The 57671-nt window shown below is 52.6% G+C and carries 55 protein-coding genes and 3 tRNA genes (2 of these 58 running past the window's edge); 31 read left to right on the top strand and 27 right to left on the bottom strand.

Features of this window, described 5'->3' with window-relative positions:
• From ribD to TOLA_RS12825, 7 genes are all read left to right on the top strand, one after another.
• On the top strand, positions 1-1036 hold the 3' portion of the coding sequence (gene ribD, locus TOLA_RS12855) for a bifunctional diaminohydroxyphosphoribosylaminopyrimidine deaminase/5-amino-6-(5-phosphoribosylamino)uracil reductase RibD (protein WP_015879568.1). 77 nt of this gene lie to the left of the window's left edge; 1036 of the gene's 1113 nt are visible here — the last part of the coding sequence; its start codon lies beyond the left edge, outside the window; the stop codon is at positions 1034-1036.
• A 9-nt stretch (positions 1037-1045) separates the two neighbouring features.
• Positions 1046-1705: a riboflavin synthase gene (locus tag TOLA_RS12850; RefSeq protein ID WP_015879567.1), complete on the top strand. Its 660-nt coding sequence runs from the start codon at positions 1046-1048 to the stop codon at positions 1703-1705.
• Between the two features lie 17 nt (positions 1706-1722).
• Positions 1723-2829, top strand: coding sequence for a bifunctional 3,4-dihydroxy-2-butanone-4-phosphate synthase/GTP cyclohydrolase II (gene ribBA, locus TOLA_RS12845; protein ID WP_015879566.1), 1107 nt, complete (start codon positions 1723-1725; stop codon positions 2827-2829).
• A 91-nt stretch (positions 2830-2920) separates the two neighbouring features.
• Entirely contained in the window at positions 2921-3391 is a 471-nt protein-coding gene (gene ribH / locus TOLA_RS12840) for a 6,7-dimethyl-8-ribityllumazine synthase (RefSeq protein WP_015879565.1), read from the top strand.
• A gap of 13 nt (positions 3392-3404) precedes the next feature.
• On the top strand, positions 3405-3821 hold the full coding sequence (nusB, locus tag TOLA_RS12835; RefSeq protein WP_015879564.1) for a transcription antitermination factor NusB: 417 nt from the start codon (positions 3405-3407) through the stop codon (positions 3819-3821).
• 93 nt (positions 3822-3914) lie between these two features.
• Positions 3915-4901 carry a thiamine-phosphate kinase gene (gene thiL, locus TOLA_RS12830; protein WP_015879563.1) on the top strand — a complete coding sequence of 329 codons (987 nt, stop codon included), beginning with the start codon at positions 3915-3917 and terminating at the stop codon, positions 4899-4901.
• Positions 4876-5379, top strand: coding sequence for a phosphatidylglycerophosphatase A family protein (locus tag TOLA_RS12825; RefSeq protein WP_015879562.1), 504 nt, complete (start codon positions 4876-4878; stop codon positions 5377-5379). The genes thiL and TOLA_RS12825 overlap by 26 nt, the downstream gene beginning before the upstream one ends.
• Positions 5380-5434: 55 nt before the next feature.
• Here TOLA_RS12825 and TOLA_RS12820 read toward each other — a convergent pair whose 3' ends face one another.
• Positions 5435-5821, bottom strand: coding sequence for a type IV pilin protein (locus tag TOLA_RS12820; RefSeq protein WP_015879561.1), 387 nt, complete (start codon positions 5819-5821; stop codon positions 5435-5437).
• Positions 5822-5915: 94 nt separating this feature from the next.
• Between TOLA_RS12820 and TOLA_RS16385 the strand changes: the two genes are divergently transcribed.
• The 8 genes from TOLA_RS16385 to TOLA_RS12780 all read left to right on the top strand — a co-directional run bounded on the left by TOLA_RS16385 (position 5916) and on the right by TOLA_RS12780 (position 16200).
• Positions 5916-6452, top strand: coding sequence for a GspH/FimT family pseudopilin (locus tag TOLA_RS16385; protein WP_015879560.1), 537 nt, complete (start codon positions 5916-5918; stop codon positions 6450-6452).
• Positions 6437-7171 (top strand): PilW family protein, encoded by a 735-nt coding sequence (locus TOLA_RS12810; RefSeq protein ID WP_015879559.1) that lies wholly within the window; start codon positions 6437-6439, stop codon positions 7169-7171. The genes TOLA_RS16385 and TOLA_RS12810 overlap by 16 nt, the downstream gene beginning before the upstream one ends.
• Complete coding sequence (locus tag TOLA_RS12805) at positions 7158-8354, top strand: pilus assembly PilX N-terminal domain-containing protein (RefSeq protein WP_015879558.1); 1197 nt, start codon at positions 7158-7160, stop codon at positions 8352-8354. Before TOLA_RS12810 ends, TOLA_RS12805 begins: the two co-directional genes overlap by 14 nt.
• Before the next feature lie 13 nt (positions 8355-8367).
• Positions 8368-10482, top strand: a complete 2115-nt coding sequence (locus TOLA_RS12800; protein WP_015879557.1) for a type IV pilus modification PilV family protein — start codon at positions 8368-8370, stop codon at positions 10480-10482.
• 408 nt (positions 10483-10890) lie between these two features.
• A complete protein-coding gene (locus TOLA_RS12795) occupies positions 10891-12642 on the top strand; it encodes an ABC transporter ATP-binding protein (protein WP_015879556.1) in 1752 nt (583 codons plus the stop codon).
• A gap of 18 nt (positions 12643-12660) precedes the next feature.
• Positions 12661-14217: an ABC transporter substrate-binding protein gene (locus tag TOLA_RS12790; protein WP_015879555.1), complete on the top strand. Its 1557-nt coding sequence runs from the start codon at positions 12661-12663 to the stop codon at positions 14215-14217.
• Positions 14218-14285: 68 nt separating this feature from the next.
• Positions 14286-15263, top strand: coding sequence for an ABC transporter permease (locus TOLA_RS12785; protein ID WP_015879554.1), 978 nt, complete (start codon positions 14286-14288; stop codon positions 15261-15263).
• 1 nt (position 15264) lies between these two features.
• Complete coding sequence (locus tag TOLA_RS12780) at positions 15265-16200, top strand: ABC transporter permease (protein ID WP_015879553.1); 936 nt, start codon at positions 15265-15267, stop codon at positions 16198-16200.
• 80 nt (positions 16201-16280) lie between these two features.
• Here the strand turns inward: TOLA_RS12780 and TOLA_RS12775 are convergent, their stop codons facing one another.
• Complete coding sequence (locus TOLA_RS12775) at positions 16281-17087, bottom strand: DUF1189 domain-containing protein (RefSeq protein ID WP_015879552.1); 807 nt, start codon at positions 17085-17087, stop codon at positions 16281-16283.
• Positions 17088-17270: 183 nt separating this feature from the next.
• Between TOLA_RS12775 and TOLA_RS12770 the strand changes: the two genes are divergently transcribed.
• The 3 genes from TOLA_RS12770 to arsC all read left to right on the top strand — a co-directional run bounded on the left by TOLA_RS12770 (position 17271) and on the right by arsC (position 19032).
• A complete protein-coding gene (locus TOLA_RS12770; RefSeq protein ID WP_015879551.1) occupies positions 17271-18206 on the top strand; it encodes an AEC family transporter in 936 nt (311 codons plus the stop codon).
• 69 nt (positions 18207-18275) lie between these two features.
• A complete protein-coding gene (locus tag TOLA_RS12765) occupies positions 18276-18584 on the top strand; it encodes an ArsR/SmtB family transcription factor (protein WP_015879550.1) in 309 nt (102 codons plus the stop codon).
• Between the two features lie 22 nt (positions 18585-18606).
• Positions 18607-19032 (top strand): glutaredoxin-dependent arsenate reductase, encoded by a 426-nt coding sequence (gene arsC, locus TOLA_RS12760; protein ID WP_015879549.1) that lies wholly within the window; start codon positions 18607-18609, stop codon positions 19030-19032.
• Between the two features lie 80 nt (positions 19033-19112).
• Here arsC and dxs read toward each other — a convergent pair whose 3' ends face one another.
• Genes dxs through xseB form a run of 3 tightly spaced genes read right to left on the bottom strand, consistent with a single transcriptional unit; the run spans position 19113 to position 22153 of the window.
• On the bottom strand, positions 19113-20975 hold the full coding sequence (dxs, locus tag TOLA_RS12755) for a 1-deoxy-D-xylulose-5-phosphate synthase (protein WP_041609892.1): 1863 nt from the start codon (positions 20973-20975) through the stop codon (positions 19113-19115).
• A gap of 20 nt (positions 20976-20995) precedes the next feature.
• Complete coding sequence (gene ispA / locus TOLA_RS12750) at positions 20996-21886, bottom strand: (2E,6E)-farnesyl diphosphate synthase (RefSeq protein ID WP_015879547.1); 891 nt, start codon at positions 21884-21886, stop codon at positions 20996-20998.
• Positions 21887-22153, bottom strand: a complete 267-nt coding sequence (gene xseB, locus TOLA_RS12745; protein WP_015879546.1) for an exodeoxyribonuclease VII small subunit — start codon at positions 22151-22153, stop codon at positions 21887-21889.
• Between the two features lie 152 nt (positions 22154-22305).
• Here xseB and thiI point away from each other — a divergent pair, with 152 nt between their 5' ends.
• Together thiI and manA are read left to right on the top strand one after the other, a co-directional pair.
• The gene (gene thiI / locus TOLA_RS12740; protein WP_015879545.1) at positions 22306-23763 is read left to right on the top strand and encodes a tRNA uracil 4-sulfurtransferase ThiI; all 1458 of its coding nucleotides are present in this window, start codon (positions 22306-22308) and stop codon (positions 23761-23763) included.
• Positions 23764-23953: 190 nt separating this feature from the next.
• Positions 23954-25153 carry a mannose-6-phosphate isomerase, class I gene (manA, locus tag TOLA_RS12735; protein ID WP_015879544.1) on the top strand — a complete coding sequence of 400 codons (1200 nt, stop codon included), beginning with the start codon at positions 23954-23956 and terminating at the stop codon, positions 25151-25153.
• A 52-nt stretch (positions 25154-25205) separates the two neighbouring features.
• Here the strand turns inward: manA and msrA are convergent, their stop codons facing one another.
• Positions 25206-25847 (bottom strand): peptide-methionine (S)-S-oxide reductase MsrA, encoded by a 642-nt coding sequence (msrA, locus tag TOLA_RS12730; RefSeq protein ID WP_015879543.1) that lies wholly within the window; start codon positions 25845-25847, stop codon positions 25206-25208.
• Between the two features lie 168 nt (positions 25848-26015).
• Between msrA and rpsF the strand changes: the two genes are divergently transcribed.
• The 5 genes from rpsF to TOLA_RS12705 all read left to right on the top strand — a co-directional run bounded on the left by rpsF (position 26016) and on the right by TOLA_RS12705 (position 28887).
• On the top strand, positions 26016-26390 hold the full coding sequence (gene rpsF / locus TOLA_RS12725) for a 30S ribosomal protein S6 (RefSeq protein ID WP_015879542.1): 375 nt from the start codon (positions 26016-26018) through the stop codon (positions 26388-26390).
• 27 nt (positions 26391-26417) lie between these two features.
• Positions 26418-26648, top strand: a complete 231-nt coding sequence (gene rpsR, locus TOLA_RS12720) for a 30S ribosomal protein S18 (RefSeq protein WP_015879541.1) — start codon at positions 26418-26420, stop codon at positions 26646-26648.
• A 39-nt stretch (positions 26649-26687) separates the two neighbouring features.
• A complete protein-coding gene (gene rplI, locus TOLA_RS12715; RefSeq protein ID WP_015879540.1) occupies positions 26688-27137 on the top strand; it encodes a 50S ribosomal protein L9 in 450 nt (149 codons plus the stop codon).
• Between the two features lie 71 nt (positions 27138-27208).
• Positions 27209-27886, top strand: a complete 678-nt coding sequence (gene queE, locus TOLA_RS12710) for a 7-carboxy-7-deazaguanine synthase QueE (RefSeq protein ID WP_015879539.1) — start codon at positions 27209-27211, stop codon at positions 27884-27886.
• Between the two features lie 83 nt (positions 27887-27969).
• Entirely contained in the window at positions 27970-28887 is a 918-nt protein-coding gene (locus tag TOLA_RS12705) for an AEC family transporter (RefSeq protein ID WP_015879538.1), read from the top strand.
• A gap of 29 nt (positions 28888-28916) precedes the next feature.
• On the opposite strand, the gene TOLA_RS12700 is transcribed toward TOLA_RS12705, so the two are convergent.
• From TOLA_RS12700 to rsgA, 7 genes are all read right to left on the bottom strand, one after another.
• The gene (locus tag TOLA_RS12700) at positions 28917-29960 is read right to left on the bottom strand and encodes a GMP reductase (protein WP_015879537.1); all 1044 of its coding nucleotides are present in this window, start codon (positions 29958-29960) and stop codon (positions 28917-28919) included.
• A 110-nt stretch (positions 29961-30070) separates the two neighbouring features.
• The gene (gene frdD / locus TOLA_RS12695) at positions 30071-30421 is read right to left on the bottom strand and encodes a fumarate reductase subunit FrdD (protein ID WP_015879536.1); all 351 of its coding nucleotides are present in this window, start codon (positions 30419-30421) and stop codon (positions 30071-30073) included.
• 14 nt (positions 30422-30435) lie between these two features.
• Positions 30436-30840 (bottom strand): fumarate reductase subunit C, encoded by a 405-nt coding sequence (locus tag TOLA_RS12690; RefSeq protein WP_015879535.1) that lies wholly within the window; start codon positions 30838-30840, stop codon positions 30436-30438.
• A 2-nt stretch (positions 30841-30842) separates the two neighbouring features.
• Positions 30843-31583, bottom strand: a complete 741-nt coding sequence (locus TOLA_RS12685; RefSeq protein ID WP_015879534.1) for a succinate dehydrogenase/fumarate reductase iron-sulfur subunit — start codon at positions 31581-31583, stop codon at positions 30843-30845.
• Positions 31583-33352, bottom strand: a complete 1770-nt coding sequence (gene frdA, locus TOLA_RS12680) for a fumarate reductase (quinol) flavoprotein subunit (RefSeq protein WP_015879533.1) — start codon at positions 33350-33352, stop codon at positions 31583-31585. The genes TOLA_RS12685 and frdA overlap by 1 nt, the downstream gene beginning before the upstream one ends.
• 351 nt (positions 33353-33703) lie before the next feature.
• On the bottom strand, positions 33704-34579 hold the full coding sequence (gene asd, locus TOLA_RS12675) for an archaetidylserine decarboxylase (RefSeq protein WP_015879532.1): 876 nt from the start codon (positions 34577-34579) through the stop codon (positions 33704-33706).
• Between the two features lie 72 nt (positions 34580-34651).
• Positions 34652-35686 carry a small ribosomal subunit biogenesis GTPase RsgA gene (gene rsgA, locus TOLA_RS12670; protein ID WP_015879531.1) on the bottom strand — a complete coding sequence of 345 codons (1035 nt, stop codon included), beginning with the start codon at positions 35684-35686 and terminating at the stop codon, positions 34652-34654.
• A 77-nt stretch (positions 35687-35763) separates the two neighbouring features.
• Here rsgA and orn point away from each other — a divergent pair, with 77 nt between their 5' ends.
• From orn to TOLA_RS12640, 5 genes are all read left to right on the top strand, one after another.
• Entirely contained in the window at positions 35764-36309 is a 546-nt protein-coding gene (gene orn, locus TOLA_RS12665; protein ID WP_015879530.1) for an oligoribonuclease, read from the top strand.
• 103 nt (positions 36310-36412) lie between these two features.
• A tRNA-Gly gene (locus TOLA_RS12660) sits at positions 36413-36488 on the top strand.
• Between the two features lie 25 nt (positions 36489-36513).
• Positions 36514-36589: transfer RNA gene (locus TOLA_RS12655), tRNA-Gly, on the top strand.
• Between the two features lie 27 nt (positions 36590-36616).
• Positions 36617-36692: transfer RNA gene (locus tag TOLA_RS12650), tRNA-Gly, on the top strand.
• Between the two features lie 223 nt (positions 36693-36915).
• Positions 36916-38850, top strand: coding sequence for a tyrosine-type recombinase/integrase (locus TOLA_RS12640; RefSeq protein ID WP_041609534.1), 1935 nt, complete (start codon positions 36916-36918; stop codon positions 38848-38850).
• 58 nt (positions 38851-38908) lie between these two features.
• On the opposite strand, the gene TOLA_RS12635 is transcribed toward TOLA_RS12640, so the two are convergent.
• On the bottom strand, positions 38909-39550 hold the full coding sequence (locus TOLA_RS12635; RefSeq protein ID WP_003296542.1) for a LysR substrate-binding domain-containing protein: 642 nt from the start codon (positions 39548-39550) through the stop codon (positions 38909-38911).
• Positions 39551-39652: 102 nt separating this feature from the next.
• On the opposite strand from TOLA_RS12635, the gene TOLA_RS12630 reads away from it, so the two are divergent.
• Entirely contained in the window at positions 39653-39946 is a 294-nt protein-coding gene (locus TOLA_RS12630; RefSeq protein ID WP_003296541.1) for a helix-turn-helix domain-containing protein, read from the top strand.
• A gap of 25 nt (positions 39947-39971) precedes the next feature.
• Here TOLA_RS12630 and TOLA_RS12625 read toward each other — a convergent pair whose 3' ends face one another.
• From TOLA_RS12625 to TOLA_RS12565, 13 genes are all read right to left on the bottom strand, one after another.
• Positions 39972-40862, bottom strand: coding sequence for a LysR family transcriptional regulator (locus tag TOLA_RS12625; protein ID WP_003296540.1), 891 nt, complete (start codon positions 40860-40862; stop codon positions 39972-39974).
• Positions 40863-41048: 186 nt separating this feature from the next.
• Positions 41049-42566 carry a thymidine phosphorylase family protein gene (locus tag TOLA_RS12620; RefSeq protein WP_015879528.1) on the bottom strand — a complete coding sequence of 506 codons (1518 nt, stop codon included), beginning with the start codon at positions 42564-42566 and terminating at the stop codon, positions 41049-41051.
• Positions 42563-43921 carry an MBL fold metallo-hydrolase RNA specificity domain-containing protein gene (locus TOLA_RS12615; RefSeq protein WP_015879527.1) on the bottom strand — a complete coding sequence of 453 codons (1359 nt, stop codon included), beginning with the start codon at positions 43919-43921 and terminating at the stop codon, positions 42563-42565. The genes TOLA_RS12620 and TOLA_RS12615 overlap by 4 nt, the downstream gene beginning before the upstream one ends.
• Positions 43922-43956: 35 nt before the next feature.
• Positions 43957-46335: a phosphoketolase family protein gene (locus tag TOLA_RS12610; RefSeq protein ID WP_015879526.1), complete on the bottom strand. Its 2379-nt coding sequence runs from the start codon at positions 46333-46335 to the stop codon at positions 43957-43959.
• Between the two features lie 38 nt (positions 46336-46373).
• Positions 46374-47270, bottom strand: a complete 897-nt coding sequence (locus TOLA_RS12605) for a ribose-phosphate pyrophosphokinase (protein ID WP_003050021.1) — start codon at positions 47268-47270, stop codon at positions 46374-46376.
• 203 nt (positions 47271-47473) lie between these two features.
• Positions 47474-48547 (bottom strand): lipid A deacylase LpxR family protein, encoded by a 1074-nt coding sequence (locus TOLA_RS12600; RefSeq protein ID WP_015879525.1) that lies wholly within the window; start codon positions 48545-48547, stop codon positions 47474-47476.
• Positions 48544-49038: a universal stress protein gene (locus TOLA_RS12595; RefSeq protein ID WP_015879524.1), complete on the bottom strand. Its 495-nt coding sequence runs from the start codon at positions 49036-49038 to the stop codon at positions 48544-48546. The genes TOLA_RS12600 and TOLA_RS12595 overlap by 4 nt, the downstream gene beginning before the upstream one ends.
• Positions 49039-49124: 86 nt before the next feature.
• Entirely contained in the window at positions 49125-50876 is a 1752-nt protein-coding gene (locus tag TOLA_RS12590) for a PHA/PHB synthase family protein (protein WP_015879523.1), read from the bottom strand.
• A 180-nt stretch (positions 50877-51056) separates the two neighbouring features.
• The gene (gltS, locus tag TOLA_RS12585; protein WP_015879522.1) at positions 51057-52262 is read right to left on the bottom strand and encodes a sodium/glutamate symporter; all 1206 of its coding nucleotides are present in this window, start codon (positions 52260-52262) and stop codon (positions 51057-51059) included.
• Complete coding sequence (locus TOLA_RS12580) at positions 52259-53500, bottom strand: acetate/propionate family kinase (protein WP_015879521.1); 1242 nt, start codon at positions 53498-53500, stop codon at positions 52259-52261. Before TOLA_RS12580 ends, gltS begins: the two co-directional genes overlap by 4 nt.
• 76 nt (positions 53501-53576) lie before the next feature.
• On the bottom strand, positions 53577-54329 hold the full coding sequence (locus tag TOLA_RS12575; RefSeq protein WP_015879520.1) for an SDR family NAD(P)-dependent oxidoreductase: 753 nt from the start codon (positions 54327-54329) through the stop codon (positions 53577-53579).
• Between the two features lie 43 nt (positions 54330-54372).
• Positions 54373-55794, bottom strand: a complete 1422-nt coding sequence (locus TOLA_RS12570) for a bifunctional enoyl-CoA hydratase/phosphate acetyltransferase (protein ID WP_015879519.1) — start codon at positions 55792-55794, stop codon at positions 54373-54375.
• Positions 55791-57671, bottom strand: partial view of a DUF3141 domain-containing protein gene (locus tag TOLA_RS12565; protein WP_015879518.1) — the 3' portion only. It continues 624 nt past the right edge of the window; only the last 1881 of its 2505 coding nucleotides appear in the window; the start codon falls outside the window, past its right edge — the gene reads right to left on this strand; it ends in the stop codon at positions 55791-55793. Before TOLA_RS12565 ends, TOLA_RS12570 begins: the two co-directional genes overlap by 4 nt.

Genomic DNA, 57671 nt, shown 5'->3' with positions numbered 1-57671 from the left:
GAACCCGAATGTAGGCTGTGTCATTGTGGCTGATGGCCGGATCGTCGGCGAAGGTTTTCATCTGCGCGCCGGTGAACCGCATGCGGAAGTGCACGCACTGCGTATGGCTGGTGATAAAGCCCGTGGTGCGACCGCGTATGTTACTTTAGAACCCTGCTCACATTTTGGTCGTACACCGCCCTGTGCTGATGCGCTGGTCAATGCCGGTGTTGCCCGTGTCGTTGCGGCGATGGAAGATCCGAATCCACAGGTATCCGGACGCGGCATGCGACGTCTGGCTGATGCCGGTGTAACAATCCAGACGGGTTTGTTACAGGCACAGGCAGAGGCATTGAACCCTGGCTTTATCAAGCGTATGCGGCATGGCTTGCCTTATGTGCGTCTGAAGCTGGCAGCCAGTCTTGATGGTCGCACCGCACTCGCGAATGGCCAAAGTCAGTGGATCACATCTCCTGCAGCTCGTGCTGATGTACAACGCTGGCGCGCGCAAAGCAGCGCAATTCTGACTGGTGCTGATACCGTTTTGACCGATGATCCCTCACTGAATGTACGTTGGGAACAACTGCCTTTATCTGTGCAACAGTGTTATGCAAAAGACAATGTTCGTCAGCCAATACGCATTATTATTGATTCCCGGCAACGCATTGTTCCGTCAGCACACTTATTTTCCATTCCGGGAGAGATTTGGCTGGCTCGCCACAAAGAGCAGGGGCAATGGCCGGAACAGGTTCAGCAGCTGAGCACGCCTCTGGCGGATAGCGGTAAACTGGATCTGGTCCAACTGATGCAAACATTAGCGCAACGCCATATTAATGATATCTGGGTGGAAGCGGGCGCTTCTCTGGCGGGCGCATTAATGAGTGCCGGACTGGTCGATGAACTGATGGTTTATCTCGCACCCAAGTTGATGGGAAACCCTGCCCGTGGTCTGGTTAATCTGCCTGAATTCAAACATATGTCGGAAGTTAATGAATGGCAGTGGCAGGATGTACGTAAAGTCGGCAATGATCTGCGATTGACCTTACGTCCGCATTAAGGAGTAACGATGTTTACCGGAATTATTGAAGCTGTTGGTACGCTGGCAGCATTACAGCCGAAAGGTGAAGATATTTCAGTCCGGGTAAAAAGTGGCAAGCTGGATCTTTCTGATGTGAAATTAGGTGATTCGATTGCAACTAATGGCGTCTGCCTGACCGTTGTTGAATTAACGGGGGATGGTTATGTCGCTGATTTGTCGTTAGAAACACTACAACGTAGTAGCTTTGTTTACTATCAGGCAGGACAAAAAGTGAATCTGGAACGTGCGCTGACACCCGATACCCGTTTAGGCGGTCATCTGGTTTCCGGGCATGTGGATGGGGTCGGCGAAATTGTTTCAGTGAAACCGTTGGGCCGGGCTAAAGAGTATTGGATCAAGGCGCCGGATGAGCTGGCGAAATACATTGCAGAAAAGGGTTCAATCACCGTCGACGGTATTAGTCTGACGGTGAATGCTATCGATGGTGCTCGTTTCAAACTGACCATTGTGCCGCATACCAGCGGTGAAACCACGGTGGATGAATGGCAGGCCGGTGTGAAAGTTAATCTGGAAGTGGACGTTATTGCCCGCTATCTGGAACGGTTGTTGCTGGGCGATAAAGCGGCGCAGTCATCACAGAGCAATATCACCATGGAAATGCTGGCACAAAACGGTTTTCTGCGATAACGGACTAAGGGGAAGTCATGGCTATCAGTAAGATTGAAGAGATTATTGAAGATTTTCGTCAGGGCAAAATGGTCATTCTGATGGATGACGAAGATCGGGAAAATGAAGGTGACATTCTGATGGCTGCATCGATGGTGCGTCCGGAAGATATTAACTTCATGGCAAAATACGGTCGCGGATTGATCTGTCTGACCTTATCCAAGGCCCGTTGCCAGCAGTTGAACCTGCCATTGATGGTCGATAAAAACGAAGCGCAGTTTTCTACCGCATTCACTGTTTCCATTGAAGCAGCTGAAGGGGTTACTACCGGCATTTCAGCCGCCGATCGCGCCCGTACTGTACAGGCCGCCGTGGCAGCAGATGCCAGACCAAGTGATGTGGTACAACCGGGGCATATCTTCCCGCTGATGGCGCAGGATGGCGGTGTTCTGACTCGTAATGGGCATACAGAAGCCGGTTGTGATCTGGCTCGTCTGGCTGGTCTCGAACCGGCAGCTGTGATCGTTGAGGTCCTGAATGAAGACGGTACCATGGCCCGTCGTCCGGATCTGGAGAAATTTGCGGCAGAGCATGGCATCAAATTAGGTACTATTGCCGATTTAATTGAATACCGTAATCAGCATGAAACCACGATCCTGAAGATCGCACAGTGCCATATGCCAACCGAATATGGTGAATTCGAGCTGACTACATTCCGTGATACCATTGATAATCAGTTACATTTTGCCTTAAGCAAACCGCAAAAAGACCCGTCAAAGCCAGTATTGGTGCGGGTACATTTGCATGATTATCTGAATGACGTCCTGAACAGTCAGCGCGGAAATCTGCGTAGCTGGCCGCTGGATAAAGCCATGAATCGCATCAATGATGAAGGCGGTATCGTGGTGATCATTGGACATGAAGACAGTCAGCAGGAATTACTGGCGCGTATTGAACATTATGCGGCAGTAGATTCGGGCCAGACCACAGAGATCTGTAAGCCGAAACCGGCTTCCCGCCGTGTTGGCGTGGGCTCTCAGATCCTGAAAGCGATGGGCGTGAAACAGATGCGTCTGCTCAGCTCACCGAAACGTTATGTACTGTCAGGCTTTGGTCTGGAAGTCGTGGAATACATCAGTGAATAACTGATCTTGTGGCGCATGTTTTGGTCATGCGCCGGATGTGATAGAATTAGCAGGTTTTGTTTATCTGACATAACAGATTATAGGATTACCCATGAAAGTGATTGAAGGCGTCATCCCGGCTCCACAGGCCAAAATTGCGATCGTAGTGTCTCGCTTTAACAGTTTCATCAACGACCGTCTGGTAGAAGGTGCACTGGATACGTTGAAACGTCAGGGTCAAATCGCTGACGAAAACATCACTTTGGTGAAAGTGCCTGGTGCAGTTGAATTGCCTCTGGCTGCCAAACGTCTGGCTAAGAGCAAGCAGTTCGACGGTATCGTAGCCCTGGGTTGTGTGATCCGTGGCGGTACCGCACATTTTGAATATGTATCGGGTGAGTGTGCCAAAGGTCTGGCTCAGGTTGCACTGGAAGCTGAAATTCCGGTGGCATTCGGTGTTCTGACAACAGAAAACATCGAGCAGGCCATTGAGCGCGCCGGTACTAAAGCTGGCAACAAAGGTGTTGAAGCTGCGCTGAGTACTTTAGAAATGATTAATGTCATGAACGCTCTGGGCGCATGATAGGAGAAAGAGATTGAAACCTGCTGAACGCCGTAAGGCGCGCCATCTTGCTCTGCAAGCCATTTATCAGTGGCAACTGGCTAAAGACAACGTGGCTGATATTGTTGAACAGTTCAAATTGGAACAGCCAACGAAAGGCGTCGATCTGCCTTATTTTGAGCTGTTGCTGACCGGTGTTGTCAACAATGTAACTAATCTGGACGCTACTTTCTCACCATTCCTGTCGCGTAAACTCGACGATCTGGATCAGATTGATAAAGGTGTGTTGCGTCTGGCTTGTTATGAGCTGACCTATTGTAAAGATGTGCCATATAAAGTCGTGATCAATGAAGCGATTGAGTTGGCAAAAGCGTTCGCCACAGATGATAGTCATAAGTTTGTGAATGGCGTATTAGATAAAGTCGTAAAACAGATGGGGCTGCGTCAGTAATTACTGTTTGCAGCTACAGTTTTATGCGATAAAAATCCCCGTTTTTTCTGCTGAAGGAACGGGGATTTTTGTTAGCTGGAAGGGAGCCATTTCGTGGGTGAATTTGAACTGATCCAACATTATTTTGCCGCTCAGGCTGCGGCAAGAGCTGATGTAGAATTAGGCATCGGTGATGACTGTGCGCTATTGAATGTACCGGTTGGTGAATGTCTGGCCGTCAGTACGGATACATTGGTCAGTGATGTGCATTTTTTTGCTGATGTTGATCCGGTCGCATTAGGGCATAAAGCGCTGGCGGTTAATCTTTCTGATCTCGCTGCGATGGGCGCACAACCGCGCTGGATCTCTCTGGCTCTCACCTTACCTAAAGCCGATGATGTCTGGCTGACGGGTTTTACTCAGGGGTTTCATGCACTGGCGGTGAAACACAATGTCGCACTCATTGGTGGCGACACTACCCGCGGACCGCTTTCTATCACCATTTCTGCCAAGGGAACCGTGCCCGCTGCTCAGGCGTTACGTCGTTCCGGCGCTAAGGCGGGAGATGCCATTTACGTCAGTGGCAGTTTAGGTGCGGCAGCATTGGCCGTGCAGCAGCGTATACACAATTTACCCATAAACAGTGATGCATTGCGTGACTGTTCATTCCGTATGGATTACCCACAACCGCGTTGTGAACTGGGTCTGGCACTGCGTGGTATCGCAACCAGTGCCCTGGATCTGTCTGACGGACTTTCCGGCGATTTAATGCATATCCTGCGGGCATCCGGGGTGGCAGCTGAAATTGAGCTGACTAATCTGCCAATTGCGTCGGCAGTTCAGCGGAGTGTGACACCGGAGCAGGCACTGCAATTAGCACTGGGTGGCGGGGATGATTATGAACTCTGTTTTACCGTACCTGCCGGGCATGAAACGGCTATCAGCGAGCTGGCTGTTGCGCTGGATTTACCACTGACCCGCATCGGTACTATCACGACCGGTGAGCCGCAGATAATCTGGTATCATCAGGGCAAAGCGGTCGAATTACATATTAATGGCTGGGAGCATTTTCACCATGGCGAAGCTGGAAAAACATCATAAAAGCTATGATGCACTGCAACGACTGAACTGGCGGAACCCGCTGCATTGGCTGGCGACCGGTTTTGGTTCGGGACTATCACCAGTTGCGCCAGGCACCTTCGGCACACTGGCTGCGATCCCGTTTTACTGGCTGATGATGGATTTATCGTTACCGGTCTATATCACGATCACCGTGATTGCTGCCATCGCAGGTATCTGGATCTGCCAGTCAGCGACAGATGCCATCGGCCAATCGGATCATGGTTCAATCGTCTGGGATGAATTTGTTGGTTTCTGGATCACCATGATCGCAGCCCCGAAAGGCTTGCTCTGGTTACTGGCTGGATTCTTACTCTTCCGCCTGTTCGATATTCTCAAGCCATGGCCCATCCGCTGGCTGGATCGTTATGTCAAAGGCGGTTTAGGTATCATGATTGATGATGTGCTGGCAGGGGTATTTGGGCTGGTGATAATGCAAGTGCTGGCTTACTTTTTTTGAGTTATGTGGCGCATACCAAAGAAGTATGCGCATGAATCCTGATATAATTCGACTGTTATTCCCAGCAGGAAGTGGACGGACCTTTTACATCTGCATTTGTTATCGTCAATGTTGGGCAGTCGGTATCGGCTGTTTGGCTACCAGAAGCAGTAGCTGTCAAGGTATAGGTTGGTACACCACTGCTGCTGGCGGTGGCAGTGAAGGCATAGTAAGTACTGGTTGGACTACCAAGATCGCTCATAGTGCTGGTATATGAACCATTTTTAACCCGCCATTCTTCCTGGCGTAATTGAGCTGATAACAAACCTTCAATGGCCTCAGCTCTGTGTGAACGTAACACAAAACCCTGATAACTGGGGTAGGCTATGGTAGCCAGAATGGCAACTATAGCTACGACTATCATAAGTTCCAGCAAGGTGAAGCCTCTGGAATTATTTTTCATATTTACCTACCTCTTTCAGAGTTCGATTTAAACTTATAAGAATGGTCTTGTTTTATTCTGGTTGAAAAAGGCCTTAATGCCAAGGAGAGAGCACGTGAGATCGCGAATTTCCGGTTTTACCCTGATAGAGTTGATCATCACCATATTGGTAATGACGATTCTTTTGGGTATTGGTGTACCGAGCTATATGCAATTTAAGGAAGATAACACCTTGCAGGGAGCTGCCCAAGCGCTCTATTCAGATATTCAATTTGCCCGTAGCGAAGCGATTAAGCGCAATACAGATGATGTTGTCGTTCATTTATTCCAAACAGGTAACAACTGGTGTTATCAGGTTTCTGATAATCCAGATTGTGACGATTGCGGAGATAGTGATTGTGATATCCATGGTGATGGTATATTGCGTGGTGTCATTTGGAGTGGCTATCCTAATGTTAGCATGGCCAGCAATACCTCCAGCGTTACGATTCAGTCTCAAAGAGCGGTAATGAATAGCAACCGGATCATATTTTCTTATGGTCAGACTGGTAAAGAAATAGAAGTGAGAACAACGCCTCTGGGACGCGTTTTCATGTGTACACCTGTTGGTAAAGCCGGTTTAACGGGAGTGGATAAATGCCCATCTTCTTAAAAAGAAGCGGAACAATACAGAAATCGAAAGGTTTCTCATTGATTGAACTAATGGTTGCCATGGTAATCGGCTTATTTGTAGCCGCTATTATGGCAACCATGTATGTCAGCATCATTCGTGCTAATTCGACCACAGTGCAGCTGTCTCGTCTGAATATGGATATGCAGTCTGCTCTGGACATCATTGCCCGGGATATACAGCGAACCGGGTATGCCAGTGGAGCTGAAGCTGCGTTGGAAAGAGATAGTGCAGGGAATCCAACCAGTAGTGCTGTTTCCAGTGCGGTTCATACTGCTATGTTTTCTGCTTATGCGTCAGATGGTTCAGCACTAGACTTACAGAATAACTGCGTTTTGTTACGTTATGATGCAAATGATGATGGCTCTATTACTGGCGGTGCGAACCCTCCGGAAATCATTGCCTACAGTTATGTTTCTGGTGCCAGCTCAGTTGTATATCAGGAATTTAACACAGCAGGTTCTCAATCGTGCACTGTAGATAATACATGGCAGGTATTAGCTGGTGGAGATGGTCATCTGGATATTACTGGCTTAACGTTTACCCTAGATCCTGTGAGTGGTGCATTCGCTACAAGCGGTGCTTACAATACCACGGGGCAGCGTTTTGTCCGGATACGAATTGCAGGCAGAAGTAGCACAAACAATGACATTCAGCTGAGGCTTGATCGTAGAGTGAGGTTGCAAAATGACCAATTTTAACAAGGCATCAGGTTTTATAACCTTAACTGTTGTGCTAATTATTGTTTTGTTGATTACCGCCCTGACGTTGATGACTGGAAAAATGTTGATGGGCGAACAACGCACAGCATCAAATACAATGCGTTATCATGAAGCAAAAAATGCGGCACAATATGGACTAGATTTGGCCGCTGCTCAATTAATGGGTAATATTGATAATCGAAGTGCTATATCTTCGGCATCAGCAACCTCGCCTTATTACCAAGTTACATTTGGTACACAAATTAATATTCCTCTCGGAAGTAGAACTATTCCTGTTATTCCTGTGCAGTCTATCGGCTCATCTGGTTATTCTGCCAGCACTGCAAATGCAGAGTCACAGGTAACATTAAGAGAAGCATTTGTAGCAATTCCTTCAATTTCCGGAACTCCCGCTGCACCAATCACCGTCGCTGCAGGGTCTGCAATAGGGGGAAATCTCACGGTCGTTGCTAATCCTAATGGTGGCGGTCCTGGTGTACCATTGTCTGTCTGGTCAAAGGTTGATATAACTTTGGCTGATGTAGGTGGTTCTTTTGTTTCCTGTGGTTTACAAGAGTATACCAATGCGAACAAAGATTGTACGACTTATGCGTATACTGATAAAACAAAAATAGGAACAGATGTAGTCAAGAAAGATTCCAATTTCCCACCTAATTTGTTGGCCTATGTTTTTTCTGGGGTTCAAAATATGGCGGAATTAATTAATGATACTAAAATAATGTATCCTGGTGACTATAAGAATAGAATCGGTGATGGAGTTATATCTGATTCTGAGACTGTATGTAACAAATTAATTTCTGCAGCACAAAATGCATCAGGACGATATATCATCAAAGGTGGTTGTGATTTAAAACAGGCAGGAGTAATTGGCTCGCTGTCTCATCCAGTTCAATTGGTTATTTGGGATGGTGATTTATCTTTTAATTCCAACACTGAGGTGTGGGGACTTATTTTTGCTTACTCGGAAGATGCAACTGCTACATATAGCGTCAAATTGGTCGGCACTCCTGTATTACATGGTATTTTCGTGTCAAATTATCAAACCCAGTTTAATGGTGCTGGTAATTTCAACATTGTTTATGATCCAGCAGTAGTAACAAATATGAATAATCTTTCTCAACCTATTACTGCTATTGTTCCTGGCAGTTGGCATGATTGGTAATAAGGAGGCTCAAATGATGTATTTTAAAAAACAGCAAGGTGTAGCTTTGCTCGAAGTGTTAATAGCCTTTGTTATTGTCACTGTCAGTGTTGTTGCTCTCTATCAACTACAAAATAAATATATTCGTAATGAAATTGCTTCCAGTGCACGATTAACAGCACTACAAATTGCTGAATCAAAATTAGATGATCTTAGAACTTTTGGGAGTCTGACTGTTAGTTCTGGTGTGCCTTCCTATGATATTATTGGCAATAATACTGGTGGTACAATCGCTTCAGGTGCTATTTCATCCAGTAATGCGAATGTGGATCCTTTCGTTTATAATTTGAGTTGGAGTGTTACACCCCGTGCTGGCAGTAATGATGTGACAGTCACTGTAAGCTGGAATGATGGTAATGGTCCCAATAATGTCAAATTGACTGGTAGTGTTGTTCAGACAACACGTATTAGTGCAGATCGATTAACAAACAGTAGTAAAGCAGGTAACTATAAACCAGTTGTTAAATATACACCGGTTTCAAATTCTGATAGTGGGGTTGTTGCAGTCAGTCTAGGTGGGGCATATATGCAGGAAACAACTAAACCGTTACCTGATGTATCATCAAATGGTGGTGGAGTGGAAGTTAAGTTTTCTACAGTAACCTATAATACAAATTTGAATACTCAAAATTTATCTGATTACAGTACAGTAGCATGCGATTGCACATTTGAGTCTGGTTATAAAAGTACTGCTTTACCTGCAACATTAATAACAATTAATGGATTATTGTATTGGAGTGCTCCAACTACGCCTGACTTGAAATCGAAATCATGGGGTTCTCCATCAGGTAATAAGAATGCAACATTATGTAGTGTTTGCTGTGAAAATCATTTTGATAATGTTTTAGGTGGTGAATTTAAAGATTATTATAATCGATTAAATTATCCTTCTTCAAAATATGATTCCTCATTAAGTATGGTAACAAACGGTAGTTATATTGATTCATGCCGTTTATTACGTATAGATGGTATGTATAAACCAATGCCAGACTGGAATTTAGTTAAGTTGGTAGTAATGGATGCTGATTTTTTAAAGAAACCAGCAAACTTGACTAGTTACCAAAATTATATTAAATATGTTGTCAAGTCATATGTAGAACTACAAAAGAAAGATAGTTGGCCTGAGCATAATCCTAGTTTAATTTCAGATAGTACAGCGACTTCAATTCAAAGTTTTTCACAATGGTTGACGACTAATTATTCAATAGGCGGCGATACTAGCACAAGTATTAATTTTGATCTGACTGCTGCTACAAATCCAGATCGGCAAATTATAGCGAGAGGCATATTTGTAGACATTATGCCAGATGACTGGGTTGATTTACTTGATACAGATACAGCAGGTTCCACTTATTTGCAAAAAGTGCCATTTTTTGATATTAATATGACATTAATATCTCAATGGTCATCATCTAATACTGCAGTTGCAACTGTTGCTAGTGAACCTATTCAAACCCTTGATCTCAATAAGAGTTATTATGGCGTATATTCACGAGGATATACAGCGCCTATATCCTCTGGTGCAACTGTAATTAAAGTAACAGCTTTTCAAGGTAATTCTTCCGTGGCTGCTTACCAGATAAATAATAAATCTGCGGAAATGCCTGTGTCAGCCTATGATAATTCAAAGGCAGTTACTGATACGCTAACTCTGTCTGTAGACGGAACGCTTGCTCCGGAAACTGTTATTGCGAGTGGTAGACTTTATTGTTTGGATCAAACAAGCATAACTACGGGAACAGGAAAGGATAAAGTTACAAACTATAGTGCTACTGCATGCCTTACTAACGGTAATAATAAGACTTTTGATTTATTGAATTTAAGTTGTACTAAATCAGATATAAACATAAATGCATCTCCAGCTTATATTCCTTTTACTTGTACAACAACCCAAGGTGCTACATTAGACATTAGTGTGACTGGTATAGCAGATGGTTATTCAATTAATCCATCAAATCCAAAAACAGTAGTTATTCCGGAAAACGCTGGGTCAGCAGTAGATGTAGGTTGTATCACTGTTTATCAAACAATTCTTAATTCACTACCAGGAATACAATTCGACTCTCAAGGATGTGTATCTTCAAATTAGGATTTTAGTCAGAAAAAGGACAGCATTTGGCTGTCCTTTTTATTTATGCACTATCAAGTTTCCTTTGCACAAAATAGGTTATTTTAATCAATTTTGTTTTTATTAAATTGTTACAAAAATGCGTTTTTTAGTTGCAAACCATCAGAAAAATCGATGTGGATTCAATCTTATCCTTTCCAAATTTCGGACTCAAATCGCTATTTTGTGTTTGTTATTTCTTAATATGCGCAATTTCTTGCCTTTTTTATTTAATTTTGTGAGATAGCCAGTCTTCTGGCATCTAATCCTGTTTTTTGTTGTTTCTCTGAATTTATCTTCCTTATAAGATAGATCGCTTATCTTGGCCCGAAGTGTGCTCTTCTGGTTATCAAATACAGTGTTTTTCGTTACTAGACTAGAGGTTGACGGATGTCCCTGCTGGAAGTCAGAAATTTAAGAATTGAATATCCCTCACGTTATGGCGTGATGGCGGCAGTGAAAGATCTGTCATTCTCGATTGAAAAGGGCGAGATTCTCGGGGTGGTCGGTGAGTCTGGTGCAGGGAAGTCGACTATCGGTAATGCCATCATTGATTTGTTAAGCCCTCCGGGCCGCATTGCCCGCGGTGATGTCTTTCTGAATGGTGAAAAAATTTCGGGTCTGTCGCCGGATGCGATCCGTGAGATCCGGGGTGCCAAAATCGGCTTTATCTTTCAGGATCCGATGACATCGCTGAACCCGCTGTTCACAGTAGAACAACAGCTGGTTGAAACCATGCTGGCGAATACCGAACTGAAACCGGATGAAGCGTATGAAAAAGCGCTGGAATTGATGGAAGCGGTTGGTATTCCGCAACCTGAATTACGCATCAAACAGTATCCGCATCAGTTTTCCGGCGGTATGCGTCAGCGCGTGGTGATTGCCATTGCACTCTGCTGCGATCCAGATCTGATCATTGCCGATGAACCAACCACGGCGCTGGATGTTTCGATTCAGGATCAAATCCTGCAGCTGATTAAAAAACTGTGTAAGGAACGTCAGGTTGGCTGCATGCTGGTCACCCATGACATGGGGGTGGTATCTAATATCACTGATCGTGTTGCAGTGATGTATCGGGGGGATCTGGTTGAGATCGGTACTACAGCGCAAGTGCTGGGTGCACCGAAACATCCTTATACCCAGAGTCTGATTTCTGCGGTACCGCGTTCGGATGTGAAACTGGTGCGTTTTCCGCTGGTTTCCTATATTGAAGCCGCTGAGCAACCAGCTTCAATTGATCTGAAGAATCACTGGCTGGGACAACAGCAGGAACAGCGGGAATATCAGGGCGCCTTGTTGCAGGTCAAAGATGTCAGCCTGCGTTTTACAACGAAAGATTCCATGTTCCCGTCACGCCGTGAATATGTTCAGGCGAACAATCACGTCAGCTTTGAAATCAACGAAGGTGAAACCTTTGGTCTGGTCGGGGAGTCCGGCTCCGGTAAATCGACGATTGCCCGGGTGATCACCGGTCTGTATCCGCCAAATGAAGGTCAGATCATTTTTGAAGGGATCGATCTGACTGCACTGAAATCAGAAAAAGAGCGTCGTCCGTTCCGTCGTCAGATGCAGATGGTATTTCAGAATCCATACTCTTCGCTGAATCCGCGCATGAAGGTCGCCGATATCATTGCCGAGCCGATCCGCTTCCATCATCTGGCGGAAAATGAACGCCAGATCCAGGATATTGTGGGTGACCTGCTGGATCATGTCGGGCTGGGCCGTCAGGCTGGCTTGAAATATCCGCATGAATTCTCCGGTGGTCAGCGGCAGCGTATTTCGATTGCCCGTGCGCTGGCGACGCGCCCTCGTTTGCTGATCTGTGATGAGCCGACATCCGCGCTGGATGTGTCGGTGCAGGCACAGATCCTTAACCTGCTGAAAGATCTGCAGCAGGAGCTCAAACTCACCATGCTGTTCATCAGTCACGATCTGCCGGTGATCCGTCAGATGTGTGACCGGATTGGTGTGATGCAAAAAGGAACTTTGCTGGAAGTGGCGAAAACGGAAGATCTGTTCCTGTCACCACAGCATGAGTACAGCCGTAAGCTGATTTCACTGATGCCGGAATTTAAAGGTATGAGCCGCGCTGGTTTGCAGATCGCGGAAGAGACGGCAACCGTGAATCAGTCTTCAAATTAATCGAATAGGGAGCTTTAGATGAAAACAGGAATGAGCAAAATTACCGCTTTGTTACTGGCTGCCGGTATCTCTATGCCGTTGTATGCTGCGGATGTCAAAGTTGCATTAGATGCTGATCCGGAGTCGCTGGATATCTACGAGCAACTGTCAGGCGGTATTCTGCAATACGCCCATATGTCCTTTGATCCACTGGTACGTTTCACCAAGGACATGAAATTTGAAGGCCGTCTGGCTGAATCATGGGAACAGGTGGATGCGAAAACCGTGCGTTTCCATCTGCGTAAAGATGTGAAATTCCACTCCGGTAATGCTTTTACTGCGGATGACGTGGTGTGGACTTATAACCGCATTATGAAGTCCGAAGACTATAAAGGTCTGTTTGAAGTCTACGAAGGCATGAAAAAAGTGGACGATTACACCGTCGATTTAGTGGCTAAAGTGCCGTATCCGCTGGTGCTGCAGAACGCGACTTACCTGTTCATCATGGATTCCAAGTTCTATACCGGTAAGACAGAAGACGGTAAAGACAAAGATGAAATCGTGAAAGCAGCAAATACCTATGCGGCTAACCATGTTTCCGGTACGGGTCCGTTCAAACTGGTTTCCCGTGAGCAAGGCGTGAAGCTGACGCTGGAGCGAAACAAGGATTACTGGGATAAAAAATCACCGGGTAATGTGAATAAGCTGATTGTGGTTCCGATTAAAGAAGATGCGACCCGTGTTGCTGCATTGCTGTCTGGCGATGTAGACATGATCGCACCGGTTGCGCCGAACGATCAGAAACGCGTGATGTCAGACTCTGATCTGCAGATGGTGACCGAAACCAGTAACCGTATTGTGATGTTTGAACTGAACCAGAATGTGGTGCCTGCATTCAAAGATCAACGCGTACGTGAAGCGGTGAATCTGGCCGTTAACCAGAAAGGTATCGTTGATAAAATCATGAAGGGTTTTGCGACCCCGGCTGGTCAGATGAGCCCTGAAGGTTATCTCGGTCATGTACCGGATCTGGTTCCTCAGTATGATCTGAAAAAAGCCAAAGAACTGATGAAGGCGGCCGGTCAGGAAAAAGGTTTCGAGATCACGATGATCGCGACCAACAACCGCTATATCAACGATGCCAAGATCGCGGAAGCGGTGGCCAACATGCTGTCCAAGATCAACATCAAAGTCACGCTGAAAACCATGCCAAAAGCACAATACTGGCCGGAATATGACAAGTGTGCAGCTGGTATGCAGTTGATCGGCTGGCAGTCAGATACACAGGATTCCGGAAACTACTTCGAATATCTGGTGCAGACCCGCAATGATAAAACCGGTAAAGGTCAGTACAACTGCGGCGGTTACTCCAATGCTGAAGTTGATAAGCTGATTGCCGAATCAAACGGCGAAGTAGACGTTGCCAAACGTACAGCCATGCTGCAGCAAATTGAAAAGCTGCTGATCAAGGACGCGGCTTACTTACCTCTGGAATGGCAAAACCTGTCCTGGGCGGCAAAAACCAAGCTGGATATCAAACCTATCGTCAATGGTCTGGACTTCCCATACTACGGCGATCTGAAAGTAAAAGAGTAATGTGATGCGGGGCCGGTGTTCTTTGCCGGCCTCAAATCCTTTTTTATATAAATGCAGGATCTTCGTGCATGCTGACTTTTTTGTTTAACCGACTGGCGCAAGCTCTTGTCGTGATGTTTGTGATTAGTCTGGTAGCGTTTGCTATCCAGGATAATCTGGGTGATCCGTTGCGGGAAATGGTCGGACAAGGTGTGTCCGAAGCGCAACGTGAAGTACTGCGTAATCAGTTAGGGCTGAATGACCCGTTCATGATTAAGTATTCCCGTTTCCTGACTAATGCCATGCATGGCGATTGGGGAACCTCATTTATTTTTAAAAAACCGGCGTTAGATATTATCCTCGGCAAGCTGGTTGCGACACTGGAGCTGGTGTTTGCGGCCACGTTCTGGATTATCCTGATCTCTATCCCGGCAGGTGTTTATTGCGCCATCAAGCCCCGGGGTATTGGCAGTAAACTGATCATGGGGATCAGCACCATCGGTATTTCTGTTCCGGTGTTTCTGACTGCAATTTTGCTGATGTATGTATTTTCTATTGAACTTGGCTGGTTGCCGTCTTATGGCCGGGGTGAAACCGTAAACCTGCTGGGTTGGGAGTCCGGTCTCTTTACCATTGATGGTTTAAAACATCTGTTACTGCCGTCGATTGCACTTTCTTCCATTATGCTGCCGCTGTTTATTCGTCTGGTGCGGGCTGAAATGCTGGAAGCACTCAGTTCAGAGTATGTGAAATTTGCCTGGGCGAAAGGGCTGGATAAGAACAAGGTCTGGTTCCGCCATGCACTGAAAAATACCATGCTGCCGCTGATTACTGTGGGGGGAGTGCAGATAGGCTCGATGGTGGCTTATACCATTCTGACTGAAACCGTCTTTCAATGGCCGGGTACAGGCTTCTTGTTTCTGGAGGCCATTACCCGTGTCGATACGCCGCTGATCACCGCCTACGTTATCTTTGTTGGTCTGGTGTTCGTGGTCACTAATACCTTGGTCGATCTGCTGTATGGCTTGATCAACCCAACAGTCAAACTGACGTCCAAGGGAGGCTAAGATGTCACAACAAGCAACGATGAGTCGCTGGCAGCGTTTCCGTCAGTCCGATCTGATTTACTATTTCCTGAAAGACAAAGTAGCGATGGTCTGCTTTGTTCTCTTTATGTTGTACGTAGTTCTGGCGACACTGGCGCCCTGGCTGGCACCGCATAATCCGTATGATCCATCTACCTACGACATTATGGATGCAGAAATGCCGCCGTCATGGCTGGAGGGAGGGGATGCCAATTTCCTGCTGGGTACCGATAATCAGGGTCGCGATATTTTAAGTACCATTTTGTATGGTTCACGTGTATCGCTGATGATTGGTTTGTGTGCGGTCGCCCTGCAATTAGCATTTGGTGTCGTGATCGGCCTGGTGGCTGGTTATGTCGGTGGTCGTGTTGATAACCTGCTGATGCGGATGGCGGATATTCAGCTGTCGTTCTCTACTATGATGGTGGCGATCATTGTATCGGCTATTTTTCAGGCGACGCTGGGCGGTGAGTTCTACTCGCAATATGCCATTCTGATGCTGGTGTTGATCATCGGTATTTCTGAATGGCCGCAATACGCACGTACTGTGCGCGCTTCCGTTTTGTCGGAGAAGAAGAAAGAGTATGTGGAGGCAGCGCGCGTAATGGGCTTTAAAGCGCCCCGCATTATGTTCCGTCATATTCTGCCAAACTGCCTGTCACCGATCCTGGTTATCTCAACCGTACAGGTTGCCAATGCCATTATGTCTGAAGCGGCATTGTCGTTTCTGGGGCTCGGGATGCCGGTGGACAAACCGTCACTGGGTTCACTGATCAGTATCGGTTTTAACTACATTTTCTCCGGTTCATGGTGGATCACTGCCTTCCCCGGCATTTGTCTGGTGGTGCTGGTGCTGGTTATCAATCTGCTGGGTGACTGGTTACGCGACCTGTTCAATCCGAAGATTTATAAAGACTGAGTGCTATCAAACACAGACAGAAATAAAAAAGGGAAGTCAGAGCTGGCTTCCCTTTTCGTATCTGTATTGCTCTTTTCTGGTTACGCGATGATGGAGCCTTCATCGTTACGCTGATCGGGTGGTAACTGACAGACACTCTGAATGGCGAAGCGAACATACATCACTTCCAGCACGATAAATAACAGACCGGCAAAGGGCAGCGGTAAGCCGAGAACACCGATAAACATATCAAGGATCATCGCAGGCGTCAGCGCCACCGCACAGATGCGGACAAACGAGTTATACCGCAGAGTCACGCCCTGTCTTTTCGCCAGCCATCCGGCAAACAAGGCGTAAACCATGGCTTGTGTAAACCGCCAGAACCAGGAAAAGGCGACCATAATCACATAGGTCAGCGGGAGCAGAAATTGACCGGTAGTTGCCATAAATGTTTCGACCGATGAGCGATCAATCGTCATATCCGTCAGATCTGAAAAATCATAGGACTGAGAATCGGTATCGTTTTTACGGATAGATATGCGGTCAGTCGTAATAAGCACCGCTGCCGATGTCTGGTCTAATGACGTGTATTGCCCGGTGGTATCCACGACAATGAACGGCTCAGTCGTACCTTTCTCGTTAATAATATAGGGGCGTTCTTCCGGGGTGGATGCCTGACCGCTCTGAATCGTCAGTTCCGGAAATTCATCCAGATACAGCGGCAATTCTTCTTCAACGAAAGCAAGATACCCTTCCCGGATCTGCATCGTAATAGGCATCACGACCAGTGCTGAGATGATCAACAAATATAATGAGCCGATCCCCTGCCATTGACGGGCAACAGACTGATATAGCGTTCGGGAAAAGAATGATAGCCAGAGAGCCTGCCACCATGTGATTTTGCGCATGACCTGAAACTCCTGAATTCCAAATGAGTTTTATTTGTTTTGTCTAGCATATCAGTTTGTCCGGGATAAATCAGGCGGAGTCCAAACGACAAATTTTAGGATTCCGTTTGAAAGTTAATATGGCGCAATATTTGTGACATATGTCATGCTAGACTTTGCCTCCCGTTGTCTGATGGTGGTGCTATGTCTGCCTTATTACATCAAGTCTATCTCTCAACCCCATTGTTTATCCTGGTGTTTATCGGCTATGGCGTGATGCGCTGGGCGCATTGGCCTAAAGTGATGTCGGATTCTTTGTCCCGCTTCGTTTTTTCACTGGCATTGCCGGCGATGCTGTTTCATCTGATGAGTGATTTCTCCAAACTGCCACCGGTTGATGCGCGCTTGTTGATCGCGTTTTTTGGCGGCTGCTTAATCATTTTTATTCTGGGACGTTTACTGGCCTGGAAAGTCTTTAAACTGGATGGCGTATCGCAATCTGTATTTGCCCTGGGCGGGATCTTCTCTAATAACTCTATGCTGGGATTGCCACTGGCAAAAATGATGTTAGGTGATGCCGCATTGCCTTCGGTAGCACTGGTGCTGGTATTTAATTCACTGATCCTCTGGACACTGGTGACGGTATCGGTGGAATTGGCGAAACATGGCAGCTTTTCCTTTCGCGGATTTTTCTCAACCGTTAAAAGTGTGCTGAAAAACCCGATTGTTTTCGGCATCCTGACTGGTACCGCATGGGGGCTGACAGGCTGGAAACTGCCTCTATTGATTGATAATACCGTGAGCATGATCAGCGGTGCGGCGGCACCTATGGCGCTGTTATCGTTAGGGATGGGGCTTGCAGAATATGGCATTGGCGGTAATTGGGGACAATCAATCAGCGTATGTCTGCTCAAACTGGTTGGTCATCCGTTAGTCGCCTGGGGGATCGCCCGTCTGATTGGCTTACCTACCATGGAAACGCAGGCAATCGTGTTGCTGGCATCCATTGCTACCGGGGTGAACGTTTACCTGATGGCTCGGCAGTTTAAAACGATGGAAGGGGTGATGGCGACCAGCCTGTTGCTCTCTACTGTAGTGGCCGCGGTCACCACGCCGCTTTGTGTCATGTTATCCGGATGAATAGTATCAGCCAGCTTATGCTGGCTTTTATTCGCTTGATTATTTCAATCCCTCTTGTAGTATTGAACTATGAAAAAAGAATCAGCAACACTCATCTTTGAATCACTGGCATCCGGTATCCGGCAGGATATTTATCGTTTGCTGGTGAAGTGTGGTCAGGAAGGCATGGTCGCCGGACAAATTGCGACTACGCTCGGTCTGCCACCGAACAACCTGTCTTTCCATCTGAAAGCGATGGCGCATGCTGGCCTGTTATCGGTCGTGCAGGAAGGGCGTTATCAGCGCTACCGTGCGAATGTTCCACTGATGCGGGAACTGATTGCATACCTGACCGAAGAATGTTGTGGCGGCAATCCGGAACAATGTATTCCACGTTAATGATCATGAAAGGGAAATGACCATGTCTGAAGTGACTATTTATCATAATCCAAAATGCGGTACCTCACGTAATACGCTGGAAATGATCCGCAATGCCGGTATCGAACCGAACGTGATCCTGTATCTGGAAACACCGCCAACCCGCGATACGCTGGTAAAACTGATTGCCGATATGGGCATCAGCGTGCGTGAAGTGCTGCGTCAGAAATGCGATCCTTATGTTGAGCTGGGGCTGGATGATCCGAAATGGACTGACGAGCAGTTGCTTGATTTCATGATGCAGCATCCTATTCTGATCAATCGTCCTATTGTGGTCACAGAGCTGGGCACTAAGCTGTGTCGTCCTTCAGAATTGGTACTTGATATACTGCCGGCTGCGCAACAAGGTGCATTTACCAAGGAAGACGGTGAAGCGGTGGTTGATGCGGAAGGTAAGCGTCTGATCTAATAAGTCTTGATATATTACGGCTCCCGAAGGAGCCGTAATACTGAGTGTTTGTCGTAACTGAGTGTCGTCGTAACTAAGTGTTAAGCCATAAACTCACGTATCCGCTGTTCAATACCGGCACTGTTCAGTCGGAGAACATGATAAATCTCTTCCTGCGTACCTTGTTCGATAAAGCGATCCGGCAGACCAATATTTAATACCGGTATTAACACGCGCTGCGTCATCATCCACTCATTAACGGCAGAGCCTGCACCACCTTGTACGGCATTTTCTTCGATGGTCACCAGTACATCATGCTGTGCTGTAATCGTTTTAAGCAATTCTGCATCCAAAGGCTTCACAAACCGCATATCGACCAGTGTGGCATCCAGTTTTTCGGCTACGGATTTTGCCTGATGTAACAGCGTACCGAAGCAGAGCAGGGCAATACTTTGTCCCTGACGGACGATCTGACCTTTACCAACCGGTAATGTTTCCAGTTCTGTGTTCAGAGTGACACAACTGCCTGTACCGCGGGGGTAACGTACCGCTGCAGGCTGGTTTAACTGATAGCCCGTGGTCAGCATCATCCGGCATTCGTTTTCATCCGATGGCGTCATGATCACCATATTCGGAATGGTGCGCAGGAAGCTGATATCAAATGCACCCTGATGGGTCGGCCCGTCAGCACCGACCAGGCCGGCGCGATCGATGGCAAACAATACGGGCAGATTCTGGATCGCCACATCGTGGATGATTTGATCGTAAGCCCGCTGCATGAAGCTGGAATAGATAGCCACGACCGGTTTCATGCCTTCTATCGCCAGCCCGGCGGCAAAGGTCACCGCATGCTGTTCGGCAATCGCGACATCAAAATAACGCTCAGGATATTTCTGCGAGAACTCAACCATGCCGGAGCCTTCCCGCATCGCCGGTGTAATGCCCACCAGTTTGCTGTCAGACTCAGCCATATCGCATAACCACTGACCGAAAATATTCGAGAAAGTCGGTTTGCCGCCTTTGTTTTTCGGCAGGCAGTCATCTTCCGGATTGAATTTCGGCACACCGTGATAACCGATAGGGTCTTTTTCGGCAGGCTCATAGCCTTTGCCTTTTTTGGTCATCACATGCAGCAGTTGCGGACCTTTTAACTGCCGCATATTTTTCAGTGTATTGACCAGTGCTTTGATGTCATGCCCATCAATCGGGCCGATATAATTAAAGCCCAACTCTTCAAACAAGGTCCCCGGAATTACCATGCCTTTGATATGTTCTTCCGCCCGGCGAGCGAGCTCTTTTACCGGTGGCAGGCCAGACAGTACCTTTTTGCCGCCTTCCCGCAGCGTGGTGTAGACCGGGCCGGATAACCATTTCGCCAGATGATTGTTGAGTGCGCCGACGTTTTCCGAAATCGACATTTCGTTGTCATTCAGGATCACCAGCATATCTTCATGCAGATCACCGGCATGATTCAGCGCTTCGAATGCCATTCCTGCAGTCAGTGCACCATCACCAATGACAGCCACAACTTTGTGATCCAGACCCTGCCGTTTGGCCGCCACCGCCATGCCTAAAGCGGCACCAATGGAGGTGCTGGAGTGACCGACACTCAGCGGATCATATTCACTCTCTTCCCGCCATGGGAACGGGTGAACGCCATCCTTCTGACGGATTGTCGCCATCCGGTCGCGACGGCCGGTCAGAATTTTGTGCGGATAAGCCTGATGACCAACATCCCATACCAGCTTATCAACCGGTGTCTGATAGACATAATGCAGCGCTACGGTCAGTTCCACGACTCCGAGTCCGGATGCCAGATGGCCACTGCTACGGCTTACAGAGTGCAGCAAAAAAGTGCGTAGCTCCTGACATAATTGCGTCAGACGCTCTTCCGGGAATTGCCGCAGATCCGCCGGCGAATTAACTGATGCCAGCGTCGGGTATTCGGTCATATCAATCATCATGTGTTTGTTATTATCCGACATTAATATGCGCGCTCGATGATGTAATCAGCAAACGCAGATAATATTTCAGTATTATAAGGAAGTGGTGCCAAGGCCGCTAATGCCTGCCGGTGCAGATCCTGCGCCATTTCGCGGGCGGCATCCAGCCCCAGCAAAGCAGGGTAGGTGCTTTTATCCAGCGCCTGATCAGAACCCTGAGGTTTACCCAGCGTCTCGGTATCACTGACAACATCAAGAATGTCATCCTGTACCTGGAAAGCGAGTCCGATGGCCGCTGCATATTTTTTCAGGGCAGAGACTGTTTCTGCTGCGACATCCTGCTGACACAATGCACCGAGCATCACCGCACACTCAATCAGTGCGCCGGTCTTATGCCGGTGGATCAGCTCCAGTGCTTCCAGTCCGACATGTTGTCCTTCTGCGGCCAGATCCAGCGCCTGACCACCACACATGCCGGCATAACCAGAAGCTTGTGCCAGCGTGCTCAGCATCTTCACTTGCTGGGTGCGTAATGCATCCGGGAAAGGGTGATCCGCCAGAATAGAGAATGCCAGTGTCTGCAAGGCATCACCTGCCAGTACGGCAGTCGCTTCATCAAACGCTTTATGCACAGTCGGATGACCGCGACGCAGATCATCATCGTCCATAGCCGGCAAATCATCGTGGATCAGCGAATAGGCATGAATGCACTCGATCGCGGCGGCCGGTCCATCCAGTAATGCTTCATCAATGTCCAGCATGCTACCGGTAGCATAGACGAGAAATGGACGAACCCGTTTGCCACCCAGCACCAGGCCATGGCGCATTGCCGCTTTTAGGCGAGGTGATAAATCAGGTAAGGTTTCGATTTTTTGCAGCAACAGATCATCAATGCGTTGCCGGTAGTGTTGTGAAAAGGTCTGCAGTGACACTTATTCTTCCTCTGCGTTCTGGCCGGATGTCTGTTCAACAGTAAATGGCGTCAGTTTTTCCTGCTCACCCTGTTGTAACAGTATCTGCACCTGCTGTTCCGCTTGTTCTAATTTTTGTTTGCTCACCCGCGCCAGCTGAATGCCTCGTTCAAATTGTTTCAGTGCTGTTTCCAGCGGTAAATCACCCTGTTCCAGCTGTTGCACAATTTGCTCCAGCTCTCCGAGAGCAGCATCAAAACTTAATGATTCGGTCTTTTTGGCGGCCATGGCGGGTTCTGATAATAGAGAGATAATTTACTTATCTTACCACTGTCTGACCTTCTGGCGTATAAACTCTGTGATCTCTTGCCTCAAGGGTTAGCATCTTTGGCCGGCTGGATTATAATGCGCCACTTTTCGCCAGCTAAACGAGCGTTGTCATGAAATTCATCATTAAACTGTTCCCGGAAATCACCATCAAAAGTAAATCCGTCCGCCAACGCATGGTGAAAATTTTGCAGGGTAATATCCGTAATGTCCTGCAAAAAGTGGATGAGACCGTTACTGTCCGTAACGACTGGGACAAGCTCATGGTGTCCAGTAAAAATGATTCGCCCGAAAACAGAGACAAGCTGGTTGAACGTTTGAGTTGCATGCCGGGTATCCAGGCTTTTCTGGAAGTGACACAGGTACCGTTCACTGATCTGCACGATATTTACGAGCAGACTGCGGCAGTCTATGGCCCGACGCTGGCAAATAAAACCTTCTGTGTGCGTGTGAAACGCAAAGGTAAACATGAATTCACCTCCATCGAAATTGAGCGTTATGTCGGTGGCGGACTGAATCAGAATTTCCCGTCTAATGGAGTCAGACTTTCGCATCCGGATCTGCAGATCAATCTGCAGATTGAAAATGAGCTGCTGTATCTGGTCACGGCGATCCATAAAGGCTTAGGTGGTTATCCGCTGTCGACACAGGAAGATGTATTAAGTCTGATCTCCGGTGGTTTTGACTCCGGGGTGGCTTCTTATCTGTTCATCAAACGTGGCAGCCGAGTGCACTACTGTTTCTTTAATCTGGGCGGCGCGGCGCATGAGATCGGCGTGAAACAGGTGGCTTATTATCTGTGGAGCAAATACAGCCAGTCACACAAAGTAAAATTTGTTTCTGTGCCTTTCGAACCCGTGGTTGGCGAGATCCTGGAAAAAATCGACAATGGTCTGATGGGCGTGGTACTGAAACGAATGATGATGCGGGCGGCTTCCCGTGTTGCGGAACGTATGGGTGTCGAAGCGTTAGTCACCGGTGAGAGCGTCGGACAGGTATCCAGCCAGACCGTCACCAATCTGTCTGTGATTGATCGTGTTACCGACACCTTGATCCTGCGTCCGCTGATCGTCAGTGATAAGCAAGACATCATTGATCAGGCCCGGGCCATCGGAACTCAGGAGTTCGCTGAAACCATGCCGGAATATTGCGGAGTGATTTCCAATAAGCCGACGGTAAAAGCGCGTTATGAAGAAGTTTTGGCGAACGAAGCCAAGTTTAATTTCGATGTACTGGAAAATGTGATCACCAGTGCGAAAGTGATCGATATCCGTGAGATCGCGAATGAAACCGAAGCTCAGGTGCAGGAAGTAGAAACGACATCGGCACTGGCTGAAAACGAAGTCATTCTGGATATCCGTTCACCGGATGAACACGAAGATAAGCCGTTTAATCCGGAAGGCATGACCGTGATCCATTTACCGTTTTATAAGCTGTCGACTCAGTTCGGCGATTTGGATCAGAGCAAAACCTATCTGTTGTATTGCGAGCGCGGCGTGATGAGTAAATTACAGGCGCTCTATCTGAAAGAGCAGGGCTTTAACAACATTAAAGTTTATCGTCAGAATTAATCCATAACAAAAAACAGGCTGAACGTTTGTGCTTTAATAAAATGCTCAGCCGTTTCTGATGAAACCAGCGTTTGCGTCAAGTTCTGTGTAGTGGGGGGCACTCATGGAATGTGACCGGCACATTGAGGTTGAAATAACATTCGGGCCCGCCCCGTGATGTCGTTAATAAACACAGTAGAAAGGACACATAATGAGTTTTTCCTCCAATTGCATCTACCGGATGCAGAACCCGATCCTGAATTATGCCTGGGGCAGTAAAGATGCTATTCAGAAAATGTATGGCATTGCTAATCCGGAAGGTAAACCACAAGCTGAAATCTGGATGGGAGCGCACCCGACCGGCTGCTCTGCTCTTATTGATGAGCAGGGTGAAACCCTGCGTCTGGATGCGTTCATCAAACAGGATGCGGCGGCTATTCTGGGCGATGCGCAAACGAATTTTGGCGAACTGCCGTATCTGTTTAAGGTGCTGGCTGCAGCAGAGCCTTTATCGATCCAGGTTCATCCTGACAAAGCTAACTCTGAAGCAGGTTTTGCTGCCGAAAACGCGGCTGGTGTGCCATTAACTGCTGCACATCGCAATTTCAAAGACCCGAATCATAAGCCGGAACTGGTGTATGCGCTGACGCCTTACCGGGCGATGAATGGTTTCCGTGAATTTGCCGAAATAGTGGCCTTGATTAAGGATCTGGCTTTGCCTGCACTGCAGACAGAGATCGATGCATTTTGTCTGCAGCCGACTGACTCTACCCTGAAAGCCTTGTTTGCGGCTTCTCTGCGCTTACAGGGCGACATTCGTCGTGAAACCGTGGCTACCTTGCTGGCGACTGCTCAACAGCGTCAGGATGAAGCTGCGTTCGCGGAAGTGCTGCGTCTGGCCGGGTTCTATCCGGAAGATATGGGGCTGTTTGCACCGCTACTGCTGAACGTGATCACGTTGCAGCCCGGGGAAGCTATGTTCCTGTATGCGCGTACGCCGCATGCTTATCTGCAAGGGGTCGGATTAGAGGCGATGGCCAGTTCCGATAACGTACTCCGTGCAGGGTTAACACCAAAACACATGGATATTGATGCATTACTGGCGAATGTCGATTTCGTGGCTAAACCAGCCAGTGAATTGCTGATGCGTCCGATGGTATTAGGGCCTGTCAGTGATTATCCGATCCCGGTGGAGGACTTTTCTTTTACGCTGGTTAATCTGACTCAGAATTTGCTGGAAAGTGAAACGAGTACTGCTCTGATCCTGTTCTGCGTAAATGGTCATGCCGGGATCACTGCCAATGGTAAGACGCTTACATTGCAGGCCGGTGAATCCTGTTTTGTCCCTGCTGCCGTAGGAGGCTTTGCTGTCAGCGGTGAAGGCCAGTTGGTGCAAATCGGCTCCCGCTGAGGGAGTCTGTTTCAGGCAAGAAAGGCGCACTTCAGAATGCGCCTTTCTTTTTTCAGGATAGATCCGGCTCCGGTAAACAAATTCCGATTCCTCCCAGACCACAATATCCGCCTGGGTTTTTAGCCAGATATTGCTGATGATATTGTTCAGCAAAATAAAACGCTTTTTCCTGCGTAATTTCAGTGGTGATGGTTCTGGCATCATTATTCGTCCGCATCGCCGCCTGGTAACGTTCCAGGGTCTGGATTGCCAGCTGTTGTTGCTGTTCTGTCCGGGTAAAAATCATCGAGCGATATTGTGTGCCGATATCATTACCCTGACGCGCCCCTTCTGCCGGATCGTGCTGCTCCCAGAATAATTTCAGTAAAGTGGCATAACTGATAATCGCTGGGTCATAAACCACCCGGACACTTTCGGTATGACCGGTAGCTCCGCTGCAGACTTCGTCATAGGTTGGGTTAGGTGTAAAGCCGCCCTGATACCCGACAGCAGTCACATAGACCCCCGGTTGTATCCAGAACAATCGCTCTGCTCCCCAGAAACAGCCCATTGCAAAATGAGCAACCTCCAGTCCGGCCGGATAGGGTGGGAACATGCTGACTTGTTTCACATAATGCAAAGGTTCGGTCAGCATGGGGGTTTCACGGCCTGTTAATGCTTCATCCGGAGCCACCATGCGGGTTCGTGTATGCATAGCCTGACCTCTGCGTTAATTCATCATAGAAACAGCAAAATCTGATTGCTATTAAAGTATACGCTGCATAGAATACGACCCTTCAAAAATCAGTCACTTTTTTTAGTTCCTTGCCTTCGACGGTTTGACTGAACCATCACGAAGGCTATAACCCGTAAGGAGCAACTCATGCGTCACTACGAAATCGTATTCATGGTTCATCCGGACCAGAGCGAACAGGTTCCAGGCATGATCGAACGTTACACCGGTGCTATCAAAGCTGCTGGTGGTACAATCCATCGTCTGGAAGATTGGGGTCGTCGTCAACTGGCTTACCCAATCGACAAACTGCACAAAGCTCACTATGTTCTGATGAACGTAGAAGCTGAGCAGAGCGTTATCGACGAACTGGAAAATAACTTCCGTTTCAACGACGCGGTTATCCGCAACATGATCATGCGCACTAAGCACGCTGTGACTGAAGCATCTCCGATGCTGAAAGCACGTGAAGAGCGTCCACGTCGTGAAGATGTGCGTGAAGAAGCTGAAGAAGCTGCTGAATAATTCCAGTCATCATAGAGGATAATCGACATGTCACGTTTTTTCCGTCGTCGTAAGTTCTGCCGTTTCACTGCTGAACGTGTAACCGAGATCGATTACAAAGATACCGTTACTCTGAAAAACTACATCACTGAATCTGGCAAGATCGTACCAAGCCGTATCACTGGTACCCGTGCTAAATATCAGCGTCAACTGGCACGTGCCATCAAACGTGCTCGTTACCTGGCTCTGCTGCCGTATACCGATCTGCATAACAAGTAATCGGCAACTGGCCTAACTCAACCTAATCGAGGAAAGGTAATGGAAGTTATTCTGTTAGACAAAATCGCTCATCTGGGCGATCTGGGTGACAAAGTTGTTGTTAAGAGCGGTTTTGCTCGTAACTATTTGTTCCCGCAAGGCAAAGCTGTAATGGCTACTAAAGACAACCTGGCTGCTTTCGAAGCTCGCCGCGCTGAACTGGAAGCTAAACTGGCTGACGTTCTGGCTGCTGCTGAAGCTCGTGCTGCTCAGTTGTCTGCACTGACCAACGTAACTATCGCTACCAAAGCTGGTGACGAAGGTAAACTGTTTGGTTCAGTTGGTACCCGTGATATCGCTGATGCGATCACTGCTGCCGGTGTTCCAGTTGCTAAGAGCGAAGTTCGCATGCCGAACGGTGTTCTGCGCAGCGTTGGTGAATACGACATCGTTGTTCACCTGCACACTGATGTAAACACCACTGTTAAAGTGACTGTTGTTGCTGAATAATTTTATTCAGTAAGCATCTGTTGAATAGGCCAATCCTTTGGGATTGGTCTTTTCATTTTTGGTAAATAAAAATGATGAGTAACCATTATCCCATCAATGAAATTTTCCAGAGCATCCAGGGCGAAGGCTTCTTCTCGGGTGTTCCGGCGATTTTTGTCCGTCTGCAAGGCTGCAAAGTAGGTTGTTCATGGTGTGACACCAAACATTCATGGGAATTGGATGCTGATAACCTCATCCCTGTCCGGCAATTATTTACTGATAAAAAACCGAAAGCTGGCTGGAGCTGGCTTAGCCCGGAAGAGATCCTTTCTTGTTTTTCTGCTGAAGAATACACAGCCAGACATGTTGTAATCACGGGTGGTGAACCTTGTGAATATGACCTGATGGTGTTGTCACAAACACTGATAGCACATGGTTATCGTGTTCAGATCGAAACCAGTGGTACACAACCTGTTCAGGCTGATGATGCGTGCTGGGTTACTGTATCACCCAAAATTAATATGGCTGGCGGTTACGATGTATTACCCGATGTATTGCTCAGAGCGAATGAAATTAAACATCCGGTCGCAACAGCAAAACATATTGCACAGTTGGATGCCTTGTTAGCCGGAATTGATACTTCAGAAAAAGTGATCTGTTTACAACCGATTAGTCAGAAGAGCCGTGCTACAGAATTAGCGATGAAAATCTGTATTCAACGGAACTGGCGTTTATCTGTGCAATTACATAAATATCTTGATATCGAATAATCATTGTTTTGTATCTGTAAACATACAGTTACCATACTGACTGAGTTGTCGTTGCTTTTCATTGCCAAACCACCGGAGGGGGCATGCAAACAGTCAGTTTCTTGTTTTTTAATATTATCCTGCCGATTTTTATCCCAATCATTGCTGGTTATCTGCTGCAACGGAAGTTTCCGCTTAATGTTGCTACGCTGACCAAGATCCAGTTTTATATTTTTATTCCGGCCTTGCTGTTTACTACCATCTATCAAACGGAATTGAATAGTGCATTATTACGGGATCTGATCCTCGCTAATCTGGTGTTGTTTGTTTTATTGTGGGCAGTTTGTCTTATCTGTGCCCGTTTGATGAAACTGGATGCGGGTAAACGTAGTGCATTTATCAATTCTGTTTGTTTCTATAACAGTGGTAATTACTGTATTCCATTAATTCAGCTGATGTATCACACACCGTTTGCCTTCTCGATACAGATCATCGTGATGCTGATCCAGCAGTTGCTGACGAATACGGTAGGGGTGATGAATACCAGCAGTGCCAACCGTTCCTGGAAAGGCGCATTGCTGGAAAACTTCCGCATGCCCATGACCTATGCGGTACTGATTGCACTGCTGTGTCGCTGGCTGAGTATTGATGTGCCGAAGCCACTCTGGACCTCTTTTGAATTGATGGCGCAAGGGCTGGTGCCTACGGCACTGATCACCTTAGGGGCGCAATTAGCCAGCACGCATCTCTATCTGCGGAATTTCCGGGTGTTAGTGTCTAACGCTATGCGCTTACTGGTGGGACCTCTGCTGGCGGCTGCAGTTTGCTGGATGTGGGGGATCAGTGGGGTTGTGGCTCAGGTAATGGTGATTTGTGCCGCAGCACCATCAGCGGTAAATACCGTATTGCTGGCCATCGAATATCGTTCAGATCCGGAATTCGCCTCACAAACGGTGTTTTTATCCACCTTGCTGAGCGCATTAACCATGCCGGTGGTTATTGCGCTGGTACAATATCTGTAATGAACGGGGCACAAAGCCCCGTTTTGTCATTATTCCTGTCCGTAAACCGGATTTTCCTGTTCACTGACACGAATAAAAGTCGTGCGTTTGGTCAGTTCTTTAAGCTTGGCTGCGCCGACATAAGTGCAGGTAGAACGGACACCACCCAGAATATCCTGAATGGTAGCGGATACCGGTCCACGGAAAGGCAGTTCAACGGTTTTTCCTTCTGAAGCCCGGTAATGCGCAATACCGCCAGCGTGTTGTTCCATCGCGGTGGATGAACTCATGCCGTAAAAGCGCATGAACGTTTTCCCGTCGCGCTCGAATTTGTTACCGCCGGACTCTTCATGTGCTGCCAGCATGCCACCCAGCATCACAAAATCCGCACCACCACCGAATGCTTTGGCTACATCCCCGGGGCAGGTACAGCCGCCATCACCCACAATCTGCCCGCCCAGACCATGCGCGGCATCGGCACATTCGATAATGGCGGAAAGTTGCGGATAGCCCACACCGGTTTTAACGCGGGTTGTACAAACTGAACCCGGACCGATACCAACTTTGACAATATCAGCACCGGACAGGATCAGCTCTTCCACCATTTCCCCGGTGACGACATTACCGGCACAAATAACATGTTGCGGGAAAGTTTCACGGACTATTTTCACAAAGTCAGCGAAATGCTCAGAGTAACCATTGGCTACATCGACGCAAATAAAACGCAAAGCAGGTGATAACGCCAGAATGCGTTGCAGCTTCAGGAAGTCATTATTCGATGTGCCGGTAGAAACCATACAATACTGCAATAAAGGATCACTGCTGTTTTGTACGAAAGTCTGCCATTCCTGTTCAGTATAATGTTTGTGAATCGCTGTCATGACATCGAAGCTGGCCAGTGCTTTGGCCATGGCAAACGTTCCCACGGTATCCATATTGGCGGCGATGATCGGTACACCTCGCCAGCTGGTCTGGGTATGTCGGAAACGGAATTCACGGTGTAATTCAACTTGGGAGCGGCTGCTCAGAGTAGAGCGTTTCGGGCGGAACAGGACATCCTTAAAACCGAGTTTCAGATCTTCTTCGATACGCATGGGTCATTTGCCTCAAGTTATACTGAAAATCGGGCACAAAAAAACCGGCAGGTTTTTAAGGCCTCCGGTTTTGGACATCATACGCCGGTTAAGGCGATATTCAATAGCTGTTAATGGATCTGTACCAGTAGTGTTAACGCGGCCACAGATACCAGAAACGCAAAGCCATAGAGCAGGTAATGCAGAAATTTGGTAGGGTGAATGCCCAAATCATGCAATCCATGATAAATGCGGTGCATCGCATGGTAGATAGGTAAGGCAATAACGGCTAACAGAATGGGGGCTCCCCACCATGAAGTCGCCAGTGCATGCATTTTCTCGTAGCTCAGTGTGTCGGCATCAAGTATGCCCAGCGGTACCATCAGACCAGAGATCAGGATCAGCACAGGCAGTAGCACTGCAGCAACGACGCCACCGGCACCAAACAATAACCAGTAAATGGGTTCATCAGAACGTTTCATTGTGATGCTCCTTATCAGGCCAGAACAGCGATGAGCAATACAATCACGCTGACTGCTGCCAGACCAATGTATTGCGCCATAATGATTGGTTTTTCCGGCAACAGCTCTTCGCCTTTGAAGATCCGAACTGCTTTCGGTGCCAGCGAGAACCAGGTCTTGGCATGGAAAAGACATGCCACCAGGGCGAGCAGATGAAACACAATCGCCAATGGGCTTTGTAACGCAGTCAGCCAGCCAGCGAAAGCTTCCGGTCCCTGAGTCAGACGTAACAGGCCGCAGAGCAGAACGACAGCATAAGCACCGACAAAAATGCAGGTACCTTCACGCAGCATGTAACCAGTATAAAAACTGTTACGTAACCACCAGCTCTTTTTAACCTGACGGACATACGGTTTACGTTTGCTTTGTGACATATCCATGATTAGTCCTCCGGCTTAAACATAGCGATGACGTAATCTTTCGCGCTTTCTGCCTTGTAGAGCTGAATAGCCGCAGCAGGATCGACGCCTTTCGGACAAACTTCAGAACAGAAACCGACAAAAGTGCAGCTCCAGACGCCGGATTCCTGATGTATGAGTTTCATTCTCTCTTCCTTGGCACCATCACGACTGTCTTCGTTGTAACGATAGAGCAGGGCAATCGCAGCCGGGCCGAGGAATTCCGGTTTCAGTGCATACTGTGGGCAGGCGGCGTAACACAAACCACAGTTAATGCACTGTGAGAATTGCTTGTATTGCGCGAGCTGTTTTGGCGTCTGCAGGTATTCACCATCGCAAAGATTTTTTTCTTCTTTCGGGATGATGTAAGGCTTAATTTTTTCCAATTTCTGCATGAAATCGGACATATCCACCACGAGATCGCGCTCGATAGGGAAATTTGCCAGTGGTTCCAGGCGAATTTTGCCTTCACTGATGTAATCACGCAGGAAGGTTTTGCAGCCCAGTTTTGGCTTACCATTCACCATCATGCCGCAAGAGCCACAAATGGCCATGCGGCAAGACCAGCGGTAACTCAGGGTTGAGTCAATGTGATCCTTGATATGTGTCAGTGCTTCCAGGATCGACATTTCATGGGTAAACGGCACCTGATAACGCTGGGTCCACGGTTCGTTATCCTCTTCAGGACGATACCGTAATACTTCAATCTCCATGATCTCAGCCATTATTTCGCTCCTTTCTCTGCTTCTGAGCCATACACGCGTTTTGCTGGCTGTGACTTGGTAATTTTGACATCACTGTACTCAATGGTCGGAGCACCATTTTCATTGCGGAAAGCCAATGAGTGTTTCAGATAATTCACATCATCACGCTCTTCATAACCATCAATGCGCTGGTGTGAACCGCGTGATTCTTTCCGTTGAATGGCGGAATGCGCCACGGATTCTGCCACATCAAGCAGGAAACCTAATTCGATGGTGTAGAGCCAGTCGGTGTTAAAGACCGATGATTTATCCGCCACACGAACGCGTTTATAGCGCTCTTTCAGCTCTTTCAGCTTATCAATGGTGTTTTGCATTGTTTCAGCGGTACGGTAGATACCCACGCCGCTTTCCATGGCATCACCCATCTCATTGCGGATATCCGCCGGGTTTTCTGTGCCACCGTTTTCCATCAGAGACATCGATTTTGCAACGACTTCCATACCCTGGCGATAAAGAATGTTGCTGTCGATATGACTATGTTGTTTGGCAAACAAGGCTGCTTGTTCACCGGCGACTTTACCGAATACCACAATTTCACACAGGGAGTTTGAGCCTAAACGGTTAGCGCCATGCAGACCATTCGACGCACATTCGCCAACGGCAAACAGACCCGGCATGCGGGTTGCGCCCATGCAGTCAGTTTCGATACCGCCCATGGTGTAGTGAACCACGGGGCGAACCGGGATCGGCTCTTTAACCGGATCAACGCCCATATAGGCTCGAGACAGCTCGCAAATGAATGGCAGACGTTCCAGCAGTTTCTTCTCGCCGAGATGGCGCAGATCCAGATGCACGATATCACCGAATGGCGATTCTATCGTGCGGCCGCGTTGTTGTTCCTGCCAGAAGGCTTGAGACAAACGGTCGCGTGGACCTAACTCCATGTATTTGTTTTTGGTTTCACCGACCGGAATTTCCGGGCCTAAACCATAATCCTGCAGATAACGGTAACCGTCTTTGTTCAGCAGAATGCCGCCTTCACCACGACAGCCTTCGGTCATCAGAATACCCGAGCCGGGTAAGCCGGTTGGATGATACTGAACGAATTCCATATCGCGCAGTGGTACACCATGACGGTAAGCCAGTGCCATACCATCACCGGTAACAATGCCACCATTGGTGTTGAAGCGATAAACGCGGCTGCCACCACCGGTTGCAATAATGACGGATTTCGCTTGGATAATACGAGTCACACCATTTTGAATGTCGAAACAGACCACACCCTGCGGACGACCATCATGTACTAACAAATCGAGTACGAAATGTTCATCAAAACGTTTGATCGACGGGTATTTAATGGAGGTCTGGAACAGCGTGTGCAGCATGTGGAAGCCGGTTTTATCCGCAGCAAACCAGGTCCGGGGAATCTTCATTCCACCAAAGGCACGCACGTTAACATGTCCGTCCTCTTTTCTGCTCCACGGGCAACCCCAGTGTTCCATCTGCACCAGTTCTTTGGTTGCATTTTCCACGAAGTATTCGACGACATCCTGCTCACACAGCCAGTCACCACCAGAAACCGTATCGTGGAAATGGTTTTCGAGACTGTCATCATCACGAACCACACCTGCAGCACCACCTTCAGCTGCAACAGTATGACTGCGCATCGGATAAACTTTAGATATCAGGGCTATTTCCAGCTCGGGATTTTTTTCTGCAATTGCAATCGCAGCTCGTAATCCACCGCCTCCTGCTCCGACAATCGCGACATCGGTCTTGATAATGTCCACTTAGGCCTCCTCTGGCTCATAAATCCAAGCGTTTGTTCATGCGAATCTTTGATGGTCTATTAACAATAGACTCAATATATACAGTCATCATCTGCTATTTGTTGAACATTGCATGAACAGATAATGATTGATTTTTAACGTGTTAAAAAATTGTAGCGAAAGCGCACACGTAAAAACGAGAATCAGCTCTCTTTCTATCCGGATGGTCATCCTGACACGCGCGTTATTTTGCCAGAAAGAACCGGTCAGGATCTTGTTTATCATCAAAGCGTTGCGAATACAGCCGGAGGGAGGGGGGATTTGAGTGAAAAACAGCAGACCGGCAATGAGCGGTCTGCTGAATGAAAACATTTATACTGTTGGTGAGTTGTTCAGCTTGGCAAATATTTCACCCATGCGGGTTTCAGTGTCAGCCTGCAGATGCCCGGCAAATTCCAGCATCTCTGGCGGGAACAGACAAACCACAGTACTGCCCAGTTTGAACAGCCCCATTTCTTCACCTTTTTTCAGGGTGATCGGTGTATTCCCATGGAAATCCCAGCGTTTCACCATTTTCCCGGTTGGCGGGGTAACAGTGCCTGACCAGACGGTTTCGATGCTGGCTACGATCGTTGCACCTACCAGTACCAACGCCATCGGACCATAAGGTGTTTTAAATACACAGGCGACACGTTCATTACGGGCAAACAGATTTGGAACATTCTGTGCCGTCAGCGGATTAACTGAAAACAGGTCGCCCGGAATATACACCATGCTTTGCAGTTCGCCGTCCAGCGGCATATGGATGCGGTGGTAATCGCGCGGGGACAGATAAATAGTGGCAAATTTACCGTTCTGAAATTGCTCAGACAGATCTTTATCACCGCCCAGTAATTCCCGTGCACTGAAATCATGGCGTTTAGCCTGAATTATACGGCCGTGTTTAATATCACCCAATTGACTAATGCAACCATCGACGGGTAAAGCGACAGAATCTTCTTCGGCGACAACAGGACGCAAGCCTGGTTTTAGCTGACGGGTAAAGAAAGCATTAAAGGTTTTATAGTGAGCCGGATCTTCGAATTCGGCTTCACTCATGTTGATATTAAAACGTTTGATGAATGCTTTGATCAGGAAAGTAGTCAGCGAGCCGGCCTCAGCCGCCGCCAGATAACCAACCAGTCGGGACACCGCATGTTTCGGTAACAGATATTGGGTTGCTATTTTCAGCATATCCAGCAATTTCATGGTGAACCTCAAACAAAATCAGTAATAGATAAAGGGCGCGAATTCTACGCCACTTCACCACCAGAGTTAAAATTATTCGCGGCTGACATGCCGCATATTTCGAGCATCCTGCATCGATTCCAGAATGCGGTGATAATTGTGATATCGCTCAGCTGAAATTTTGCCTTGTTCCACGGCTTCACGAATCAGGCAACCCGGATCACTGCCGTGTTTACAATCACGGAATTTGCAGCCGCCCAGATAATCACGGAACTCTTTGAAACACCAGGTAACGCGCTCGTTTTCCAGATGCCAGAGTGAAAACTCACGAATGCCGGGAGAATCGATCAGCATACCACCGCTGGCAAAATGATACAGACGAGCCGTAGTAGTGGTGTGTTGCCCCAGACCTGACTGCCCGGATATTTCACCTATGACGGCTTTGGCATGAGGGTGCAATGCATTGATAAGCGATGACTTGCCAACGCCGGATTGTCCGACGAACACGCTGACTTTGTCTTTCAGCTGCGCCTGTAATTCATCCAGACCATGTTCGGTTTCACAACTGACATTCAGCAGCGGATAACCAAGATTGCGGTAAATATCGAGCTTTCTTTCCAGTTGCTCGCGGGAGATATCATCCAGCAAGTCGATTTTATTCAGCACCAGCAGAGGCGGGATCTCCACATGCTCGGCTGCGACCAGATAACGATCAACTATATTGGTAGAAAATTCAGGCAATACCGCAGAGACAATCACGATCTGATCGATATTGGCAGCAACCGGCTTAATCCCGTCATAAAAGTCTGGCCGGGTGAGGACAGACTGGCGTGGGCGTACCGCTTCCACGACACCACTGATCCCCTGTAAGGCCTCGCTGCCTGCCCGCCAGATCACATGATCGCCGGTAACCACACTTTCTATGGTACGGCGCATGTTGCAGCGATGGATTTCACCGTTACTGTCTTCAATATCGGCGTGCTTACCGAAACGACTGATCACCAGCCCTTCCAGTGCCGGACCTAAAAGGCTGTCATCAACATCGGTCACTGGTTTTTGTAATCGTCGCTGGTGATTCGCATTTACCCGGCGCTGCTGGCCATGACTGAGTTTTGGTTTTTTCGCCACAGTGTCAATTTCGCAATAATAGAGAAAGTAGCTATGATACACCTGATTACTGATTTTCCCGATAACAAGGACATGCGATGAGCCAAAATGAACAGAATCTGATCTGGTTAGACATGGAAATGACCGGTCTGGAACCAGAAACAGACCGTATTCTGGAAATAGCCATGATTGTCACGGACAAAGAACTGAATGTGCTCGCAGAAGGACCGGTACTGGCGATCCATCAGTCGGATGATGTATTAGCAGGAATGGATGAGTGGAATACCCGTACGCATGGTGAGTCAGGCCTGGTTGATCGTGTTCGTGCCAGTGAATGCGATGAGGCAAAGGCGGTAGCCACTTGTCTGACGTTCATCCGGGAATGGGTACCTGAAGGCAAATCACCAATGTGTGGTAACAGCATAGGGCAGGACCGCCGTTTTATGGTGCGCTATATGCCCGAGCTGGAGAAATACTTTCATTACCGCAACATTGATGTCAGCACGATTAAAGAGCTGGTGAGTCGCTGGAAACCGGAAATTATGGATGAATTTACCAAAACCGGCACCCATCAGGCACTGGACGATATTCGCGAGTCAATTGCGGAAATGCAGTTCTATCGTAAGCGGGTGTTTACAATTTAAACGCGTTGATCGCAAAGTGTACGCTTGATTGTTCTTTTTGAAAAAGCTCTTGCATTTGAAGTCGTCCTCCCTATAATGCGGGCCTCGTGCAAGAGCACTGATTGCGGGAATAGCTCAGTTGGTAGAGCATAACCTTGCCAAGGTTAGGGTCGCGAGTTCGAGTCTCGTTTCCCGCTCCAAATCAGTTTCTTACACAATTGCGACGCGGGAATAGCTCAGTTGGTAGAGCATAACCTTGCCAAGGTTAGGGTCGCGAGTTCGAGTCTCGTTTCCCGCTCCAATTTTTTTAAAATGATTCAGACATTGTGCGGGAATAGCTCAGTTGGTAGAGCATAACCTTGCCAAGGTTAGGGTCGCGAGTTCGAGTCTCGTTTCCCGCTCCAAGTTATGATCTACAGACTTCCACTGGCGTCTGTAAGTCGTTGAAAAAAGGGCCGAAAGGCCCTTTTTTCATTCCAGCAAAAGCCATGGAAATCCACCAACAGCCAGCGTTTTTGAGGCCAAAATTGAGGCCAAAGAATGCGGGGGGTGCAGGTTCCGGATTGTTGCTGGGGTTGGAGGGGAGCCGTGACGAGCATTGAGCCTAAGTCGCAACTTAGGAGCTCGATGATGGCACTCTCTGATCTGACTGTGCGGCAAGCTAAGGCCGCCGACAAAACCTACAGCATCCCCGACACCGACGGCCTCGGCCTGGTGGTCGCCCCTACCAGCGGCAAGTCGTGGCACCTGCGCTACTACTGGCTCGGCAAACAAAAGCGCATCTCCCTGGGCAACTACCCGGAGATCGGCCTGCGCGAGGCTCGTGCCCTGCGCGACGAGGCCCGGGCGCTGCTGGCCAAGGGCATCAACCCCCACACCGACCGCAAGCAGAAACGGCATGCGGTCAAACTGGCTTCCGATTACACCTTCAAGGCGGTCTTCGACGCCTGGGTCGAGCATCGCCGCAAGGAACTCAAGGAAGGTCGGCAAAGCACGCTCTCCCAGATCCTCCGTATCTTCGACAAGGACGTGCTGCCCAGCCTTGGGAGGATGTCGATCTACGACATTCGCCGGCCCCAGCTTCTGGGTGTCCTGGCAAGGATCGAGCAGCGCAAGGCCTTCACTACCGCTGAAAAGGTCCGCACCTGGCTGGGACAATTGTTCCGCTATGCTCTGGTCATTGTCGAGGGTATGGAAACCAATCCGGCTACGGACCTGGACGTGGTGGCGGAGCCCAAACCGCCGGTGAACCATAACCCTTACCTGCATCTGCCCGAGCTTCCCGAATTTCTCCAGAAGCTCAGGCTCTACAACCCTCGCGGCTGGCAAACCCAGCTCGGCATCCGGCTGCTGTTCCTGACCGGGGTGCGCACCGGCGAACTGCGGCTGGCGACCCCGGATCAGTTCGACCTCGACCGTGGTCTGTGGATCATCCCGCCGCAGATCGTCAAGCAGCTTCAGGACGAGATGCGCAAGGCCGGCAAGCGCCCGCAGGATGTGCCGCCCTACATCGTGCCGCTGTCCCTCCAGGCCATCGAGATCTTGCGCTACCTCCTGGGGGTGATGCGGCCGGCCCAGCAGTACCTGCTGACGCATCGCAGCGACCTCAAGAAGCGCATCAGCGAGAACACCCTCAACGCCGCCTTGAAACGGATGGGCTACGAGGATCAACTGACCGGCCACGGCATCCGCGGAACCATCTCTACGGCGCTCAACGAGATCGGCTACCCCAAGATTTGGGTGGACGCGCAGCTTTCGCACTCCGACCCGAACAAGGTGAGTTCGGCCTACAACCACGCCAAGTATGTGGAGCCGCGCCGCCGGATGATGCAGGACTGGGCCGACCGCCTCGACCTGCTCGAACAGGGCCAGGTGGAGGCTGCGAGCGCGCATCTCACCATCCATATCGAAGGGGTGCCGGCAATGGTAGAAGCGGAAGATGCCGCTGCCATCGTCGAGGCTTCCCCTGCAGTCCCCGTCCCGCCTGTGGTGGCTACTCCCATCATCGTGACGCCGAACACCGCCGGGGCCACGTTCCAGCGGCTGTCGCAAGTGCCTCCGCCCCCCACCCGGACGCCAGAGCCGGAAGTGTCCGCGATCCAGCGCGAGCGCGAGGAAATGCTCGCCATCTACGAATCGCCGAACAACCTTCCGGTTCCTCTGTTCGGCAAGCTGGCCGGGAAGTCCAAGGACCAGATCAACCGCGAGTTGAAGGCGGGCAAGCTGCTGTCCATCAGTCTAGGCAACCGGGGGCAGCGTGTTCCCGATTGGCAATTGGTGCCGCTCAAGCACAAGCTGGCTCTGGTGCTCATGAACCAGTGCCCGGAAGCGGACTCCTGGGAGCTTTACCGCATGCTGACCCGGCCACACCCGGATTTGGGGGATCGCGCGGCCATCGATGTGGTGACACCGACCAATCTGGTCGCAGTCGTCCGAACCATCGCGGGCGATCAGCAGCATGCAGATGCCCCCGAGACTGTCTCGCCGCGGCCTATCCCCGAACAGGTGCGGCAGAGTGTCCGCCGGTTGGTGGATAGCACCGTGGTGCTTGAAGGGGCTTGAACGCCGACGGTGCGACTTGGCGACCGGGGTGGGACTGTCCCGGTCGCCAGGCTCGGGATCAGGCTGCGCCAGCCTTGGCAATCTGCAGTGCTCTGCGCTCGAACCGCTCAGAAACAGAATTGGCTGGCCCGTGGGGACGCTGCAGGTGCGTCACGATTTCGTAGGGACCATCAGAGAGTGGTCGCATGCTGATTCCCCATCCATGAGCATGCTCGATGTGCGATTGCGCGGATAAGCCGACGCCATAGCCCGCCGCCACCCATAGAGCCAGCAGCTCGAACGAAGTCATGTACCGAATGTTCCGTTGGTCTTCCGGTAGGAAGGAGGACAACCTCTGATCCAGTAAGGGACAGGCCTCTGCTTGCCAGCGAAACACCATGTAGTCCTGCAACCCGGCAATTGTGAGCGTTGCCTGATCCAGCAAAGGGAGCCGCAACGGCAGGGCAACGGCCATGCTTTCGCTCCACAGGGGCTGACTGCTCAGGGATGGATCGGCCAAGCCCTGAAGCGACATCCCTGCGTCGTAACGGCCTTCACGAAGCCCTGCCACCAGATCGTCCGCCGTGACCTCGAAAAACGCGATGGTGACTTCCGGTTCCTCCGCGCGCTGCAGCGCAAGCAGCTTAGAGAGACGTGATGACGGCACACCAGGCGCTATCGCGAGCTTGAAATGGGACAACCGGTTTGTGGCGTCGTGCATGAGAGCCCCACGAAGCTATCGGGTCAAAAAATAACCCAATATGATAGCAATGAGTTAAGTTTAACGTGGTTAAATTCTCTTGGCTGATCGACGCTTCTGTCAATGCAGAAGCGTCCAATTTCACAAGGCCGTCCCCCAGGCACAACCACATTTGAAGCCGAGCCAGCGCTGGCCTTCGGAAAAGCGGTGCGTGCCACACGCCTGGAACAAGGAGTCGGTCAGGAAAAGCTGGCAGGCTTGGCTGGGGTCGCGCGCTCGCACATGGGCAAGATCGAGCGTGGAGAGCATATGCCTACGCTGGCTCTGATACTGAAAATTGCCGCCGCGCTCGGGATAAGTGCTGCCGAACTGATGGCTGTAACAGAGCGCAACCTTGGTTCAGGCACCGATTCTTGAGATTGGCCGTCTGCGGATGGCGCCGTCAGTCGCCCAAACGGTCGCGTAGGCGAGCGATGAATCGCTCCAGCGAAACCGACATACTGCTGTTTTCGGACCAAAGCAAGTAGGTAGTGATGACTGCGGATTCCATCGCCAAGGGACGGATCACAACATCCGGACGCTGGTAGCCAGCGATCCTGGTCGTCGTTGTGAAGCCGACGCCGTAGCCTGCACCGACAAGGGTGAGCATCATGTCCAGCGAGGACGCGTGCTCAACGACATTCGGCTTGTGCTCCAGAGGCTGCAGGAGCTGTGCCAGTTGGTGGCAGTACCCCTCGCACACCTGTGGATCGCACAAGACGAGCGGGTGGCTCCCGAGTTCATGAAGTGGAACCTCCCTGTGGGCGAGCAACTCGTGCCGGGCTGGCACAGCAAGCACCAGCGGGTCTCGCCAGATCGGTTCCGCAACAATGCCATCACCGACGTCGGCGGTGTGCGCGAACCCGATCGTGAAGTCGCCTGATCGTAAGCCGCGCAATTGCTCGGCCAAAGGCACTTCGGACAGACGTATCTCGACCTCCGGCTCCTCGGCGCGGCAACGGGCCAGAAACGCCGAGAGCCGAGGGTCGGTCGCACCATCGGAGACGGCAATGCGCAGGTTCCCTCGCAAGCCTGCTGCGACCGCTCGAACGTTCTCCTGTGCCTGCTCCAGGACAGTGAACAGCCTGCGGATGTCCTGTAAGAAGGCGGCGCCAGCAGGGGTCAGCGCTGTGCCCCGGCGATTCCGATCGAAGAGCACAACCCCTAGCTCGTCCTCAAGCTCTTTGATAGTTCGAGACAAGGGGGATTGCTCTATATGCAGGCGCTCAGCGGCCCGTGTGAAATGAAGCTCTTCGGCCAAAACGATAAAGCAACGCAGGTGTCGCAGTTCCATGAGCAATGTTCCTATTCAGACGCTGACGACCTCCTTCTATTTGCTCCACGCTATGCAGGTTGAAAACTTCTAGGCGATGTTTTTTGCATATGCTCTTTGAGCACGAGATGTAGGCGTTCAACTTTTCCAAACGAGAGGCCGGGCTGTGTTTGACTGAGCATTCAAGAGCCCTGTATATCTACGGCGCTACGGTTCAATATTTACAATGTCACCAATGTCATGTACGTATGCGAGTGCATAGGCCATCTCTCCAGACGTTTGCGCATGCAAAAACATCAATGGTTGCCCGCTTGTTACCTCGTCCCCTAGGCGAACCTGCAACTGAATCCCTGCGGCCGAACTCTCTGGCGCTCCGGCCAATTTGGCTAAACGGGAAAGTTTCCGGTTGTCGATGTGTACTGCTCGTCCCGTAGTGGTTGCCAAAAGCGGTTCGACGTAAAGAGCTTGGGGTGGCTCACGAAATCCCCCCTGAGCGGCACAGATCCTCTGAAATTTTTCCCAGGCGCGGCCACTGCTGATCGTCTCGTGAGCCAATCGAATTCCATCCCCTTCTTTGGCGACGCCGCCAAGCTCAAGTACCGCACCCGCGACCAACGCCACGCGGTCACATAGGTCTTGCGGCGCATCCGCCTCGTTGCGCAATACGGCCAACACGTCGCGCGCCTCCAACGCCGGGCCGATACCTCTGCCGACAGGCTGATTCCCGTCTGTAAACAGGCAACGCAATACAAGGCCAAATGACGCGGCGACTTCCGAAAGGTGATGCGCAAGATGCTCGGCAGTTTCCCGGCTGCGGACTTTTGCGGTTGGCCCAACCGGAATATCGATCACGATGTGGGTCGCCCCTGCTGCAATCTTCTTGGATAACACCGAGGCAATCAGTTGTCCTTGCGTGTCGATATCCAGTTCACGCTCAATACGCACGAAGATGTCGTCCGCGGGGCTGAGGTGCATCGCGCCGCCCCACGCCACGCATCCACCCTCTTTCTCCACGACCTTTCTGAGCGTATCCAGGTCCAGGTCTACAGGAGCCAGCGTTTCCATGGTGTCCGCGGTGCCAGCGGGAGAGGTGATGGCGCGTGATGAGGTCTTGGGCATCACCAATCCATTGGCTGCGGCGATGGCAACCACCAACGGCGTGGTGCGATTTCCCGGTAATCCGCCCACGCAATGCTTGTCCACAACAATCGGAGCCTGCCATTGCAGGTGATCTCCGACATCGACCATCGCACGGGTGAGATGGATGGTCTCTTGCATATCCAGAGGCAGTACCGCCGTTGCGGTCAGGAAGGCCGAAAGTGCGACATCGGTATAGCGACCATCGACCACATCACGGACGATCGCCTGCAACTCCGTCGTTTGCAGTCGGTGGCCGTGAATTCGCGCACGCACGGCCGACAACGATTCGAGCAGCGGAGGATGCCGAACCTGCACAAGATCGCCCTCATGAATGTCCAGGGCATCCCAGGCGGCCTCGGACAGAGCGATCTGTCCGGTTTTGAGCAGATCGCTGTCGATTTGGTACAGTAGCGCTTGCACAGTGCGGTCGCCGGCAATGATCAGTACCTGTGACCGCGGTGCCAGCCCTTCGGCACGGCAGACATGGCAATCGGTACGCATCAAGACGACGGGTTGATGCTGGGCATGCAGTCGCATGCGCAATGCTTGCAAGGCGGGTGTCTGGGGAGTGATGCGGGCACTCACAGGGCGAACTCCTGGTTTTGCATGGGCACCGATGCGTGCCATTTGAGTTCGCGCTGAATACGTTCGCGCAGCGCCTCGGAGGCATTGGATTCACCATGAACAATGAACACCCCTTCCGGCGCCCGGGTAAAGCCGCCCAGCCAACGCATCAGTTCATCGCTGTCGGCATGAGCCGACAACATCGCAAGCTCGGCGACCTCCGCCTTGATCGGCATCCAGCGCCCATGAATTTTGACTTCGCGAGCGCCCTCAAGCAGCTTGCGTCCGCGCGTACCTGCTGCCTGGAATCCAGAGAACAGCAGCGTGTTCTGATGACTGCCGCCAAACGCTTCTATGTGATGCAGCACGCGGCCACCGGTGGCCATGCCGCTGGCGGAAATAATCACCTTGGGGTAGCGATTCGCCGATAGCGCCTTGGACTCTTCAACGTCGCGCATGTATGTGACTTCTGAGAATGCCGCCTCGAAATCGTGTTGTGCGAGCTTGTGGTCGTCGGCATGGCGGTGCAGCAGCGCAGTTGCGCTGGTGGCCATGGGACTGTCCAGATAGACGGGCACGGTGCGGAGCCGACCGCGCTGTCGCAACAGCCATAGGTCATAGATCAACGACTGCGCGCGTCCAACGGCAAAAGCGGGAATCACTACGGTGCCTCCGCGGCGAGTCGTGCGCTCGATGATGTCGCCCAGCGCTTCGACGGCATCGGAACGGTCATGACGACGATTGCCATAGGTGGACTCGATGATGATGTAGTCCGCTGCCGTGACTGGTTCAGGATCAGGCATGACCATGTCGTCAAAGCGTCCCAAGTCGCCGGAGAACACCAAACGCTTGCCGCCAATGTCGATCTGAGCCGTCGCCGCCCCAAGAATGTGACCGGCGCTGCGCAGCAGTAGACGGGCATTGCCCGGCAATTCAGTCTCTTGATGCAGCGGCACCGGTTTGAACTGCAGGAGCGTACGTTCTGCATCCCGAACCCGATACAGCGGAAGGGCTGGCTTGTGTTTGGAAAATCCTTTTCGATTGGCGAAATCGGCGTCCTTCTCCTGCAACCAGGCGCTGTCGAGTAGGATGAGTTCGGCGACATCTCGCGTGGCTGAGGTCGAGAAAATCTTCCCGCGGAACCCGTCCAGCACCAATCGGGGCAGATACCCACAATGATCCAGGTGCGCATGCGTTAATACGACCGCATCGATGTCCTTGGGCTCAACTGCCAGGCGCTGCCAGTTAAGTTCGCGCAGGTTTTTCAATCCCTGGAACAGTCCGCAGTCGATCAAGATGCGGGTATTGCCATGGGTGATAAGGTGTTTGGAGCCGGTGACGGTGCCGGCACCGCCCAGGCTGGTCAATGAGAGCATGTATTTGTCTCCCCTCTTGTTTGTGGGTTGTGAAATCAGGAACCGGCGCGGTCGCCGCGGACCGCGTCAGAACCACTTGAAATTCGCTCGTCGGTCGCGGCCGCAGCAACCTGCGAACTGTTCCGGCCGGTCACTTGCGCAGCGGCATAGATGGCGTCCACCCAGGTGCAGCGGTTGGCGATCAACATTCCAGCCACATCGAGCGTGCCGCCGCGGTTGATGTAGCCCAAAGCCCGCGTCTTCGAGGTGCCGCTGTCAATGCGGCGCAGCACACCCAGCATCGGCTCTGGGCGGGTATGGCTTATTAACACGCGAGGCAAGTGAGGCGGGAAGAGTGCTTGCAGGGCTTCGTCACCGACCACGAAGGTGGCCTCAAGGTCATCTCGCGGAATGCGCAGGCGGCCGGGTTCGATCACTACAGTGACGCACGACGCAAGTCCATGGCGCTCCAGGCGGGCGTGGGCTTTGAACGCTTCCTCCAACTGGTAGGCGCCAATCACCACGAACTGCAGTTGTGCTGTAGCCGGATCGCCGGCTACATGGGCTGCTCCGTGCTCAACCAGCGATTGAGCGGCGGCGGCGTTGAAGTGATTCGGCGTGTCGCGCTTGGAGACCACCACACAGGCCACTTGGCCCCGGCTGGCGTAGACCGCTCGCAGCGCGGCGGACGCCGTGTTGGCATCCACCGGGAACAACACGCGTGCGGTGTCCGACATCTCCCCCAGCAATGCTTCGCCAATGGTCGGGTCCTGGTGTGACTGCTCGTTCTTGCTGTTCTCCCAGGTGTGGGATGTGACGATCAGCGGGACGGAGATCCAGCCTGGCGGCTGGCCCAGCTCCTTCTGCCGACGCGCGAAGATGATCTCCTGGCGCATCAATCCAAGCATCTTGACCGCGAATGCCTCGTAGCTGACGATCAGGTTCAGCCCCCCTTTGTTGGCGAGGGCGGCGGCCGCAACGGCTTCTTCATTGAGTGCGGTGACCACCGAGCCATCCGTCGATTCCGGGACGCCGGGTTCGGGCACGTTGACGCGGTGCTTGAGCAGCGCTAGCGTGGTCCCCATCTTGTTGCTGGCCAGTTCATCGGGATTGCCGATCCGGATGCGCAACTGTGGATTTGCCTGCACTAGCTCCACGAACCAACGGTCCAGTGCGGACATGGCGCTGCCCGATACCTCAGTTGGCGCCCAGGCCGGCATCGGCAGATGAGGGCTCGCTGGATGGCGTAGGGCCATGGGGTGCTCGCTTTCGCGCGAGCGCTGGCTCTGGCCGTGATTCGCAAGGACGGTGAGCGCGTTTTCCAGTTCGCTCTCGGGCACGAACAGCGCCGCAGCCCCTGCGTTGAAGGCCTCGCGTGCCTGCGCATCCTCGCGCGGATTGCCGTTCAGCGGCAGGTTGTGGGCGGCATTGGTCGCCGCGCCCGGGAAGCCAAAACCTTTCTCCGTCTCGGCGATCACGTAGGGCAGCTTGACCGGATAGCGCCGATCCGAGCGTGCGGCGAAGGCGCTCAGCGTGTCTTCGGCTTCAACAATGGCCCATGCGATCGCCATCGGATCACGTCCATCAACGATGACCGGATCGAAGCCGTTGTGGCGCAGGTCCTCGGCCAGCCAGGTAGCGCCACCTTCCTGCACGATCTGGGTGCGCTGCTCGATGCGCCGTCCGTTGAGAATCATGACCGGGATGGCGAAGCCGCAGTCCTCGGCGCGCCACCAGCGCGGCGCCCAGTCCGAGCCACGTTGTTCCTCGAAAGCGCCATCACTGAGGAATGCCACCAGGCTTTCTCCCGGCAACGGCGTGTGCACATACTGCAGCCCGGCGAACCCCAGATAGCCGCCTTCGGAGATCGCGCCGGCCGTGTTCGGCCCGGCATGGCTACCCAGCGGTACCGCGGGCCGACCCTGCTTATCGATGGCATAGGAGTAGAAGTCCCCGATCAAACGCGACAGGCCCGCCTCGCTGCGGTCGTAGCGTCCACGCTGGGCGGCGGATACATCGCCGGTCAGTGCGTTCACCGCCTCGATCGCGGCCACGCAGTGCCCCTGCCCCATGAGCCAGCCGCGTGTCGTCCCGGTCAGCGCGTTGGCCAACAGATAACCCACGAAGGCTGGCACCATGTTGAGCGAGCCGCCGGTGTGGCCTTCGGGCGTTTGTTTGAAATCATCGGAGCCCAGTGGGCAGCCGCTTCGGTCGATGCGCCGGGCATAGGTCATATGCGCCACTACGCTCATGGCCGTGCAGGCCACCCGGTCGGCTGCAGCCAGCAGCGCATGGGCCGAGGCTTCGTCTGCTATACGCCTTTGCGCGACCAGACGTTGCACTAGGGCCTGCATACGTTCGATGGTTTCAGACCTGTGCGCGATGGGCCCGTAACCAGCACGCCAATCGGTTGCGAGGTTAGCTTGAGAGGACATTTCAGGTCTCCTTGAAAATAGTTGGATCGATAAAAAGATCAGCCTCGCGGATCGGTTTTCCCGCTAGAGAGAGCGTCGGCAATCAGCGAAGCGAGACCAATCCGGTTGCTCGGATGCGGTACTGCGTCGGTGGACGTAATTCGGGCAAACAACGGTGTCAATTGGGCCCAGGCATCCTCGGCGAACAGGGCATGCACCACTACGCACTCCGGCTTGCGCATTCCTTGCTCGGCGAGCTTGCGCGCCGCGACGGCGAGCGTGCGGCCTGATGATGCGATGTCGTCCACAAGCACCGGCGTTCTGCCGCGCCAGATCGACAGGTCGGGAACATCGATGTCCACGCTGCGATCGCCATGGCGTGTCTTGCGAAGCACAGCGTGCGGTACGCCGATGCGGGACGCGATGGCGCCGGCCCACTGCTCGCTTTCCTCGTCGGGGCCCACGATCAAAGGTTCTTCGACATGATTCGCGATCCAGTCGGCCAGCAGTGGTGCGGCATGCAAGGTGATGGTGGGGATCGTGTAGACCGCTGATAGTGTCGGATAGCGGTGCAGATGCGGATCCACCGTGAGCAGCTTGTCGAAGGTCGATGAGACCAGACGTGCGAAGGACCGCGACGTCACGCTTTCTCCGTCATGGAATCGCTTGTCCTGGCGCATGTAGGCCAGATACGGTGCGATCAGGTTCACCTCTTGCGCGCCAAGTTCGCGCGCCGCGTCAGCGGCAAAAGCCAGAAGCAGGAACTGCGGATCAGGATGGGCCAGCGTGCAAATCACATCCACGATCCGATCGGCAGGTTCGCCATGCAACCGGACATAGCTCTCGCCATCGGGGAATCGGCGCGTTTCGATGCGGCCGGCTTCGCTGCCGCATGCCTGCGCGATGCCGCGGGCCAGATCTTCATTGCCGGGTAGGGCCAGGGTGAGTCGTTGCATCCATTTATCTCCTTATTTGTTGTCCTTGGTCTCTTATCGAGCGCGGGTGCCTTATCGTTCAGCTCGCTGTGTTCACCTTGCCAACTGGCTAATGACGACGGCATTGGCAGTACTGCGTCGACGTGGTAGCTCCACAAGCAACCAGGCTCTTGTCATGAACAGCAACAGAGTGGCTTGCATGGCGTTCAAGGAATCGATCTGCATCAGAATCGCCGTCCTACGGTGATCGTTCCGTAGACCGGGATTTCCTTTTGTCCACGAAATTCGCGGGTGCGGTGGTAGCGGGCTATCGCGATGCGCCAGTTGCCCTGAGTCATCGCGATGCCATAGCCCACATCGGCCACGAATGGCCGTTTATCAACACTATGACTGGACTTGAACGTATTGCCGTCCAACGTGATGTCGTGCAAAACCCAGCGACCGTCGAGTGCCACGAACAGGTGCCCGTTCCAGTTGCTGCCAGCGGTCTTACGCACGGGCGAGGTGTTTTCTCCAGCCGGGCGCAGCGGTGCGGTGCCTAAGTCGTCCGGCAGGCGTAGGCCATAGCGCAGTTCTCCGCCGACATTCGCGTAGGTGGCGAAATTGCCCAAGCTGCCGCCCCAGTGGCGGGTCAGATCCCAACCCCAACCGCTGACGTTTTCTTGCCTGATGACTCGTGTTCGGCGTTCGTGGAGCAACTGCAGCACGGGTTCGTCGCGCAGTTGATGTCTCCAGCCATTGAATCTGTCCACTCCGACGGTGTCATGCCACCAGTTCTGGACTTGCCTGGCCTGGGAGGAGGGCCCCACCACCCCCACGCGGAGTTGCGAAGTGCGCAGCGTATCGCCCCGCCTCGCGTTATAGCCAAGGCTCAACATCAAGGCGCCCGCGAAAGGACGATCATCCTTGATGAGATCGCTGCGCGTTTTGTCGTTCGGGGTGTACATCATCTGCCCGAAGCCGATGGTCATGTTCTGTTCGTCGAAGCCTTGGGGTTGGAGCATCGTGAGAAAGCGATTCAGCCCACGGACGAGACGCGGTAGACAAGGGTCATCGCTATAGTCCACGAGGTTGGGGGAAACCCAACTGGCGAGAAACCCGTTGGAGTACCCTTGATCCTGTCCCATGCCGCCGAACATGTCGTTGTCGATCCGCAGATTGAGCGTTCCCGTTGAGCGCAGCGGGTTGTCCTGGTGGCAGGACTGGGCCTGTGCGGAGGCGCTCAGCAACAGCAGCAGCAAGGGGGCTGCGACTTTCAGCCTCCATTCAGTTTGGTCGGTGGACTGAACCTTCGTCACGCTGGCGTGCCACCCTGCCCAGGGGTTGCAGTAGCAATGACAGAATGGGGCTGGCGTACCAGCATCACGGGAACCGGTGCGATCCGAGCGAGCTGCTCGGCATCGCTTCCCAGCAGCAGCCTGTCCACGCCCCGACGTCCGTGGGTGCCCAGCACCACCAGCTCGCATCCGGTAGCCAGTGCCTGCTGCGCGATAAGTACCGAGACGCGCTCGCCCTTGCTCTCCAGAAGGACGGTCTCTACCGTCAAGCCTTCCTGTCTCAGCCAGAGCGCCGCCTCGTCCAGCAGCTTCTGCCCGGCCGCCAGGAAGCCTGGCCTTACTTCTTCAAGGTAAATTCTCGGCCTCTCGAAGCCGTTGCTGTGCTTCATTTCCTCGATAATGTGCAGCAAGATGATGGTTGCACCGCTTAGGCGTGCCAGCACCGCGGCGTGGTGGAGGGCCAAATTGGCGGTAGAACTTCCGTCGAGCGGAACCAGCAGTCTTGAGTACATGAATGTCTCCAGTTATCAAAGTAGGTGGGGTGTCGAATAGATATTGCGCATAGCGTGTCGCAATAGCGGACGCGGTATGCGCGTATTCAGCTGCGTACATATTTCCCCGGGGCGTCGCAAATAGTGGGATATCCACGGGATTCGGCCCCCATGAGCGGAGGCGCAACACCTTCACCAGAGCGCTCTCGAAGCCATGCTGACCATGCCGGCCACCACGAATCTAGATGCGTCTGTGCAGTGGCTTGCCACTCGTCCGGCGCCATGTACCCCTCATTCACGGCGCGCGTATGGATTTGATACTGGCGCTTGCCTCGGCCAGGCTCGCTCACGATGCCGCCGTTGTGCCCTCCGGTGGTCAATACAAAAGTCAGTTCGGCTGAAGACAGGAGATGCAGCTTGTAAACGGAGCGCCACGGCGCAATATGATCGGAGGCAGTGCCGACGCAAAACATCGGTACGGTGATGTTTCCCACTGAAACCGGACGACCCAGGACGGGATAGCGCCCTGCGCTGAGATCATTATTCAGGTAAAGGCGCCGGAGATACTGCGAATGCATCTTCGCCGGCAGGCGAGTCCCATCGGCATTCCAAGCCATCAGGTCGGTCATTGGCCGGCGATCGCCCAATAGGTATTCGTCAATCATGCGAGACCATATGAGATCGTAGGAGCGCAGTAGCTGAAAAGCTCCGCTCATCTGGTCGGAGGTCAAATAACCGGTTTGAGCCATGCTGGCTTCCAACAGCGCCACTTGACTCTCGTTGATGAAAAGACTCAGCTCGCCCGGTTCGCTGAAGTCCGTCTGTGCGGCAAGCAGGCTTACCGACACCAGCCGCGTATCGCCATCACGCGCCATGGCTGAAGCACCAATGGCCAGTAGCGTTCCGCCCAGGCAATAACCAGCCGCGTGGATTCCCTGCTCGGGGACGATGGATGTCACGGCGTCCAGCGCCGCACGCAAGCCGAACTCAAGATACTCATCCATGCCCAAATCTCGATCCTCAGCATCCGGATTTCTCCAGGAGATGCAAAAAACCGTATGGCCTTGTGCAACGAGATACCGTATCAGCGAGTTATGGGGAGATAGATCGAGTACGTAGTACTTCATGATCCAGGCAGGAATGATCAGTATCGGCTCAGGATGGACTTTCTCGGTAGTGGGCGTGTATTGAATCAACTCGATTAATTGATTCCTCAGTACGACTTTTCCTTCCGTCACCGCCACGTCGCGCCCAACGACGAAGTTCTCGGTTCCCGCAGGAGGCTCACCGGATAGTTGTCGGCGCAGGTCATCGAGAAAGTTGGACATGCCACGCGCCAGGTTGGCGCCTTGTTCTTCTATCGTTTTTTTCAGGACAACGGGGTTAAAAAGCGCAGAATTGGTCGGCGATACCATTTCCAGCCATTGCTTTGCGCCAAACGCCAATAGGCGTTCGTGTTGTGGATCAACACCCCATACACCTTGCGTGGCTTGCTCCCACCATTTGGATTGAATAAGAAAGGAACTGCGGAAAAGGTTGTAGGGCCATTGATCCCATGCCGGATCGTTGAAACGACGGTCATTGGTAGGTGACGGTTCAGGAGATGCAACTTCCTGGTCCGGACTGACCAAGCTCTTTTTCAGCAGAGACATCCATTGCTCAGACAAGGAGCCTGCAAAAGACAAAAGCTCCGATTGCTTTCCGGGGCTGTTCGCTAAATGGCTTGCCCAGTCCGTCCAAGCCAACAGCGACGATTCAGGTGAAATTGAGGACCAAGCCTGGGCCCAAGCCATATGCGCTTGCATATCCAGTGCCGGAACGATTGTCGATGAAGTATTACCTTTCTTGTTTTTTGTCAAAACGCATTACCTCAATTGCTATTCAAATAGATGGAGCGCCCTCGTTTGAACACGGGGGTAGTTGTGCTCGCTTGTGTTCATGCACACCGGCACTCATGTCACCAGCGCTTTTGCGATGACACCGTGCCAGCGTGCTAGAGATGTCTCCGCCTGCCGGCGCATTCCGTTAATTCTTTCGTCTTAACCGGCCATCAGGCTGATCACCAGTGCGTTCGCAATGTCGATGACGAACCCGCACACCAGGGGCACCACAATGAACGCCTCGCGCGCAGCGCCATGCTCCCGAGTGACCGCCGTCATGTTGGCGATGGCGGTGGCGGTAGAGCCCAGCGCGATTCCGCCGAAACCGGCACACATCACTGCAGCCTGGTAATCCTTGCCCATTGCCCGAAAAACGATCAGAAAAACGAACGCGATGACCAAGATGATCTGCACCAGCATCGCCACCGTGATGAAGGCAAGCACAGGCTGCAGTTCCCAGAGCCTGAGCCCCATCAGCGCCATGGTCAGAAACAGGCCCAATGACATGTCGGAGACCAGGGCGATGCCTGGCTGCATGCTTGGCCAGTTCCATAAACGCCCGCGCCCACTCGGCCTCATCCAGTCGGCCACCATGCGCAGGAGAATTCCGGCCAGCAGGCAGCCCACAAAGGCGGGCAGCGTGACAGGGGTAAGCGCGACCAAGGCATTGATTCCTGAGCCCAACATCAAGGCTAAGTTGAGCCAGAGCAATGCCAGCAGCACGCCGTAGTAGTCCAGGCGGGCATGCTGCTCATCGCTGTGCAGCGTGCCAATTTCCAGGGCGCTGTCTCCGGAGGCTCGAAGTCGATGCCTGCGCATGAGCAGACCTGCGATCGGGCCGCCGATGGTGCAGGCCGCGATCAGGCCGATCATGTTCGCCGCCAACCCCAGTTCCTGCGCTTGCGCAATGCCGAGGTTTTGAACGAAGTAATCGGACCAGGCCAAGGTGGTGCCCACCCCTCCGGTCAGGGAAATCGAACCGACCATGAGACCGGCGCGCGGATCCAGGCCGAATGCGCGGGCCGTCTCCATCCCGACGAGGTTCTGCAGCACCATGAACCCGATGGCCAACCCCGACAGGATCAGCAAAGGCCGTCCACCATGGCGCAGTGTGCGGGCGTCGGTACTCAGTCCAATGGCGGCAAAGAAGTACAGCAGCAGCGCATCGCGCGCTTCCAGATCGAAACTGACCGTGACCCCCATCCCGTAGTACAGGACGAAGACAACCAAGGCGCAAGCCAAGCCGCCCACCAAGGATTCCGGGATGCTGTATCGACGCAAGATGCCCGAACGCGCTACCAAGCCCTTGCCCACAAACAACAGCAGAATGGCGAGCGTGAATCCATGGAAGGCATCGATCTTCATCGCACCTTCTCCCTGTCCAGGCAGGACAGCGCATGGCTGGCGGCGATCCACTCTTCATTGGTGGGTTCGATCGTCACGATGACCTGGCTGTGGTCGCTGGAAATCGTCGCCGCGTGGCTGGCATTGGCGTCGGTATCCAGGGCAATGTTCAGAAAACCCAGTGCCGCACCGATGCGCTCGCGAATGAACGCATTGTGTTCACCGACACCTGCCGTGAATACCAGCATGTCCAGACCGCCCAGAACAGCAACCAAGGCACCGATCTCGCGCACGATGCGACGCACGTAGAGGTCCAGCGCCAAGCGCGCTCGCTCACCCGTTTCACCTTCATCGTTCTCGTGCCGGACAATGACGCGCGGCTCGGCCGAGATTCCCGAAACGCCGAGCAGACCGGACTCGTGATAGAGGACACGCCCCACTTGTTCCAGTGAAAGCTTCTCGATCTCCATCAGGTAGAGCACGGCGCCTGGATCGAGCGCACCGGTGCGGGTGCCCATCATCAGCCCGTCAAGCGCGGAGAAACCCATGGTGGTGGCCACGCTTTTGAGTCCTTGCATGGCACACAGGCTGGCGCCACTGCCCAGGTGGGCAACGATGGTGCGCCTGCGCGCCGCGTCGCCATGGCGTTCGGGCAAAGCCTCAGCCATGTACTCATACGACAGGCCGTGAAATCCGTACCGGCGCAGACCGCGCTCCCATGCGGCGTAGGGCAACGGCAGGAGCTGCTCGAGCTTGGGGATGGTGTGATGGAAGCCGGTGTCGAAGCAGGCCACCTGAGGCAGCTCCGGCTGTTCGCGCAGCAGGATATCGATGGCCTCCAGCGCGAACGGCTGGTGCAGTGGCGCCAGCGGGATGTATCCCTGCAGATCGGTGAGCACCTGGGCGTCCACCCGCACTGGCTCGAAATACCTGCTGCCACCGTGGACGATCCGATGAGCGACCGCACCTATCCGGCGGCCGTCGAGCCGCTGACTGACGCGATCGCGGATGATGCGCAGCGCGGCACGATAGGGATGTGCCGTGTCCAGTTTGATCGGGAACGGCGCAACCCCGGTCTCTTCGAAATCCGGATCGGCGCCGCCGATTCCCAGCACTTTGCCATTCCACAACGCCTGGCGAGGCAGTGGCGTGGCCGAAGGGTCGAATACCGCAAACTTGATGCTGGATGAACCGCAGTTCAGTACAAGGATCAGTCCGTGCCCGGGGCGTCCGGAGCGGGCCGTGGTCGCATCCATCATGTCGTCCTCTTTTTGCCCGGTCCCGGTGACGTCGCCACGGTGTTCGGATATGCCTGCACGCTCATCGTCGTCAGATTCAGCGTGCCGTATAGCCGCCGTCGGCGATGAGCTGGGTGCCCGCAAAGAAGCTGCTTCCTTCCGATAGCAAAAACGTCACGGCATGGGCGATTTCGTCCGGGGTGCCCAGACGGCCGATCGGATGCAGGCCAACAGCCTCCTGAAGGGCCGATTCGTCGAGGAAATCCAGGATGGGCGTCCGCACGTAACCGGGATGGATCGAGTTGATCCGGACTCCCTTGGCCGCATAGGCCAGCGCTGCCGAGCGGGTCAGCCCGGTAACAGCGTGCTTGGCTGCGACGTACGCTGGGTTTCCTGCATCGCCGACCACCCCCAGGATCGAAGAGACGTTGACGATGGCGCCGCCACCCGAACGCAGGATGGCGGGAATCTGATGGCGCAGGCCATAGAACACTCCGTTCAGGTTGATATCGATTACCCGGCTCCAGGCGGCAGGATCCAGTTCCCCCACTGGGCTCTGGTCGCCACTGATACCGGCGTTGTTGACCGCAAAATGAAGGCCGCCGAACATATCGACTGCGCAGGCCACAGCAGCCTCAACGTCATTGATGCGTGCCACGTCGGCCACATTGGCCACGGCTTGGCCGCCATCGGCGCTGATGAGCTTGGCGACGCGCTGCGCATTGTCGGCGCTGACATCCGAGACGACGACACTCAAGCCGTTGCTCGCAAGAAGTCGCGCGATGGCCTCGCCAATGCCGGATCCTGCACCGGTGACCAGGGCTACGCGGCCAGAAAATGAGTACTTCATAGTGTTTCCTCCAATGGGGTGGATACGTTGCTGATAAGTCGATTCACGGGGGTGACAGCCGATAGTGGTGCGCCAGCATCAGTGCAATCGCGCATGAGGCGATGCGTGTATCGCGCGAGTCGGCGCGGCTGGTCAGAATGACCGGCACTTTCGCTCCGAGGACGATTCCGGCGCTGGCTGCGCCGCCCAGGAATATCAACTGCTTGGCAAGCATGTTGCCGCTCTCCAGGTCAGGCACGACAAGGATGTCGGCCTGCCCGGCGACCTCGGAGACGATCCCCTTGGTGCGCGCAGCGGCGATGGAGATCGCGTTGTCGAAGGCCAACGGCCCGTCGAGCAGGCCGCCAGTGATCTGGCCGCGATCGGCCATCTTGCACAGCGCCGCCGCGTCGAGCGTGGCCGTCATCGTCGGGCTGACCGTCTCGACTGCGGCCAGGATTGCGACCTTGGGTTCGCGCACGCCGATCACCTGCGCCAGCTCGATGGCGTTGCGGATGATGTCTGCCTTCTGTTCCAGAGTCGGGGCGATATTGATCGCTGCATCGGTGACGATGAACGGGCGCGGATAGGCCGGTGTCTGCAACAGGAAGCAATGGCTGACCCGGCGCTTGGTGCGCAACCCCGCTGCTGCCGAAACCAGCGCGGACATCAGTTCGTCGGTGTGCAGGCTCCCTTTCATCAGGGCTTCGACTTCACCTGCGGCTGCCAAGGCGACGGCTTGCTGCGCAGCGGCGTGGCTGTGCGGGACGTCCACAATGGCGACGTCGGCCAGATCCAGCCCGGCCTCGGTGGCGACTGCTTCGAGCCGCCCTCGTGGCCCGACCAGCACCGGCTCGATCAACCCCGCGTGGCGCGCTTCGAGCGCAGCGGACAGGCTGGGGACATCGCAGGGGTGGGCGACGGCTACCCGAATCGGTTGCAAGTGCGCGACATGCGCCAGCAGGTGCTGCAGGCCTGTGCGGCCCTGCGCATCCGGATGGATTTCCGGCAACGCCGTGCGCGTTCTTTCAATGCGCTCAGTGGGCGCTACGACCTCTACCTGGCCCTGGAAAACCGCCACCCCCTCCTGGCTGGTGCAGGTGCAGTCCAGCGTGACGTGATGGGTGGCCGTGTCTTTGCTGCTCACCTGCATCTGCACGGTCAGCCTGTCGCCGGGCCGAACGGCTCCGAGCAAGCGCAGGTTCTGGCTGACATATTGGGTTCCAGGCCCCGGCAGGCGTGTTCCCAGCACAGCCGAGATCAGGACGTTTGCACAAATGGCCTCCGTGGTGTCCCGCGAGGGCGAAGACACCGAAGATTCCGGATCCACATCGCCCGATTGCAGCGCGAACATGTGGATGTCTTGCGGCGAAAACGCGCGTTCGAGGCTGGCGCTGTCGCCGATGGCGATCTCGTCGAAGGTGCGGTTGCGCAGAACCTGCAATGCGTCGGCGGCGCCATCGACCGGTGCGGAGGACGTCGTCATTTGCCTTTCCCTCGCCGTGTTTGACTTGTCCGCGGGGCGGCTGGCGTCTTGGACACAGTTTTCTGCGTAGCAGTTTTCTTCTGAGGCGCCTTAGGCTTTGGAGAGGATGTCTTGGAGGTCGTGTTTATGGCCGGAGCGGAGGTGTCACTGGCGGAGCTCGGCATGGCTGGCGCCGCATTCGCATCCTCGACCGCAGCGGATGTGCCACTGGCAGAGCGTGGCATGGCGGTTGTCGACTTCGCGTCCACGACCGTAGCGGAGGTATCAGTGGCGGGACTTATCACGGCGGGCGCCGAAGCCGCCTGCGCTTGGCGCTCGGCCTGCTCGAACAAGGTAGAAACCTGTTCCAGCCTGGTTTGTTCTTGTGCGGACAGCACACCGCCGCTGCCAATCACTTGCACGATCATTCCCGCCACCTGGCGGATGTCATCAGGCGCTATGCCGTTGAGCAATCCGGGGATGGCGGACACCGTGGCGTCCTCGTCGAGCCTCATGAGCAAAGCCTGCCGACGAACGAGGTGGCGAAAGACCTGCATGTCGAAGTCGCTGCCCAGGCGGGGACGCACCAGTTGCTCTGCGTGCCGGAAGTGCCGCCCGTCGGCCTCGCCACGCGCCGCAAGCACGAAGAACAGTGCCCGTATGACGGCTTCGGCGAGCCCGCCGCTGTGAATATCCGCTTCGAGCCGTGTCAACTCTTGCGCCAGATACTGGCGATGCTCGGGCGTCTCGCTGGGATGGGGTCGCGGCGGTGCATCGTCGTGCAGGCTCTGTCCAGTCATGGCCTGCACCAGCGGCAGGCTGTACAGCGTGTCAAACGCCTGTGCGTAGATCTGGTCGCGGCAATCACGGAATTGATCCAGCATCTGTTCGACGGCGGTGGAAAACTGCGCCTGCAGTTGCAGGAAAGGGTTGGCCTCGGAGACGGGCTGACGATGGTCGCGCACGTGTTGCGCAGCCTCATGTACTGCGGCGGCGAGCGGATGCCTGTCAGACCACAATTCATAGCCCATGCGCAGCGGATGCAGCGGCTCCAGCCACTTCGCACCCTGGTCCGTGACCAGGGCACGCATCCATGGCTGCACGAAGCTGCGGTAGCAAGCCAGGTTGACCTCGGAGATCCGCGCAACGGCGGCGAACCGGCGATCGTTCTCAGGGTCGGGACGGACGATCTCACGGACTTCATCGATGTTGCTGCGCTGGATCCGAGTCAGGTAGGCGTTCCCGGTCGGCTCGCCTTCCTGCGACCCGTCTGGATTTTCATCGACCAGCATGCGGTGGATACCGGCCGGCAGCACGTCGATGGCGTCGATGTTGGCGGCGAACTCTTGGTGCTCTTTACGCCCGACGCTGCCGGAGACGAAGATACCCAGATGCCCGATGCTGTCATGGGTGGCGTAGACGATGGTCTGGTCATGCCCCATCACGTCCAGATCGTTGCGGTACAGATCGGTGATCCAGCCCAGGGCCTGGGGCGGTGGCGTGATGTTGTCCCCATAGGAGCAGAACACCACGATCGGCGAGCGAATATTGCGCAGGTCGATGCGCACGCCATCAGACGTCACCAGCTGCGCCGTACTCAGTTTGTTGCCGATGAACAGGTTATCGACGATGTACTGCATTTCCACGTCATTCAGGAAGACGTGGCCGCCCCAATACTTCTCGAACTGCAGGTGGCGGGGGCCCTCCGTGTCGACCTTGGCGTACAAGTTGTACTGTTTGCTCCACAGCGTATTGGCCGGGTCCAGGTTCTCGAAGTTCTGTACCAGCCAGGCGCCGTCGAAGCGGCCGGCGCCCAGATCGCTGGTCAATGCCGTCAACCAGCTACCGCCGGTCAGACCGCCCGCGTAGCGCATCGGCATGTCGCCCGCCCAGTACGA

The sequence above is a fragment of the Tolumonas auensis DSM 9187 genome (genome assembly GCF_000023065.1).
In the GTDB taxonomy this organism is placed as follows: domain Bacteria; phylum Pseudomonadota; class Gammaproteobacteria; order Enterobacterales; family Aeromonadaceae; genus Tolumonas; species Tolumonas auensis.
This window is presented reverse-complemented; position numbering and strand designations above follow the sequence as displayed.

Bases quoted from the DNA above. Each gene is read 5' to 3' on its own strand.
- TOLA_RS12575 (WP_015879520.1), bottom strand. From the start codon at position 54,329: ATGAAGTACTCATTTTCTGGCCGCGTAGCCCTGGTCACCGGTGCAGGA.
- queE (WP_015879539.1), top strand. From the start codon at position 27,209: ATGATGAGTAACCATTATCCCATCAATGAAATTTTCCAGAGCATCCAG.
- TOLA_RS12800 (WP_015879557.1), top strand. From the start codon at position 8,368: ATGATGTATTTTAAAAAACAGCAAGGTGTAGCTTTGCTCGAAGTGTTA.
- rplI (WP_015879540.1), top strand. From the start codon at position 26,688: ATGGAAGTTATTCTGTTAGACAAAATCGCTCATCTGGGCGATCTGGGT.
- dxs (WP_041609892.1), bottom strand. From the start codon at position 20,975: ATGATGATTGATATGACCGAATACCCGACGCTGGCATCAGTTAATTCG.
- xseB (WP_015879546.1), bottom strand. From the start codon at position 22,153: ATGGCCGCCAAAAAGACCGAATCATTAAGTTTTGATGCTGCTCTCGGA.
- arsC (WP_015879549.1), top strand. From the start codon at position 18,607: ATGTCTGAAGTGACTATTTATCATAATCCAAAATGCGGTACCTCACGT.
- TOLA_RS12615 (WP_015879527.1), bottom strand. From the start codon at position 43,921: ATGCTCTCATTGACCAGCCTGGGCGGTGCCGGCACCGTCACCGGCTCC.
- TOLA_RS12610 (WP_015879526.1), bottom strand. From the start codon at position 46,335: ATGTCCTCTCAAGCTAACCTCGCAACCGATTGGCGTGCTGGTTACGGG.
- rpsF (WP_015879542.1), top strand. From the start codon at position 26,016: ATGCGTCACTACGAAATCGTATTCATGGTTCATCCGGACCAGAGCGAA.
- frdD (WP_015879536.1), bottom strand. From the start codon at position 30,421: ATGAAACGTTCTGATGAACCCATTTACTGGTTATTGTTTGGTGCCGGT.
- TOLA_RS12805 (WP_015879558.1), top strand. From the start codon at position 7,158: ATGACCAATTTTAACAAGGCATCAGGTTTTATAACCTTAACTGTTGTG.
- TOLA_RS12705 (WP_015879538.1), top strand. From the start codon at position 27,970: ATGCAAACAGTCAGTTTCTTGTTTTTTAATATTATCCTGCCGATTTTT.
- ribBA (WP_015879566.1), top strand. From the start codon at position 1,723: ATGGCTATCAGTAAGATTGAAGAGATTATTGAAGATTTTCGTCAGGGC.
- TOLA_RS12635 (WP_003296542.1), bottom strand. From the start codon at position 39,550: ATGCACGACGCCACAAACCGGTTGTCCCATTTCAAGCTCGCGATAGCG.
- TOLA_RS12630 (WP_003296541.1), top strand. From the start codon at position 39,653: ATGCAGAAGCGTCCAATTTCACAAGGCCGTCCCCCAGGCACAACCACA.
- TOLA_RS12690 (WP_015879535.1), bottom strand. From the start codon at position 30,840: ATGGATATGTCACAAAGCAAACGTAAACCGTATGTCCGTCAGGTTAAA.
- TOLA_RS12770 (WP_015879551.1), top strand. From the start codon at position 17,271: ATGTCTGCCTTATTACATCAAGTCTATCTCTCAACCCCATTGTTTATC.
- manA (WP_015879544.1), top strand. From the start codon at position 23,954: ATGAGTTTTTCCTCCAATTGCATCTACCGGATGCAGAACCCGATCCTG.
- TOLA_RS12580 (WP_015879521.1), bottom strand. From the start codon at position 53,500: ATGATGGATGCGACCACGGCCCGCTCCGGACGCCCCGGGCACGGACTG.
- TOLA_RS12810 (WP_015879559.1), top strand. From the start codon at position 6,437: ATGCCCATCTTCTTAAAAAGAAGCGGAACAATACAGAAATCGAAAGGT.
- TOLA_RS12685 (WP_015879534.1), bottom strand. From the start codon at position 31,583: ATGGCTGAGATCATGGAGATTGAAGTATTACGGTATCGTCCTGAAGAG.
- TOLA_RS12795 (WP_015879556.1), top strand. From the start codon at position 10,891: ATGTCCCTGCTGGAAGTCAGAAATTTAAGAATTGAATATCCCTCACGT.
- ribH (WP_015879565.1), top strand. From the start codon at position 2,921: ATGAAAGTGATTGAAGGCGTCATCCCGGCTCCACAGGCCAAAATTGCG.
- TOLA_RS12785 (WP_015879554.1), top strand. From the start codon at position 14,286: ATGCTGACTTTTTTGTTTAACCGACTGGCGCAAGCTCTTGTCGTGATG.
- thiI (WP_015879545.1), top strand. From the start codon at position 22,306: ATGAAATTCATCATTAAACTGTTCCCGGAAATCACCATCAAAAGTAAA.
- asd (WP_015879532.1), bottom strand. From the start codon at position 34,579: ATGAAATTGCTGGATATGCTGAAAATAGCAACCCAATATCTGTTACCG.
- msrA (WP_015879543.1), bottom strand. From the start codon at position 25,847: ATGCATACACGAACCCGCATGGTGGCTCCGGATGAAGCATTAACAGGC.
- TOLA_RS12825 (WP_015879562.1), top strand. From the start codon at position 4,876: ATGGCGAAGCTGGAAAAACATCATAAAAGCTATGATGCACTGCAACGA.
- orn (WP_015879530.1), top strand. From the start codon at position 35,764: ATGAGCCAAAATGAACAGAATCTGATCTGGTTAGACATGGAAATGACC.
- TOLA_RS12780 (WP_015879553.1), top strand. From the start codon at position 15,265: ATGTCACAACAAGCAACGATGAGTCGCTGGCAGCGTTTCCGTCAGTCC.
- TOLA_RS12595 (WP_015879524.1), bottom strand. From the start codon at position 49,038: ATGTACTCAAGACTGCTGGTTCCGCTCGACGGAAGTTCTACCGCCAAT.
- TOLA_RS12570 (WP_015879519.1), bottom strand. From the start codon at position 55,794: ATGACGACGTCCTCCGCACCGGTCGATGGCGCCGCCGACGCATTGCAG.
- TOLA_RS12820 (WP_015879561.1), bottom strand. From the start codon at position 5,821: ATGAAAAATAATTCCAGAGGCTTCACCTTGCTGGAACTTATGATAGTC.
- TOLA_RS12605 (WP_003050021.1), bottom strand. From the start codon at position 47,270: ATGCAACGACTCACCCTGGCCCTACCCGGCAATGAAGATCTGGCCCGC.
- TOLA_RS12640 (WP_041609534.1), top strand. From the start codon at position 36,916: ATGATGGCACTCTCTGATCTGACTGTGCGGCAAGCTAAGGCCGCCGAC.
- TOLA_RS12700 (WP_015879537.1), bottom strand. From the start codon at position 29,960: ATGCGTATCGAAGAAGATCTGAAACTCGGTTTTAAGGATGTCCTGTTC.
- TOLA_RS12850 (WP_015879567.1), top strand. From the start codon at position 1,046: ATGTTTACCGGAATTATTGAAGCTGTTGGTACGCTGGCAGCATTACAG.
- TOLA_RS12765 (WP_015879550.1), top strand. From the start codon at position 18,276: ATGAAAAAAGAATCAGCAACACTCATCTTTGAATCACTGGCATCCGGT.
- gltS (WP_015879522.1), bottom strand. From the start codon at position 52,262: ATGAAGATCGATGCCTTCCATGGATTCACGCTCGCCATTCTGCTGTTG.
- rpsR (WP_015879541.1), top strand. From the start codon at position 26,418: ATGTCACGTTTTTTCCGTCGTCGTAAGTTCTGCCGTTTCACTGCTGAA.
- TOLA_RS12625 (WP_003296540.1), bottom strand. From the start codon at position 40,862: ATGGAACTGCGACACCTGCGTTGCTTTATCGTTTTGGCCGAAGAGCTT.
- TOLA_RS12775 (WP_015879552.1), bottom strand. From the start codon at position 17,087: ATGCGCAAAATCACATGGTGGCAGGCTCTCTGGCTATCATTCTTTTCC.
- TOLA_RS12790 (WP_015879555.1), top strand. From the start codon at position 12,661: ATGAAAACAGGAATGAGCAAAATTACCGCTTTGTTACTGGCTGCCGGT.